Source organism: Methylocapsa aurea, from assembly GCF_000746085.1.
In the GTDB taxonomy this organism is placed as follows: domain Bacteria; phylum Pseudomonadota; class Alphaproteobacteria; order Rhizobiales; family Beijerinckiaceae; genus Methylocapsa; species Methylocapsa aurea.
Genome location: NZ_JQKO01000008.1, coordinates 169,989 through 226,612, shown reverse-complemented (window position 1 = coordinate 226,612; position 56,624 = coordinate 169,989). Strand labels below are relative to the sequence as shown.

Below are 56,624 nucleotides of genomic sequence, written 5' to 3'. Positions count from 1 at the left end.
AATGGCATATCAAAGCGCGCTCCCTCCAAAGTTAAGACGGACACTATAGGCTATAACGATGCTTCGATACTTATTGTTACTTTATCGGCAAAGCCGAATAGGCGACTGGACAATTAAGCGCACAAGCCCGCTCGGCAAAGCTTTCGCCCGCTCCAAGCCTTCGGTCTTGACGCATGAACGGTCCAAAAAAAGCCAGAGGCCTTTCCGCCCTTGCTCAAGATTTTCGTCAGCCGAAGAGCATCGCTGGTGCAGTGATGACGATCAAGTCGCGCATTTTTATGGCCTCATGCTCCATGGCCGCCGTCGGGCTCAGGCTTGGCTAATTTACAATTGAGAATTGGCGCTCCCGCGGCGCCAGCTCCCCCTCGGCGGCCATCTGATCATGGCAAAAAGGAGCCAAGCTTACCGGCGCGCCGGCCAGAACTCAAAAATAGCAAGGCGCGACCGACCCTCGAAATCCTCTATCTGGAACCCCCAGGCTCGCGCAGGCCGGGAAGTTCGCTCGTCGATTCGACGATGACGGATCTAAGCTCGTTCGGATCAAGACCGAGGCTACGGAGAATGGTGGGAGCGATCTGCCGCGTCTCAACCGCGTCATTGATGGTTCTCGCCGCGATCGATGGATTTGACACGAGCAGCGCGACATTCCGATCGTCGGTTGCAAACCCGCCGTGCTCGGCAAGCTTAGCGCCGCCCGCATAGATCAAGCCCGGCGTCGTAATTAAGATGAAATCAGGCGTGCGATTGTCGACGAAGGGGTTTCGGTAAAGCCGAGAAAGGTCATCCTTGTCCAATATTTTGACGATGCCAAGGGCCGAGGATTGGCTGACCAGGTAGGCCTTCGCGGCCAGATAGGATTGCCATTGCTGCGCCGGCGCCAGCCAGATCAGAGCGGCGTCGTCGGCCGTATAGGCCGCAATGCCCGGCGTTTCTGCATAAGGCGCGCTATCGACCGCCTTGCGCAGCGCCTGATTGATTGGCGACTGGCCATGCTTGGCGGAGACGATGACCAAAGTGCCTTGATCGAGATGAGCAGCCTTCAACGCGGCGGTAATAACGCCGAGTTGGGCATCGACGAAGTCCAGCTCGGATTGCAGGCCATTATTGGGGCGCAGGCCCGCGGCGTCGGCATAGCCGCCGATCAGCCCCGCATCCGCCGGATCGTTCTTGTTTCCCAAGGCGAGCCTTTGTCCGACGCTGACCGCCTGGAAACTCATTCCGAAAATCATCGGCGCGCCGACCTTTGCCAAGCCGGCGCTGTCCTTTCCGGCGATCTGGTTGAGGAGGGCGTTGACCTTGCGCAGGTCGTTGCGCTGAATGCTGTGAAAACCCTTGGCGGCATCCTGGCCGGTCAAAGGATCGTTCGAATTGACCTCCGGCGTGAATAAGTCCTGCACGCCCTTGCCGGACGGGCCGTTGACGATGTCATAGGCGGGATGCTTGTCCGACCAGGCGGTGCGGCCGCCGTGGCTGCGGATGACCTCAAAAATCGTATTTGTTTTAAGGAAATCATTTGGATAGACTGGAGCGCAAGCGCCATTTATCAATGCCAGCGGCAATTTCGCCGCGTTGATCTGCGTCAAGGGCTGACCGAGCGTCCCGCCGGCGGCTAAGCTCGTTGGATCATTGTCAATGCTTTCATCGAACGAGACCGCCGCGCCAGGCGGCCCCTGACAATTCGAGCCCGGCGCGAATAGCGAGCGGTCGTAGGATGCGTCGTTGAATACGCCGTGCGATTTCGCGGTGCCGCCGGTGACCTGGGCCAGCAGCCCGGGAAACGAATCCGAGGGCGCCGAGGTCGATGCATACGCGTAGGTCAGGCCATGGTTCGAGAGCGCGGCCAGCGCGCCGTTCGGATGCGACGCCACATAATTGCGCAAGTCGACCGCATGCAAGCCATCGACGCTAATCAGCAGCACGCGGTTATACCGGGTTTGCGCGGCTTGCGCGATGTGGCCGGCGGCCAGGGCGGCAAAGCTTATGGCCGCCCCGCGCACTAAAATCCCAATTCGCCCCATGACAGAAAAGCTCCCGCTGATGAGCGCCGACGCCGCGCATGTTACCTGCTAATGTGCATTTGGGTAAGGCGGCTCGAGCGGACGATCTAGGGCAGCGCTCAGGATGGCTAACGATGGCGGCGATAATGAAGACGACGGGGCGGATGCGAATTGCTTTGATCGACTGCGGAGCGTTGAGTTTGACACTGCAATTCAATTTGGCTAAATTTAATGTACAGATCAAGCTATATTAGCAAGACTACCGTGACTAATACATGGTTTTCATGGGGCTGTCATAGAGCATGAATACTCACGGAATTCCAGAGAAGCGGCAATGACTCCCAATGTTATTGAAGATTTTGCAAGACATCTGATTGCAAAAAACTATCTTGCTTCCGACGCGATTGACGACTCCATTTGCTTGACTGGCCCAAACGGGGAAAGCTCGCTTCGAAAGCTTTGGGAATCGACTGATCTCTCGGCCAATGGTTTTGCCGACGAAGTCGCGCATTTTTATGGCCTGAAGCGCCTGAACCTGCCGCAGCTTGTCGCTGTCCCAGCATTGACCGAACGGTTTTCGCCGCGGTTCCTGCGCGAGACGGCGATCTTCCCCTTCGAAATGCCAAAAGGCCATTTCAAGCTCGCCGTCGCCGACCCAAGCGACCTCGCCGCGGTCCATGCCGCGGAAATCGTTCTTGGCGGTTCAATCGCGGTCGAGGTCGCCTCCTTCGAGGACATCGCCACGATCCTCGGCGAGCGGCTTGGCGGCGAGGAGACGGCGGCGCAGGACAGCGGCGCGACAGGCGCCCGCGCCGATGACGATATTGAAAGCCTGCGCGATCTGGCGAGCGGCGCCCCGGTGGTGCGCGCCGTCAACGACATGCTCGAAAAAGCCATGGAGCTGCGCGCCAGCGATATCCATATCGAACCGCTCCGCACTGGCCTTTCGGTGCGGATGCGGGTCGACGGACTGCTACGCCAGGTCACCGCGCCGACCGATGCGCTGCCCCAAGCCCTGATCTCGCGCATCAAGATCCTCGCCGGCCTCAACATCGCCGAACGGCGGCTGCCGCAAGATGGCGCGGCGCGGCAGCGGGTCGCCCGCACGGAAATCGACATTCGCGTCGCCACAATGCCGACCCAGCACGGCGAGTCGGCCGTCATCCGCCTGCTGCCGCGCGATCGCGGCCTCCTCGATGTCGCCAAGCTCGGCCTGTCGCGTTCCGATGAAATCATCATGAACCGGCTGCTGGCGCTCCCTCATGGCTTGATCATCGTGACGGGGCCAACCGGCAGCGGCAAGACCACGACGCTGGCGACCATGCTGTCGATGCTGAACGACCCCTCGCGCAAAATTCTCACGATCGAGGATCCGGTCGAATATGAAATTGCCGGCGTGAACCAGTCGCAGGTCAAGCCCTCGATCGGCCTTACTTTCGCCACTGCGATGCGAGCTTTCGTGCGCCAGGATCCAGACGTCATCATGGTGGGTGAAGTGCGCGACTCCGAAACCGCGAATATCGCCGTGAACGCCGCCCTCACCGGCCATCTCGTGCTCACCACATTGCATACCGAAAACGCCGCGGCGGCGGTCCCCCGCCTGCTCGATCTCGGCGTCGAGGGCTTCTTGCTGAAATCGGTCTTGCGAGCGGTGATCGCACAGCGCCTGGTGCGCATTCTCTGCGATCGCTGCAAGCGGAAACGAGTCCTGAGTTGCGCCGATGTCGACGCCGACCATCGCTATGGCGCGCTCGGCCTGAAGGCGGGCGACAGCGTCTTCGAGCCGGTCGGCTGCGAGCGTTGCGGCGGCGTCGGCTATCGAGGCCGCAATGGCGTGTTCGAGGCGCTTGAATTGAAGGATGAGGTCTATGAACTCGTCGGGCCGCATGCCGATGCGCGGGAGATCGACCGCGCGGCGCGCAAGGCCGGAATGACGACCATGATCGAGGACGCGATCGCCAAATGCCGCTCCGGCGTCACCTCAGCCGCCGAAGTCCTTCGCGTCACGACGGTGCGCTGATCCCATGGCGAGTTTCCGCTATCGAGCGCTGACCCATAATGGCGAAGTCGTGAGCGGAACAATCTCGGCGCCGACGGCGGCCGAAGTCGCCCATCGCATCGAATATCTCGGCCTCATCCCGATCGAGACCATCAGCGATGAAGCCGCCAAGCCCGGCGTGAGCTGGGACTTTTCCTTCCTGTCCCGGGCACGTCCTGGGGACGTAACCATCTTTACCGGCGATCTCGCGCTTTTGCTGAAAACCGGCGCCCGCATCAACGACGCCCTGGAATTATTCTCGGCCGATTCCGACATCGACCGGCTGCGCCCGACCGTGTCCAAGATCACGGCCTCCATTCTCGCTGGCGAAAGTTTCGCCGACGCGCTCGGCCACCATCCCGATCTGTTTCCGCCAATGTATCTCGCGCTGGTGCGGGTCGGCGAGGCCTCCAGCACCCTGGTCCATATTCTCGAAGTGCTTGGGACGGAGCGGGTTCGCTCCGAGGCGCTGCGCCGACGCCTCAGCGACGCCTTGCGCTACCCCGCCTTTGTCTTGGGCGCGGCGAGCGCCGTCCTCCTCTTTTTTCTGGTCTTCGTGCTGCCTCAATTCGCCAACGTGCTGCGCGACTTCAACGCCAAGATCGATCCGGCCTTGGCCGCCTTCCTGTCGCTGTCCGATGTGCTCAAGGACCATACGGCGGCGCTCGCGGCGGGGCTCGTCATTCTCATTGGCGGCGGCTGGTATCTCCTGCGCCAGCCCAAGGTGTGGGGATGGATCATGGAAGCGATCGCCCATGTGCCTATCGTCAACCGGATCTTGAGCTTTCACCGGACCTCGGTGTTCTGCCGCAACCTCGGCGTCCTGCTTGGAAGCGGCGTGCCGCTGACGTCCACTTTACGCATTCTCGCCGACATGATGGCGACGACCGGACGCTCCGCGGCGTGGAGCCGGACGGTCGATCTCGTCCGCCACGGCGGCAAATTATCCGATGCGCTGGCCGAGACGCAGGCAATTCCGCCGATGGCGATCCGCACCTTGCGGCTTGGCGAAGAGTCGGGACAATTGCCGATGCTCGCGGAGCGAATCGCCGAATTTTACGAAGCCAAGCTCCAACGCAGCCTCGATCGGGTGGTCGGCATCGTCGGACCGGCGGCGATCGTCGGCATCAGCATTATCGTCGGCGGCTTGATCGTATCGGTCATGACCGCTCTTATGTCAGTCAGCCAAGTCGTCGGATGAACCAGGAAACGATCACGATGAATTTACTCAAGATGCGGCCGCGCAGGAATCAACTGCTGAAGCCAACCGCCCCGAGGGACAGCGAAGCCGGCTTCACCCTGGTCGAGATCCTGGTCGTGATCACCATCATCGGCCTCATCATGGGCCTGGTCGGACCGCGCGTCCTCAATTATCTCAGCGAATCGAAAGTCAAGGCCGCGAACATTCAGATCCAAAGCTTGGCCAGTTCGCTCGATCTTTACTATCTCGATCTCGGCCGCTATCCGACGACCTCGCAGGGCCTCGCCGCCCTGGTCCAGCGGCCCGGCGGGGCTTCGGCCTGGAACGGCCCTTATTTGAAGAACAGCGCCGTGCCAAACGACCCTTGGGGACATCCCTATCTGTACAAGGCGCCCGGCGCGCATGGGCCTTACGATATCTATTCGCTAGGCTCGGACGGTCAGGAAGGCGGGACAGGCACCGCCGCCGACGTCACCAGCTGGGAGCGTCGATGAGCGCGACAAAAGCAGGGCCGACGAAATCGTCGACGAACGAGCGATCTGGCGAAGGTGGCTTCACCTTGCTCGAAACCGTCTGCGTCCTCGCCATCATCGCCCTGCTCGCGGCTATTGCCCTGCCGGCTTTTCCACGCGGCACCTCGCGCGCAATGCTGGAGGCCTATGCGCTGGAGACAGCGGCGCTGCTCAAAGCCGATCGCCACGCGGCGATGCGGCGCGGCGCGCCGGTCGCAACACAGCTCAGCTCGATCTCCCGCACCATCCGCTCCGGCGCCAGCGCGCGCTTTGTGCGCTTCCCCCAGGACGTCGCGTTCAACGCATTGCTGGCGACGCAATGCGGCCAGCGCACCGCCGGAACGACCATCTCCTTCTTCCCGTCGGGAATGTCCTGCGGCGGCGCGATCACCCTCTCGCGGCTCGGCGCGATCTACGAAATCCGCATTACTTGGCTGACCGGGGGCGTAGAAATTGTTCCGATCAAAGCCTCTTGATCGCCGGCCCGTCGGCGCCGACCTCGAGGCCGGCGCCGAACAAGATTCCAGGGCAGGATTCACCCTCATCGAAGCCTTGGTCGCGCTTGCCGTCGTCGCTGTCTCGCTGACCGCGATTGGATCATTGATGGCCGCCAATATTCGCGGCTCCGCAAGGATCGAAGCGCATCTCAGGCTTGTCGAAACCGCCCGGGCGATCGAGGCTGGCCTGCCCAATCGCAACAGCCTTTCGCCCGGAAATCTTTCCGGCGAAATGGCGGGCCATGCTTGGTCGCTCGACGTCTCGCCCTTTCCAAACGAGTTGGTCGATCCCCGCGCCGCCAATCGCTGGACGCCGCAAACGGTCGTCATTAAAGTGCAATCGCCGTCCGGAACGCTGCTTGAAATCGACACCATTCGCCTGCGCCTCAGGACCGATCAATGAAACGCCCGCGCCTTTTTCCCTGTCGCTTGGCGCGCGAACAAGTCGGCTTCACGCTTTTCGAGGCCTTGATCGCAGTCGCCTTGACAGGACTCATTCTCACCACGCTCGCCGCCGTCACGGCGCAATGGATGCCGAATTGGAAGGCCGGCTTCATTCGCGTGCAAAGAACCGATTTGCTTGGTCTTGGCCTCGAACGGATCGTCGCCGATCTGGCCGCGGCAGAGTTTATCTCGCCTAACGCCGCCGAAAAGCGCCCCTTTTTCGATGGAACGTCTTCGTCCGTCACATTCATACGATCGGCGATCGGCCCCAATGCATCAGGCGGACTCGAAATTGTGCGGCTCGCCGAGAGTTCCGACACTCGAGGCGTCGCGCTGGTGCGCGCCCGCGCCCCTTACGCGCCGCTCGGCGGCGGAGCGCCAGATTCTGACGCCTTCGCCGATGCGATTACGCTGGTGCGCGCTCCCTATCGGATTTCTTTTGCATTTGCAGGCCACGATCGCGCTTGGCGCGATGTCTGGAGCAACAATGCAAGATTGCCGGAGGCGGTCCGCGTCATTGTCCGCGACGCCGGGACGAACCAGATCCTGGCCGACACGACGGCGACCTTGCTGCATGTAACCGCGCCGGCTCTCTGCGTGAGCGCCAGTTCGGCATCGGGATGCGTCTCGGCGCTTGATCAGAACGGCATTCCGGAGCCAAGCGGCGGGAACGCGGCGGAAAGAGAACGCTGATTCATAGGAACCTGCTTCCACGAGACGCAAGAGAACCGATGTTTGCCTTCAACCGGACATTCGCTCGGCCAATCGCGAAGCTGCTTTGGGCGCAGCGGCAGGAGATATGCGTTCAAGCAATGCACCAAGACGCAGCAGATGCGGATGCAATGCCGCCCACGCGGGATTCGAATGGTTTCATCATCGTCGCGGTGCTGTGGATTCTCGCCGCGCTGGCGACGCTCGTCGGCGTCTATGCGACTTATGTCGCCAATACGGCGATCGCGGCGCGCGTCAACAATGACAGAGTTCAGGTCGAGGCCTTGGTCTACGCCGGGCTCGAACTCACCGCCTTTCGACTGGCGGCGCCGGATGAAAAGTCGCGTCCGACATCGGGCGCCTTCAGATTCCAACTTGGCCGTTCGCAGGTCGGCGTCGCGTTTCGCACGGAAGCGGCGCGGATCGATCTCAACCTGGCGCCCAAGCCGATGCTTTCCGGGCTGTTCGCGACCCTCGGCGCCAAGAAGGACGACGCCGATTTTATCGCGGAGCGCATCATCGGCTGGCGCAAAAAGAGCGAGCTCACCGGCCAGAACGAAGAAGCCGACCGGTATCGGACCGCCCGCTTGGATTATGCGCCGCGCCAGGCCCCGTTTCAGAATGTCGCTGAATTGAAGCTCGTGTTGGGAATGCCGCCGGCGCTTGCCGAGCGCGCGCTCCCCTTTGTAACGATTTTCAATGGCAAGCCGGAAATCGACGTCAACGAGGCGGCTCCCGAAGTCGTCGCGTCGCTGCCCTTCATGACCGCCGACATAGCCGCGGCGATTCTCCAACAGCGCGATCCTCGAAATCCAAAGGCGGTCATCCCTCTGCTTGGTCAATCCCGCACCAGCGTTTCGTCAGAAGGCGCAAATGCGGCGCGGGCCATCATCCAAGTCGCTTTCGAAACCGGCCGGCTTGTGCAAGCCGATGTCGTCATTCTCATTATGGATGGCGGAGCCGAGCCTTATCGCATCTTGTCGTGGCGCGACGATTTCGATGGCCCGGTCTGAGCCCCGACCCAGAATGGAGATGCAATGAACTCCTTCCGCGATATCGCCGAAGCCTTTTCCCGCTGGATCGATCGGGTCGCGACGACCATTCTTTCGGCTTGGGACTCGTTCCGCGCGACTCGCCACCTGCGGTTCGTCGAGGGAAAGGACGGTCTTTTCGTCCTGGAAGGAACAGCGCAGAAGCTCCCCCCCGATATGGCGATCGCGCCATTCGCCATTGTCGAGGGACGGATCGATCCCGCAGTCTCGCCGAAATTGGCTGAGATCCTGCGCGGCGCCGAAGTCGAACTCGTGCTGCAATCCAAACGATTCATGTACCGGCCGCTCGAACTGCCGCGCCGCGCGACCGATTTTCTCGATGGCATCGTCCGCGCCCAGATCGACCGCCTGACGCCGTGGAGCGCGGCGGATGCAGCGTTTGGCTGGACGCCTCCGGAGGAGGGCTCCAGCGAGCGGATGGTGGTCATCATCGCGGCGACCGCGCGAGGCCTTATCGCGCCGTTTGCGAATGCGATTTCAAGCCTCGGCGTCGATGCGCTCACTGTTTTGGCCGCCCCCCAAAATGAAACGGCTGAAGTCGCGGCGATCAAGGTGTTCGAGCAGAGGATCCGGGACAAGGTCGAGGCGCCGCGCGTCCGCCGCGCTCTGATCGGTTTGCTCGCCGGCGCGGGCGCGCTTGCCGGCGCCTCGCTCACTGTCGGCACGATCTTAGGGGACAACCTCCAAGCGCAACGAGAAGACCTGACCCGGCGGATCGCCGCGCGCCGAGCCGCGATCCAACCCGGACAAGACTGGTCGAGCGCGGCGGCGCGCGCTTTGGAGCGCCGCAAGCGCGAGACGCCCTCCCCGGTCATCGTCATCGAGGCCTTGTCGCGGATCTTGCCGGACGACACTTATCTCAGCGAACTCCGAATTCTTGGCGACAAAATGCAAATCGTCGGCCTCACGCGCGACGCCCCATCGCTGATCCGCCTCATCGAACAAACCTCGCATTTCACCAGCGCCACTTTTTACGCTCCAACCACGCGATCGCCGTCCGAGGCCGGCGAACATTTTTACATCGAAGTTCACATCGAGCCAGTTTATAAGCCAAGCCTATGACCGCGCGCGCGCTCTCCCCCCATCCGATCCGAAGCCTGTTCACGCGCTCGCACGCGCTCCCGCTGCTGGGCTATGTCGCATCCCTGACTGGTTTGATCATTATCGCCTGGCTTGCGCTTGCCGGACTCGCCAGCGACTATGCCGAATACGCGGCCGCCACCGATCTGCTCGACCGGCTCGAAGGCCGCAAACCCACCGCACAGGCCGCCGGTTCCGGACCGGGCGCCGCCGGTTCGCCGTTTCTGGAGGGCCCGACCGTGACCGTGGCGGGCGCCGCGCTCCAGCAGCGGGTCGTGGCTGCGGTCAATGCGGTCGGCGGCAATGTATTGTCTTCACAAATTGAGCTTCAGGGAACATTATCCAAGGAGGGCTACGTTAGCCTTTCGGCAAATTGCGAAATCGATCAGACCGTCCTCCAGCAGTTGCTCTACGATCTCGAGGCTGGCATGCCTTTCCTCTTCGTCGATCAGCTCGTAGTGCAGGCGCCCCAGTCCGGCTCCGAGGGCGGCGGCGGCGCGGATGGCTTAAGCGGAACCGCAGGCGGAAAGATGCGCGTTCAGATCGACGTGTCCGGTCAATGGCAGGTGACAAAATGATTCGGATTTCGGCTTGCATCACATTAGCGGCCCTGCTCGCTTCGAACGGGGCCAACGCCCAGGCGGTGATCGGCGTGAGCCTTCAGGAAAGCGACGCTCGCCTAATTGGCGCGGATCCGGGGCGTCCGCCAATCGCCGCCAAGGACATTGCAGGGCAGGAGGCGGCTTCAGACGGCAATCCGCTTTGGGGCATTCCCCTCGCCCTACTGTCCGTCACGCAGGAACGGCCGATCTTCTCACCCTCCAGGCGTCCGGCGCAAGCCGTCGCGCCGGAGCCGGAAGTCGAACCGCCGCCGCCGCCGATCATCGCCCAAAGGGAGGCGGAGCGTCCGGTTTTCACCCTCATCGGGACGATCATGGGCGAGACCGACCCTGAAGCCATTTTTATGGACCAGGCCGCCAATTCGGTCGTCCGTCTCCATGTTGGCGAAGCCGAGGCCGGATGGGTTCTTCGCTCGGTGGACGCGCGGACGACAACGCTCGAAAAGAATCGTCAGCAAGTCACCCTGGCGCTCCCAGCGCCCAACCTGGAGCCAGCGATCCCCGCGCTCGGTTTCCAGCCGCCGCCCGGAATGGACGGCAAGTAGCGATCACGCGTTGAAACAGAAAGATGCTGAGAACGCGCGGACCCCGGCGACTCCTTAATGGGCGAGCCGGTCCAAAAGATCGCGGACATGGACCTGATCCGATTTGTAATTGCCAGTCAAAGTGTACATGACCAGATTGACCCCGCCGCGAAGCGCGAGTTCATGTTGCCGGCGCCCGCCCGGCGTCAAAGAATAGAGACTTTCGCCATCAGGGTCGCTCGCCCAACCGGCGGCGAGATCGTTGGACGTTATGATGATCGGCGAAACGCTGTCCCCCGAGCGCGCCGGACGCGCGTCGGCGTCGGAGGGCGGCGGCGGCAACGCCTCGATCCAAGTCGCGCCGATCGTATAGCGGCCGATGAATCCATCGAGGAGATAGAAGGTTTTCGTCACGACATGATCGGCGGGAACAGGCTCCAGTTCTGGCACATCGACGCCATCGAGCAATTGCCGCAGCCATCTTGCCTCCGGCGTCGGCGGACCGCCCGGGCGCATGGCGAGGGCGTCTCGCGTATCGAAAATGATCGTGCCGCCTTGCTTCATGAAGGCGCTGATTTTGGCGACCGTCGCCTGCGGCGGTTGCGCCTTCGTTGCGACGATCGGCCAATATACAAGCGGATAAAAGCTTAGCTCATCGCGGGCCGGATCGACGCCGACCGGATCCCCGGGCGTCAGAGAAGTGCGCTGCGCCAGCACGCGCGACAGACTGGCGAGGCCCTGCCGGCTCGCTTCGTCGACCTTGGCGTCGCCGCTCGCCACAAAGGCGAGTTGCGTCGTGAGCGCCGCCTCGAGGTCGCGCTGGGACAGAAGCGGGGCCGGCTCCGCCGCGACCCGCACCGGCGCCGCGAAAACGCCGCACGCAAGAATAAGAAGCGCAAGGCCCGCCGCCGCGCGCGCTTGAGGGCGAAGGCCGCCGGAAAGCCATAGCGCGGCCAGGGCGTCGGCGCCAAACAACAAGAAGGCGGCGGCGATCAGCCAGGGCTTCAGATCGATCGGATCCGCCTCGCGCAAAGGCTCGGCGGTCACGCCAAGATCGGAAAAATCGGCCGCCTCGATGGTTTCTCGCGGACCCAATGCGTTGACGGCGAGAAGGGCGTTAGGCGGACCATAGAGTCCCGGCGGGTGGTCGGCGTCGGCCATGCCTTCGAAGCCGGCGGGAACCGGCTTGGCGTTGGACGGCGGTGGGCCAAGAACGCCAAAGCCGTCGAGGGTCCGCGCCGGTTGAACCATGCTGGCCTGGTCCGCCTCGGCTGCAGCGCCCGATCCGGCGATGGCCTCCTTCGCGGCATCGCCCGACAAGGCGACGATCTTGCGCAACATATCGACGAATAACCCCGATAGCGGCAGATTGGACCAGGTCGTATCGGCCGTTACATGGAACAATATGCTCATTCCCTTGCCTATCCGCGTCCCTGTCACGAGCGGCGTCCCATCCGACAATTGCGCAAAAGTCTTGCCAGGGAGGCCGGGGTCTGGCTCCGCCAGAACCTGACGCGTGATCGTCACTTCGGCCGGAACCGGCAGGCCGAAAAATGGGCTTTGCCGCTCGAAAGGCGCAAGCATCTTTGGCGTGTCCCAGGACATCGAGCCGCCAAGAACGCGCCCGCCGCGCCGCAGCCGGACTGGAACGAGATCGTCCGAAGCGCCGGCGAGTCGGGTTCCGGCAAAGCGCAATAGGACGCCGCCGTCCTCAACGAAGCGTCGAAGCTCGTCATGCGCGGGTCCGGCGACGGTCCCGACATCCGCCAGGATCATGATCGCCGGACGATCCTCGAGCAGGGAGCGCACGGGATCGACGGCTCCCGGCCGCGCTTCGCGCACGTCGGCGAAGGGCGCCAGCGCCTTTGTGAGGTAATAATTGGGCGCCAACAGCGGCTGCGACACGTCGACGGACTCGCCGCTGACGAGGCCGATGCGGCGGCGGCGCCAGCGTTCGTCGAGAAGCGAAACCGCCGCCGCAGAATGCTCCTCTTCGATTTCGAGCAGGGCGACGTCGTTGCGGAGCTCAACCGGCATCTCAAAGCGGGCTTTCGTCTCGTTCATGCCGGCGAAATCGAAGGGCGCGGCGGCGATGGCGAGCCCCTTGAGATCGAGCGCCCGGACGACGCCCCGCCCGCCTCCGTGAAGGGCTGAGCGCAGGACCCGAAGCTCCAGGCCGCCGGCCAGATTTTGCGGCCCCGCCAGCCCCAAGACCGGATTGGGGTCGATGACTAGGGAGAGTTCCGCGGGAAGGGCTTTCAACTTATCGGCAAAGTCCCGCGCGTGGCCGCGCTCGACGCCGTCGGCCACCCAGACAATCGAGGTTTTGGGATGAGCGGCGACAAATCGCTCGATTGCCGAGACGAGCGGGAGCCGGTCCGCGACGAAGGGCGCAGGTTTCAGCGCCCGCGCCCGCTCCAGCGCCTTGGCGGGCTCGACCGGGCCAATGTCGCGGCCCGCCTCAGAGGTCGCCATGATGGCGACCGGCCGCGATCCTCTCGCCGCCGCCTCGATCCGTTGGGTAACGGCCTTGATCCTGCGGTCCCAGGTCGGCGCCGCGGGCCAGCCATCGTCCAGGACGATCAGCAAAGGCCCCTGCCCGGCTTCGCTCGCCGGCAGCGGATTCCAAACCGGTCCGGCCATGGCCAGAATGATGCAGGCGGCGATCGCCAGACGCAAAAGGAGAAGCGGCCAGGGCGTGCGAAGCGGCGTTTCATCCCTCGGGCGAAGATCGAGAAAAAGCCGCAGCGGTGGAAACGGCGCCGGGCTTGGGCGCGGCGGCGCGATGCGCAGCAAGAAATAGAGCAGCGGCAGGCCGGCGAGCGCGCCGAGCGCCAGGGGAACGGTGAATGCGAGCGGCAGGCCGAACACCATCAACTGCCCATCTCGAGATTGCCTTCGAGCTGCATCCGCAAGGCCAGTAGGGCCTCGGAGGCCGGCCGGTCAGTCCGATGCAGCATGCGGGTCCATCCGCGCGAACGCGTCGCGGCGTCGATCCGATCGCGATGCGCGCCGAGGCGCAAAATATAATCGTCGCGGAATGTTTCGGCCCGCCCGACGCGCAATCGCGCCGGCGAATCGGAATCGATGAATTCGATATGGCCGGAAAACGGAAAGGTCTCTTCGACAGGGTCCGCGATCATGACGAGATGGCCGCGGGCGCCGCGCGCGCTCACGCTCTCGATCATCGTCGCGATCTCGCCGGCGTCGCTGAGGAAGTCGCCGATCAAAACCACCTGCGTGTTGCGCGTCAAACTCTCGTTTGGCGGAAGTTCGGCCGGGGCGAAGCCTTCGGCTTGTTCGTCGGCCAGCAAGACCTCGCCGAAACGCTCGACGATATTTCTGACCGCAAGGGCGCGCGTCAATCCCAGAAGACCGACGCGTTCGCCGCCCCGGATCAGAAGATCGGCGGCGGCGAGGCCAAGGACAAGCGCGCGATCGATCTTCGGCTGCAGCGCCAGCTTCGATGCAAAGCGCATGGAGGCGGAGCGATCGATCCAGATCATCACCGTATGCGCCGCTTCCCATTCGCGTTCGCGCACATAGTAGCGGTCGTCCCTGGCCGAGCGGCGCCAGTCGATCCGGTTCAAAGCCTCGCCCGCGACAAAGGGACGAAATTGCCAGAAGGTCTCGCCATGGCCGGCGCGCCTTCGCCCATGCACGCCATGCATGACGCTCAAGGAGACCTCGCGCGCGGCGACGAGCAGGCGCGGGAAACGCCGCGCGAGCAGGAGCGCATCATCCTGATGGCGGGGACCGACGCGGCTTTCATTTTTGTCGAGAAGCCGGACCTCAGCCATGGTCAGCCGAGCCGCTCGGTCAACATGGTCACGAGAGCGCTGACCGTCGCGCCCTCGGCGCGGGCGGAAAAGGTCAGCGCCATGCGATGTTTCAGGACGGGAACGGCAAGCGCCGCGACATCGTCGATCGACGGCGACAGCCGGCCGCTCAAAAGAGCGCGGGCGCGGGTCGCCAGCATCAGGGCTTGCGCAGCGCGCGGGCCCGGCCCCCAGGCGATGTGCTGGGTGACCGAAGGATCGCCTTCGCCCGGACGGGCCGAACGGACGACGTCGAGGATGGCTTCGACGACGCTTTCGCCGATCGGCAGCCGGCGCACGAGGCGCTGCGTCGCCATGAGTTCGTCCGCGCTGATCGCGCGTTTAGCCTCGGCCTGGACGTCGCCGGTGGTTTCGATGAGAATCCGGCGCTCGGCCGCGCGATCTGGATAGCCGACATCGATCTGCATGAGAAAGCGATCGAGCTGGGCCTCCGGCAGAGGATAGGTGCCCTCCTGTTCGAGCGGGTTCTGCGTCGCGAGGACATGAAACGGCCGCGGCAGGTCATGCCGCTCCCCGGCGACCGAAACATGATATTCCTGCATCGCCTGAAGCAGCGCCGATTGAGTCCGCGGGCTCGCCCGATTGATCTCGTCGGCCATCAGCAATTGCGTGAAGATCGGGCCTTGGACGAAGCGGAAGCTGCGGCGCCGGTCGGCGGCCTCCTCCAGAACCTCCGAGCCGAGAATATCGGCGGGCATCAGATCCGGCGTGAACTGCACGCGCCGCGCGTTCAGGCCGAGCACCACGCCCAAGGTCTCGACGAGCTTGGTCTTGGCGAGGCCAGGCACGCCGACGAGCAGTCCATGCCCGCCCGAAAGAAGCGTCACCAGGGCCTGCTCGACCACTTCGCTCTGACCGAAGATGACCTGTTCGATCGAGGCGCGCGCCGCCGCAATCCGCTCCAACGCGGCCTCGGCGCTGCGCTCCATTGCGGCTTCGAACGAAGCCGTGATTGTTTCCGCCATATGTTCTCGCCCTTTGCATCGTCGCCGGAAACGCGGCAAATCGCATTCGCTTCGTCATTGTGAATTAGATTAGCCATCAAAATCGCAATGTCGATCAGGATGCCTGCAAGATCGCTCCAGCATGACTTATTTTTGATGATCGCACGGCGTTGGGGAGCAGAATATGGCGGACGATGTCTCCAGGCCGGGCGGCGCGCGCCCAAATCTCGGCAAAAACCTGCAAGACTTGACCGCCGCGATCCAATCGCAAGGGGCAACCGAGCCATCGCAAAAGGCCTTGCCCCCGGTGGAGCAGTGGAGTCCGCCCTTTTGCGGCGACATCGACATGCGCATTGCGCGCGACGGCTCCTGGCATTACCAGGGAACGCCCATCGGCCGGCCGGCGCTGGTCAAGCTATTCTCGACGATCCTGCGCAAGGATCCGGATCGCTACGTGCTTGTCACCCCTGTCGAGCGGGTTGGCGTCACGGTCGAGGACGCGCCATTCGTCGCCGTTGAAATGACGGCGGCAAAGGAGACAGCGGACCAAGTCTTGAGGCAAATCTTGCGGTTTCGCACCAATGTCGGCGACTGGGTCACGGCGGATGGCGCGCATCCGCTGCGTTTCGAAACTGCCGAGGCGGATGGGATCAAGCCCTATATCCGCGTGCGCGGCGGCCTTTGGGCGCTCGTCAAGCGCGGCTTGGCGCTGGATCTCGTTGCGCTCGCCGAAATCCGGGAGCATGAGGGCGCACGCGTTTTCGGCGTGGCGTCGGCCGGAGCGTTTTTTCCAATCGCCCCTGCGGAGGATGTCGAAGCTGCCGAAAAGATTGCATCAAACGGACAAAGCGACAGCGACATTGCAGGCCCCGCCGCCCCTTGAGAGCCGCTTTTCGCCGGCGAGCGTTTTTACCCATATCGGGACACGCTTGTCCCTGGCGCTTAGATCGGGTCCGCCAAGCGGCGATCACCTGTCGATGGAGCCCGCCGCTTTGGCCGCGCTCGCCGCGGAGGCGCGGGCGGCGGCCGTGCTGGTCGGATTGGTCGCCTACCCGGGCGAGGTCAAGGTTCTCCTGACCCAAAGAGCAGCGGCCTTGCGGGTTCATTCCGGCCAAATCGCTTTTCCCGGCGGCAAGATCGAGGCGCATGACGAGAGCCCGGTGGCGGCGGCTTTACGGGAAGCGCATGAGGAAATCGGCCTTGAAAGCAGCTGCGTCGCGCCGCTCGGCTATCTCGATCCCTATCTGACCGGCACTGGCTTTTGCATCATCCCCGTGGTGGCCAGGGTCTCGCCTCCGCTCGCCCTCGAACTCAATCGCGAAGAGGTCGAGGATGCGTTCGAGGCGCCTTTCGCGTTTCTCATGGACGCCGCCAATCATGCGCTCGAGACGCGAGAATTCGAGGGCAGGATGCGGCAATTCTATGCGATGCCCTTTGGCGAGCGCCATATCTGGGGCGTCACCGCCGGCATTCTGCGAAACCTCTATGAAAGGCTTTACTCCTGATGTGGCGCACGATTCTCGAGCCGGCTCTCTTATTCGCCTCGCCCTTTGTCGCCTATGTGATCTACCTCGCCTTGCGCCAGGCCTCTCCTTTCGCGAACCGCCACTGGACCCGCGGCGCGGTATCCAGCCTCACCTTATCCGGGCTGGCGATCGCCGTCGCCGGCATGCTCGCCTTCGGCATTTTCGCGGAGCGGCATCAAGGCGCCTATGCGCCGGCCCATATCGAAAATGGCAAGCTCGTTCCCGGGCGCCTGCAATGAGCCCGGACGAACGCCCGCGCTCCGGCATGAAGGCGCCGGAGGCCGCCGCCATTCTGTTGCGCGACCCGGTCGTGGCGCGCATCTTCGCGGCGCTCGATCGGGACGGCGACGAAACGCGGATCGTCGGCGGGGCGCTGCGCAACGCTCTATTCGGCCGTCCCGTGCATGAAATCGATCTTGCGACCACAGCGCCTCCCGACGTGATCACGGCGCGGGCGGACGCCTCAGGCCTGCGCTGCATTCCGACCGGGATTGAACATGGCACGGTGACCCTTCTCGCCGACGGCCGGACGTTCGAAGTGACCAGCCTGCGCGAAGACGTCGAGACCGACGGACGACGCGCCAAAGTCAGGTTTGGCCGCGATTTCGAGACCGACGCGCTGCGCCGCGACTTCACGATGAACGCGCTTTCGATGAGCGAAGGCGGCGATCTTTTCGACTATGTCGGCGGCCTCAAAGACATCGCGGCGAAAAAACTGCGCTTCATCGGCGAACCGGCGCGCCGCATCCGCGAAGACTATTTGCGCATCCTGCGCTTCTTCCGCTTTTCGGCCGATTTCGGCGAAGGTCCGCTCGACCCCGCCGGACTGGTCGCGTCCATGCGCGAACGCGACGGGCTCGCGAGTTTATCGCGCGAAAGAGTGCGCACTGAACTCTTGAAGCTTTTCGCGGCGCGGCGCGCTGGCGAGGTCACACAAGACATGTCGGATGCCGGACTGCTTGGACCGCTGCTCGCCGCCGCGCCCAATCCCACCCGGCTGCGCCGCGCCGCGGCGATCGATTTGGCGGCGCCGCTGGACCCCCTTCTCGCGCTCGCAGCGCTTTGCCTCGAAACGCGCGAGGACGCCGAGCGTCTGCGCGAGCGCCTGCGTCTCTCCAACGCCGAATTTCACCGGCTCGAACGCGCAGCGATCGTGCGGCTAGGGTTGCACGGGCGTGAAGACCCGCCGACGCAAAATGACTTGCGGGTCTTGCTTTTCCGCCACGGCCGTCAAGCCGCGCTGGATGCGCTCACCCTTGCGCAGGCCGAGGCCCGCGCCCCGGTCGACGCGCAATGGCAATGCGCGCGCGCCTTCCTTCGCGATGCGCCCGAGCCGCGTCTGCCGTATTCGGGCGGAGATCTCCTCGCGCGCGGCGTCCCCGCCGGCCGCGCCATCGGCGAAGCCTTGAAGGATTTGCAGGATCGCTGGATCGGCGCCGGCTTTCCGGAGGACCCGGCAAGCGTGGCGCGGCTGCTCGACGAAACCCTTGGCCCCGCAAAGTGACGCGCAATCAGCAGCCGAATCTTACCGCATGATGCCGGGCTGCTTGGGCGGCCCTTCGAGATAGGTCGGCTCAATGCCCTCGACGTCGATCAACACGGCGCCGTCTTCGATCTTCAAGGGATATTCGGAAAGAGTGCAGGGCTTGCCCTTGAGGCATTTTCCAGTCGTCCCGTCGAACAGCCAATCGTGATGATGGCACTCGAGGTTCTTCCCGTCGAAACGGGCGTCGGCGAGGGGCTCCTTCGCATGCGGGCACATGCCCTGGAAAGCTCTCGGCTCGCCGCCTTGCGGCCAGATGATCAGACAAAGTGTGCGGTTTACGACCGCAACATCGTATTTTCCCTCGATCAACTCGGAATGATCGCAAGCTTTTTGGAACATGGAAACGCCTCCTGCATTTCGATCGGCATGGACGACTTTGTCGCCTCAAACCAGCGTGCGACGGTCAAGCAAGTTGCAAGCCAGGACGCCGCCCTTAACTGCGTTTAAAACCATTTAGCGGCCGCGCCTTGTGGCGCGCGTTTTCATTATGGAATTGATCCATATTGGGTGAAGGCGCGGTTTAAACTGCGCCCTCGAGCGTCGGCGCCGAGCGTTTTTGCATAGTCGCCGCATGCGCCCGAAGCGCCGGAAAATGCGCCCTGAACGAGGTTTTTGCCGGCGGTTCTCCGCGCTATGATGCGCCGTGGCGATCGGGAGGCGTGCGATGAGCGCGGAACACAAGACACCGTCCGACTTGGCGCGCCGGCTCGCCAAGCGCGCCCGCACCCAGCCCGGCGCCGGCGCCTGGCGGCGCGAAACCTATACGCTGCCGCGCGTCGAGGCGCGCGACAAAGCTCTCGAATGGTTCAACAAATATCCGAAAGCCGCCTATATGACGGAAATCGAATCCTGGCGTGAACTCGCCGACGGCCGCATCGAGTTCACCATCCGGCGCCTGCCCAGCGCCGATTGAGCGGCACGAGCCAAGCCCAGGCGCTAAATGACAATATCCGGCGTTTGCCAGGCCAGATGCTGGCCGGCGTCGACGGCTATCATCTGGCCGGTCACATTGCGCGCCCCGGCGAGATAGAGGACCGCGTCGGCGATATCGTCGAGTTCGATCGCGCGCGGCAGCGGCAGGCCTTCGACCTCCCGCTTGAAGGCGGCTTCGCCCTGGCTGCAATTGGGCAGGACTGGCCCGGGGCCCACGGCATTGACCCGGATGCGCCGCGCCGCGAATGCCTGCGCCATCGTGCGGGTCGCGGTCCAGAGCGCGGACTTGCTCAAGGCATAGGAGAAAAATTGCGGCGTCGGGCGCAAGACCCGCTGATCGATGATGTTGATGATGGCGCCTTCCGCGCCCGCTGGCAGTTGCCGGGCGAAATCGCGCGAGAGGACCGCCGGCGCCCGGAGGTTCACGGCAAAATGCCGCTCCCACCGTTCGAGATCGAAATCCGCCGCGTCGTCCTCCTCGAAAATTGCAGCGTTGTTGATGAGAAGCGTGAGCGGCCCAAACAGCGCTGCGGCCTCCTCGATCAAGCGCGCGAGGGCGCCGGCGTCGTGCAGATCGAGGGGTAGAACGCGAACCTTGCCGCCTTGCGCCTTCATCCGCGCCGCCTCTGCCTCCGCCCCGGCGCGCGATGAGGGACTGCAATGGAGGACGACGCAATAGCCAGCGAGCGCGAGACGTTCGCAGATCCGCAGACCGATCCGTTTGGACGCTCCTGTCACGAGCGCCACAGCGGAGGAAATCTCAGCACCCGACCCACCGCTCATGCCATCATTCCCAAATCAAAGACGCCGATCCATCCCTAAGAAATAAGGCAAGCTTAAGCCAAGTCGCCAGCAATGCATTGTCAAACCGAAGAAATTCAGGATCAGGCGCGGCCTTCGCGGTCCAAGCACAGTGGATCCGGAATATAATTCGATGGCGTTTCTTGTGGCGATTCCTGGCTGGTTTGTTAAGCTCATTGGCAATCGGCCGCTTCCGGTCGGTTAAATGCGCTGCTGTCCGAATCCTATTCCCACCAAGACTTTTTCCGCGGAACTTGACCAAGGAGGGTACAGAAATGGGTTTATTAAGCTTTGCCAAATCGGTTGGCTCGAAGATTTTCGGCGGAACCGAAGCCGCCCCCGCCCCAGCCGACCAATTGAAAAAGGAGGCCGAAAAACACGGCCTCGACCTGTCGAAGACCGAAATCAAGGTCGAAGGCGATAAGGTCATTCTTTCAGGAAGCGCCGTCTCGACCGAAGAAGCCGAGAAGATCGCGCTTGCGGTCGGCAACTCCGTCGGCGTCGCCAAAGTCCAGAACGATCTGAAGGCGGAGAAGCCGGCGCCCGATTCGAAATTTTACACCGTCAAATCCGGCGACACGCTCTGGAAAATCGCCGAAACCGAATATGGCCACGGCAAAGGCGCCAAATACACGGTGATCTTTGAAGCCAATAAGCCCCTGCTGTCCGATCCGGACAAGATCTATCCCGGCCAGGTGCTGCGGATCCCGCCTCTCCCAGCTTGAAACGCCCGCCCCTTCTTTGTGGCGGCGCATAGTCGTCCTTGGCACCTATTTCTTAAGCAGTTAATGCAGGGCGATCTGGTCCGCCCACTTCTTTCCGGCGGACCAAGTCATCCGCCGGAGACGGTCAGTTGTTGAAATAAGATATTTATTATGTCGCATAGGCCTCGTCGAGCGCGCCTATGCAGCGATGGACAAAAGGCCATTTTCGCCAAGGAGATGTTCCAACTCTTTGACTTGACCGGACTTCCATTCGCCCTCTGTTTTGGTGCGATCGAAAGGCGCGTGAAGCCGAACAAGCGGCGCGATAATAGGCCGCCGGCTTGACAGCAGAAGGCAATCTGCCTATTTACGAGCTGCCTCTAGCACTCAACCACTGAGAGTGCTAACAGGGCGCAGTTTCAAACCAGCCGCACGCATTGAGAGGCCTTCCCAGCTTGGAAAGACGCGCCTCCAGCGGCCCACCAAGGAACCAAGAGACATGAGCTTTCGTCCTTTGCACGACCGCGTCGTGGTCAAACGTCTCGAAGGTGAAGAAAAGACCAAAGGCGGGATCATCATCCCCGACACCGCCAAGGAGAAGCCGCAGGAAGGCGAGATCATCGCCGTCGGTCCGGGCGGGCGCGACGACAGCGGCAAGCTGACGCCGCTCGATGTGAAGGCCGGCGACAAGGTTCTGTTTGGCAAATGGTCGGGCACCGAGGTCAAGATCGATGGTCAGGATCTGCTGATCATGAAGGAAAGCGACATTCTGGGCATCGTCGGCTGAAACCGCAGTCGATCGCCTCTTTAAGTTAAAAACTCGGTTGAGGAGTTTCTGGATATGGCTGCTAAAGACGTACGTTTCTCGTCGGATGCCCGCGACCGCTTGCTGCGCGGCGTCGACATTCTCGCCAATGCGGTGAAGGTGACCCTCGGCCCCAAGGGCCGAAACGTCGTCATTGAAAAATCCTTTGGCGCGCCGCGCATCACCAAGGACGGCGTCACCGTCGCGAAGGAAATCGAGCTTGCCGACAAGTTCGAGAATCTCGGCGCCCAGTTGGTGCGCGAAGTCGCCTCCAAGCAGAATGACGTGGCCGGCGACGGCACGACGACTGCGACCATTCTCGCCGCCTCGATCGTCAGGGAAGGCACCAAGGCGGTCGCCGCCGGGATGAACCCGATGGATCTGAAGCGCGGCGTCGACCTCGCCGTCGAGGCCATTGTCGCCCATCTCAAGGCCAATTCGAAGAAGGTCACCTCGAACGAGGAGATCGCCCAGGTCGGCACGATTTCGGCCAATGGCGACGCGTCGGTCGGAGAGATCATCTCGACCGCCATGCAGAAGGTCGGCAATGAGGGCGTCATCACGGTCGAGGAGGCCAAGAGCCTCGAGACCGAACTCGATGTCGTCGAAGGCATGCAATTCGACCGCGGCTATCTGTCGCCCTACTTCATCACCAATGCCGAGAAGATGGTCGTCGAACTCGAAGACCCCTACATTCTCGTCCATGAGAAGAAACTGTCGTCGCTGCAGGCCCTGCTGCCGGTTCTCGAAGCCGTCGTCCAGACCGGCAAGCCGCTCGTCATCGTCGCCGAGGACGTCGAGGGCGAGGCGCTTGCCACGCTCGTCGTCAACAAGCTGCGCGGCGGATTGAAGGTCGCGGCGGTGAAGGCTCCGGGCTTCGGCGATCGCCGCAAGGCCATGCTGGAGGACATCGCGATCCTGACCGCCGGTCAGCTGATCTCCGAGGAAATCGGCATCAAGCTCGAGAACGTGACCCTGGCGCTGCTCGGCCGCGCCAAGCGGATTCGCATCGACAAGGAAACCACCACGATCATCGACGGCGCCGGCGCCAAGCCCGACATCGAAGCGCGCATCGCCCAGATCAAGGCGCAAATCGCCGAGACGACGTCGGACTACGATCGTGAAAAGCTCCAGGAGCGTCTGGCCAAGCTCGCCGGCGGCGTCGCGGTGATCCGCGTCGGCGGCGCGACCGAGGTCGAGGTGAAGGAGAAGAAGGATCGCGTCGACGACGCCCTCAACGCAACTCGCGCGGCTGTCGAGGAAGGCGTGTTGCCGGGCGGCGGCGTGGCGCTGCTGCGGGCCATCGCGTCGCTCGAAAACCTCAAGGTCCAGAACCCCGATCAGAAGACCGGCATCGACATCGTCCGCAAGGCGATCCAGACTCCGGCCCGGCAGATCGTCGACAATTCCGGTGCCGATGGCGCTGTTGTGGTCGGCAAGCTGATCGAGAATGCGTCCTATGCCTATGGCTATAACGCCCAGACAGGCGAATATGGCGATCTCGTCAAGCTCGGCATCATCGACCCGACCAAGGTCGTGCGCACCGCGCTGCAGGATGCGGCTTCGGTCGCCGGCCTCCTCATCCCCCCCGAGGCGATCATCACCGAGCAGCCGAAGAAGGACGCGCCCGCCATGCCAGGCGGCGGCGGAATGGGCGGCATGGGCGGAATGGATTTCTAAAGCAAGATCGGCATGCGTCGGCCCGCTAAGGAGCGGATGCCGGCGTTGCGATCAGGTCCTGCGCGTTAAATTGCGTTCGAGCGGTTTCATAAGTCTTCAGATGAATCCCTCTGCCCGCTAAATTGCATCAGAAGGCCCCGGCATGTTGCCGGGGCCTTTTTCTTTTTTCGCGAGATGTCAGAAACCGCGCGCCGCTCTCCCATTCGCGCCCAACGCCGCCGATCCGGTTTCCAATGGCTCAAAATATGCTCTAAGATCGCGGTCAATCGCGAGGTCGGGGAGGACCAACGAGGTGCGTCCAGGGTCCAAGCCACGCTCCAATACGACCATCGCCCGGAAGACCACGACGCGGGCCGATCTACTGGACGCCGTTTATGGCGCCTGCCCGGCGCTTTCACGCGCGCAAGCCAGGGAGATCTTCGAAATGGCGCTCGAAGAAATTTCCGAGGCGCTGGTCCGTGGAGAAAGCGTCAAGCTGCGCTCTTTCGGCCTGTTTTCGGTTCGCGCCAAACGCGAGCGCATCGGCCGCAATCCGCGAACCGGCGTCGAAGCGCCGATCTCCTCGCGCCGCGTGCTCACCTTCAAGCCTTCGCCGGTTCTCTCCGCCGCGATCAACGGCGTTTCGATCGCGGAAGAGACGGAAACGGACGCGCCAGACTGAAGCGCCAAGTCCGGGTCCTGGCCGATGAAATCTGCGCGGCTCCGCTTACGCCTTGACGGCGAACAATTTTCTATGCGCCAAGCCTTTGCGACTTTGCTAGAGCATATTCCGAACAGATTGGTTCAATCTGTTCGACGCGAATATGCTCAAACTCTTTAACACTGGAGCGATTTCTGATCGATCGAATGACTCCATTCGATCGGAAAGCGCTCTAGAAGACGCTGGTTAAAGTCGTCCCTTAAAAAAAGGCGCTCGACTTTTTCGATTCCGACATGTTTCAAGGCTTTCGAGCCCTGGGCAAGGCTGCAAGCTCTGTCTTGTCGATGCTAGCAGTGTTTAGCTGCAGCGTCCGTTGACCGTTCTGTTAAACCCTTCTATCGGACCGCTCGTTCGCCCCCGACACCCAAGGCAAATCATGCAGTTTCTCGCCGCCATCGTCGCTGTTTTCTCAATCGCCGCCGGCATTATTGGGCTGACGAACGGAGAAAATACCGTCCAATTGCTCGCCGGAACCGGCCTGCTCTGCGCCTTCACGACCTACAAAGCCCCGGCGATTTCGAGTTTCCTGCGGATCTTCGCCGCCATATTCGCGACCGAGACCGTCATCTTCGGCGCTATCTTCCTGGTCGCTCAGGTCGGGTTCTGGCCGGCTTCGCTCGAGGATTACGCCTTGCCGGTCAGCCTGCCGCTGACCGTCGCGATCTTCGCCATTCTCGTTTACGCGATCTCCTTCATCCCCGTAGTGCGGTCGATGACCTACATCGCCGACCGCTATTTCAATACCAGCGACCCGACCAGGGCCCGCATCTGGCCGTTTCCCTCCTTTGGCGCCCCTGAGCGATGGGTGGCCATCACAATGGTTATTGTGTTGGTGGTCATCAATCAGGTCCAGGTCGGCGTGCAAGTGCGGCTGTCGTTCTTCAACCGGGACTTTTTTAACGCGATCCAAAACAAGGACGAGACAGCCTTCTGGGCGCAGCTGCTCACCGTCTTCTTTCCCTGGGTCTTCGTCTTTATCGCGACCGCCGTCGTCGAGTTCATCATTACCTCGACCCTGATCATTCGCTGGCGCCGCTGGCTCACTGAAAGCTACGTCGGGCGCTGGCTGGACGCGCACACCCATTATCGCATCTCGCTGACGGGCGCTGGCGCCGACAACCCGGATCAGCGCATTTCCGAGGACGTCAACCGCTTCATCGACGGCGGTCAGACCGGCTACGGCATCTACTCCTTCTCAATCCTGTTGATTTCCACCATGAGCTCGCTGGTCTCCTTCGCGATTGTTCTGTGGGATCTCTCCGCGGGCCTCACTCTCCCTCACACGACGATCGCCATACCCGGTTTTCTGTTCTGGGCGGCTCTGATCTACGCGGGAATCGGCACGCTCGTGACCCATCTCATCGGGCGTCCGCTCGCCGACCTGTCCTTCGCGCGCCAGCGCTATGAGGCCGATTTCCGCTTTTCGCTCGCAAGACTGCGCGAATATGGCGAACAAGTGGCGTTGCTCTCCGGCGAACCCGCCGAAAAGGCCTCGCTCAGGACGCGCTTTACCGCGATCATCAAGAACTATTTCGAGATTGTCGACTGCCGCAAGAAGCTGATCGCCTTCACCGCCTCCTACGGGCAGCTCAGCACCATCATTCCTTATATCGTCACGGCGCCCTTTTACTTCGCGGGCAAGATCCAGCTCGGCGTCATGTCGCAAACGGGGCGCGCCTTCGGCACCGTCGACAGCGCCTTGACCTTCTTCATCACCTATTACGTCTCGCTCGCCGAGTTCAAAGCCGTGCTCGACCGCTTGATCTCCTTCGACGCCTCGATCGAGCGGGCGATCGCCTTGGGCATCGCGCCCCGACAAGAGAAAAGCAGGACGGAGGACCTCCAGCTCGAGGAGCTGACGCTGCGCCTGCCTGACGGACGTGAGATCATCAAGGACGCGAACGTTAAACTTGACGCCAATGCGCCGGTTCTGCTCACCGGGCCTTCGGGGTCCGGCAAATCCACTTTGTTTCGAGCCATCTCTGGCATTTGGCCCTTTGGCGAGGGCGCCATCGATCTACCGGCCGGCGCGCGGGTGATGCTTCTGCCGCAAAAGCCCTATGTCCCGATCGGCAGCCTCATGGCCGCCGTAACCTATCCGGCGCCGCCCGAACAATTTGACGAAGCGGCGGTCCGCGCGGCGCTTCTGGCGGCAAAACTCCCCGATCTGATCGGACAACTCCATGTCGAGGATATTTGGTCGCAGCGTCTCTCCGGCGGCGAACAGCAGCGGCTGGCGATCGCCCGTGCGCTTCTCGCCAAGCCCGACTGGCTCTTCCTCGATGAGGCGACGGCCGCCATGGACGAATCCATGGAAGCCGAGATCTACGAGACCCTATTCAAGAAACTGCCCGGCGCGACCATCATCTCTATCGGGCATCGATCGAGCCTGCTGCATTTCCACAAACGCCATCTTGAAATGCAGCCGGCCGGAGCCGGCATCTTCACCCCGGTCGAGGCCAGAGCGCAGGCGGCGGAATAGACCTCGTCCCGCTGCGTCCTTTTCAGGAAAGCTTGCCCCAGGACAGCTTAACCTTGAATTCGGGCGCCGCATCGCCGGGAACGATCCACAGGTCGCATTCCCTACCGAGCGTGACGCCGAACTCTACCTCGACTTTCTCCGGACGCTTTGGCATCGCCGCGACAGATTCCTCGAAAATCTTGACGAATTCGGCAAGCGAGCCGAGCGCGGACTTGAACGCCTCACCATTGGCTCGGGTGAAATCATCGGCCATGCTCACGTCGGGCGCCCCTTCGACCGGGCCGCCGCCGAAGAGTACGATATTCCCGTCCGACAATTCGACGATCATTCGCGCTGACATTTCTGCTTCTCCGCTGCGCCGGAATTGCGGCTGGGCCTATTCTAAACTTGCTCCGTGGCGCCGGCGCGACGCCGACGTCATTGCCGCCATCATGGGCTCGCGGTCTTGGGCAACCGCGCGATCAGCTTCTCATACAGCGGATTGGCCGCTGAAAAGACATAGTCGAGCGCCGCGACGGCAACATGTTCGGCGCCTTGGGCGATCAACCAATCCGCGAGCGGCGCGACCCTGTCCTTGGGGCAGTTCAAGGTCAGGCGGCCGTCGCCCGCGTGAGAGCGGAGACGGGCGCAAAAGGCGGCCTCAGCCTCGGCGAGCAAATCATCGTCCAGGCGGGCAAGGACGGTCGAGACCTCGCGCGTCATGCGCGCCTCCTCCTCCGCCGCGATCCGCGAGAGAATGACGCGCGCGCTTTCCCGAGTTCCGGGCGTCCAATCGGCATGGAGCGAGGCGACGAGATTGGCCTGCGAGCGCAAGATCACGCCATCGTCGAGAATTTTCAGCGCATTGGCGAGAAGCGTCGAACCTGTCGTCGTAATGTCGACGATCAGTTCCGCCTGGCCCGCGGCGGGCGCGCCTTCGGTTGCGCCGGAACTCTCGACGATCCGGTAATCGCTCACATGCCGCTGCGCGAAAAAGCGCCGGGTCAGATTGACATATTTCGTCGCGACCCGCATCCGCTGGCCCCGCCGGGCCCGGAAAGCCGCCGCGACATCCTCGAGATCGGCCATGGTTTTCACGTCGATCCAGGCTTGCGGCGCGGCCACGACGACATTGGCGCCGCCGAAACCGAGCGGCGTCAACAGCGCCACCTTTGCATCGGCGTCGGGAATCGTTTCGCGAATGAGATCCTCGCCGGTGACGCCCATATGGGCGCCGCCATGGGCGAGTTGGGCGACAATGTCCGATGCCGAGAGAAAAGCGATCTCGACATTCGCCATGCCGGCCAGCGCCCCGCGATAGTCGCGCGAGCCGCGGCTCTGCACGAGTTCGAGACCGGCCCGCGCGAAAAAGGCCGCGGCGTTCTCCTGCAGCCGGCCTTTCGAGGGCACCGCGAGCACGAAGGGTCTTTCTGACGCGGTTTCGTTCATGCCGCCGCTCCGGGCCCGGTCCCGCGCAAACGATCGATCCAGATGGCGGCGCCAACAGCTGGAATGGAGGCTTGCGCCCCGAGCGTTTGCAGCAATTGATCATAGCGGCCGCCGCCGGCGACCGGCTTGTCGCCTTGGCCAGCCGGGTCCAGCGCCTCGAAGACAAAGCCGGTGTAATAGTCGAGATTGCGGGTGAAGCTGGTCGCGAAGGCGAGCTCTTTCACATCGAGCCCGAGCGCCGCGATGAAGCCAAGCCGCGTATCGAATCGATCGAGGCGGCCGGCAAGATCCAGCCCGGCCTCCGCCGCGAGCTTTCGCAACTGCGCCGAGGCCTGGTCGGGATCGCCCTCGATGCTTAAGAACCGCTCGATGATCGCGCGCTTCTCGGCGGAGACTCCGGCGCCGGTTTTCAGCGCGGCCTGCTCCAGGAAGCGATCGGCGATCTCGGCCGGCGTGCGGCCGCCGACCGAAGTTATGCCGGCGATTCGAAGAAGGTCCTCGACGAGCGCGCGCGCGCCTTGCTTGTCGGCCCCTTCGAGCACCCCGAGCACGCCGCTGTGATCGCCGCTCGTCGCGTTCGAGGGCTCCTTGAGGATCGCCTCGATCGACTTGCCTTGCATATGGCCGCGCGCGATGCGGCGGCGCCATTGCGGCGCAAGGTCGAGCGCTTCGAGAAGCCCCGAGAAGAGTCCCGCGTCGCCGATCCGCACGCTGAGATTTTGAAGGCCCGGAGCTTGTCCCACGCGCGCGGCCTCAAGCGCGAGGGTCAGGATTTCAGCGTCGGCGGCCTCGCGGTCGAGACGCCCGAAACTCTCGATCCCGGCCTGCGTGAACTCGCTGCGGTCCCCGGCGCGAAAGCGGAACACTGGCCCACAATAGGAATAGGCGGCACTTTCCCCGGCGGCCTCCGAGGCGAGATAGGCCATCGAGACCGGGATCGTATATTCGGGCCGCAAGCAATAATCGGCGCCCGAGACATCGCCCGTAAGATAGAGCTGACCGCGAAGATCCTCGCCCGAGTCGAAGAAGATCGACGCCGGTTGCAGAATCGGCGGCTCGCAGCGGGCATAGCCGGCGCTGACGAGATGCGCCGCGATGGCTTGCGAGATGTCATCGACCAGGGACAAAGGGGCAGCTCTCGCAAATGGCGCGGAAAGAAGTCACTCTTTAGCAAGCGGAGGCGCGGCCCGCGACAGGTTTTGCCGGAAAAGGTGAACGCGAAGCGGTTAGAGCATTTTCGAGCGAAGCAGATGCGGGTTCGCGTTAAGAAAATGCGATGAAACAAAGACCTAGAGCTGCTTTTTAAAAGCGCTCTAGCTGTGGCGCGCAAGCACCTCTTTCACCGCCGCGACGAGCCCCGCCTCGGGAACGCTGAATTGCGCCTTGGCGCGCAGCTCGAGATAATCGGCGCGATCCTTGGTCGAGGCGGCGAGTTCCGCGCCAAGGACAAGGTCGCGAATCGCGACCTCGCCTTTCTCGCGCTCGTTCGAGCCCTGGATGATGGCGCAGGCCGAGCCGCGCTTGTCGGCATATTTCAGCTGCGCGTTCATGCCCGAGGAGCCGAGGTAAAGCTCCGCCTTGACGCCGGCGTTGTGGAGGGCGGTAACGAACCCCTGGTAGCGGCCGATCTCCACCTTGTCGAGGACGAGGACCACCACCGGGCCGCGCTGTTTGGCGCCTTCCACGATGGGGGAGCGGATGGCCTTTAGCGCCGAAAACAGCCGGGAGACGCCGATGGAAAATCCAGTCGCGGGAACATTCTCGCCGCGAAAGCGGCCAACGAGCCCGTCATAGCGCCCTCCCCCGCCGACCGAGCCGAAGCGGATCGGGTGGCCGTCTTCATCGTCGATCTCGAAGGTGAGTTCGGCCTCGAAGACGGGGCCGGTGTAATATTCGAGGCCGCGCACGACGGACCGATCGAAACGGATGCGCTGCGAACCATAGCCAGCTCCAAATAACAGCTCAAACATCTGCCTAAGCTCGCTAATTGCCTCCTTTCCTATTGCATTATCTTGAAGATATTGCTCAATACCTGTAATTGTGTTTAAGCTTGAATAATAATATTGCTTATCTTCAAGAGTCTCAAGACTCTCATCTTCCGGAACGCATTTTCCATGACCCACAAGCGCAAAATTCTGCATCCCAAGGGCAAATGAGGCGTCCTGTATAAACTGTGTGTCCTTAGGAGATAGATTGGCGCCCTTAGTGAAATCTCCGCTCTCGTCTTTCCGTCCCGGTCCAAGGAGCAGTTCAACGCCCTCCCAGCCCAAACGATCGAATTTATCGATCGCCCGCAACACCGTCAGCCGCCGCCCAACATTTTCCTCGCCGCCGAGGCCGATCGCCTCCATCAGCCCATCGAGCACTTTGCGGTTATTCACCTTAATCACATAATCGCCGCGCTTGATCCCGAGCCGCTCCAATGTATCGGCCGCCATCATGCACATCTCGGCGTCGGCGGCGACCGAGGCCGCGCCCACCGTATCGGCGTCGAATTGCATGAATTGGCGGAAGCGTCCCGGCCCCGGCTTCTCGTTGCGGAAAACAAAGCCGGCGCGGTAGCTGCGATAGGGCTTTGGCAATTTATCGAAATTTTCCGCCACATAGCGGGCGAGCGGCGCGGTCAGGTCATAGCGCAGCGACAGCCAGCTTTCGTCATCGTCCCTGAAGGAGAAAACCCCTTCGTTCGGCCGGTCGAGATCGGGCAAAAACTTGCCAAGCGCGTCGGTGAACTCGATGAAAGGCGTCTCGACCGCCTCGAACCCATAGAGTTCATAGGTCTCCCTTATGACGGCGAGCATTTTTTCCGTCGCGGCGATCTCGGCGGGGCCGCGATCCAAAAGCCCGCGCGGCAGTCTGGCGCTCGCGCGCGGCGCATTTTTCTTAGGGTCATCCATTTTCAAAAACAGCCTCAAAATCCTCCCGGCTTCTTACGAGGCCTCGATGCAAGCGGCAAGCGCGCGCGCCAACGGCCCCAGGCAAAGGTCCTTTCGAGAGCGCTACACAAAAAACTTGACACATGAACTTGACACTTGGTTCTCGTCAAAAAGCGCCCATATTATGCGCGGCGGGCAGAAGATCCGCTGATTTGCACGGGAGAATCCAATGTCACCCGAAGAGCGCCAATTGCTCACGGATCTGTTCGATCGCATTCGCGGCGCGGGCGGCAATCCGCGCGACCAGGAAGCCGAGGTCTTTATCGCCGACGCGACGCGGGCTTTGCCCTATGCGCCCTATCTCCTGGCCCAAACCGTCATCGTCCAGGATCAGGCTTTGCGCGCCGCCAATGACCGCCTGCAGGAGCTCGAAAGCAAAGTGCGGGATTTGGAGCAGCAGGCGGCGAGCCAGCCGCGCACAGGCGGCTTCCTCGGCGGGCTCGGCTCGCTGTTCGGCGGCGCCGCGCCGCCACGCGGCGCGCCTCCGGCCGGAAATCGCTGGGAACAGCAACCTCCGCAAAGCGGCTGGCGGGAGCCGCAGCAAGGCTATGGCCAGTCCTATGCGCCGCCGCCGCAGCCCGGACCTTGGGGCGGCCAAGCGCCTGGGCAAGGCTTTGGCCAGGGCGGCGGCTTCCTTAAGGGCGCGCTCGGCGCAGCGGCGGGCGTCGCTGGCGGGGTTCTTCTCGCCGACTCCATTCGCGGCCTCTTTGGCGGCCACAATAACTCCCTGGGAATCGGAACCGGATTCACAGGCGGCGGCTTAGGCTCCGGCTTGGGCGGCGGCCTGGGCGACACCACCACCATCAACAATTACTATGGATCCGACGATCCGAGCCTGCGCGCGCAAGACGCCAGACAGGACGCCGACCAGGATCAGGACGATATTCAAGACGCCGCCGATTACTCTGACTACGGCTCAGACGACGACAACACGGACATCTGAGACGAGCGGCACATGGAATGGCCGGCCGCGCGAGCGCGGCCGCGACCAAATGGTTGACCGCCAAGCTTGACCATAGCTAGAGTGGCGCTTTCTATTGCCCGTTTCCTTCGAGGTTGCGGCAGCCAGCGGCAACGGGTACGGTTTGCAAGGCGTCAAGCAGTGTGGCCACCGAAAATTCCGCCAGATTGCCGGCGAGCGCGCTGGCGACGGCATGTCCTTGCCGAGATCGGCATATCCCACATTCGCTGCGCCCAGGCCACGCCGTCACGCGCGCGCCTTTTCACGTGAGGATCGATCGCCTTCCTCGAACGTCGGTCGCGCTTCTCATACGTGACTTAAGAGGCGCCTTTGGACGCCGCTTGAGCCGCGATGCAGATCTGTCGCGATGGCTTTTGCATGCGCGCGTCGAGGGGCGCGCGTGAATAGAAAGATGTTGCAGAACACCAAGCGCCGAAGGGGGAACGCCAATGAAAATGACATATTATCGAGGCGAACATCCAAACTTCGGCGATGAACTCAATGCGTGGCTCTGGCCCCAACTCCTCCCCAATTTCTTCGACGATGCGGCGGACAGTCTGTTCCTCGGAATCGGCTCGATCATAGGCACCAAATTCGATCCCGCCGCCAAGAAGATTGTATTTGGCGCCGGCTTCGCGTCTGAATATGACCAAGCGCCGGATCTGTCGGACGGAAAATGGGACATTTTCTTTGTCCGCGGCCCGCGAACGGCAAAGGCTCTCAATATCTGTCCCTCGCTTGCCATCGGCGACGGAGCGATCCTCTTGCGCTCGGTCGTCGATTTAAGTCGCAAAGACCCAAAGCACATTTCTTTCATGCCGCATTGGGAGAGTTTCTACGTCGGCGACTGGCGGCGCGTCTGCGACATCGCCGGAATACATCTGATTGATCCGCGCCAACCGGTCGACAAAGTAATCGATGAGTTGCTCCAGTCACGTCTTGTCATAGCGGAAGCCATGCATGGCGCGATCGTAGCCGATGCTCTCAGAACGCCCTGGGCGCCGCTGACGCCGATAAATCCGCTGCACCGGAACAAATGGTTGGACTGGGCGGAAGCGCTCGATATTGATCTTCGTCCCTATCGCCTCCTTCCTTCGACTATTGAAGAGTCAAACCACGCCGTGGCGGGCAGATTCTTTCTGTCGCGGATGAGGCGAGGCGTGGCTTTCACGCCTCCCCTCCGCTGGGGAGCAGATTGCGTGCTGGCGCATCTCGCGGCGCGCCGCCTGCAACAGATAGCTAAAATGCCGCCATCGCTGAGCGAGGACCGAAAGATCGAAGAGGCTCTAGAGATGATGCAAAGTAAATTGCATAAGCTTCAATTAGCCTATCCTCGGTAAACTATTACAGGCTACGTAAAAGCTTCGATGCTTCAGGCCTCAGAAAGATTATCTCGGAACATGCTCTAATCGATAAAGTTAATAAACTTTTTCGATATTTAGACATCGTATATATCCGATGTCTCATAAGAATATACTCCAGTCCATTACATCTGAGCGACTCCCTTCCGATCAGATGAGTCTATCTGATCGGGAAGCGCTCTAGAGCGAAAGCTTCAGGCGCCCGGATTCAATTCAGGCGGCGACGCGGATAACGCAGGCGCGATTAAACCGCTTTGGATCACATATTGTTCAAGGACGGTCCGGAAGCTACGTTCTGTAAAAACGATGCGGCTTGACTTTTCTCTATAAAGCGGCGACATAGCCTCATCCACTTCACGTGGATCTTAGCGCTCCGGCTGCGTGAAGGACGATTTCCATCGTCCTCCTGTCGAGCGCATTAGCGATCCGTCCGCTCGACAGCCCAGGCCACGCAGGGCGTCACCCTTATAAATCTCCAGCCGCCTCGCCGGATCTCCCGGCGACGACTCGCGGCTTATCGAAAGATCCCCCATTGCAAGACTTTACCGGCCTCGGCCTTGCCGCGCCGCTTCTCCATGCCCTGGCGCGACAAGGCTATGTCACGCCGACGCCGATCCAGGCGCAAGCCATCCCCGCCATCATGGCCGGCCGCGACATCGTCGGCATAGCCCAAACCGGCACCGGCAAGACCGCCGCCTTCGCGCTCCCCATTCTTCACTATCTCGCCACCCATCAACAAGCGGCTCCACGCGGCGGCTGCCGCGTCTTGGTGCTGAGCCCAACGCGTGAACTGGCGAGCCAGATCGCCGAGAGCTTCCGGACGCTTGGCTCCGGCCTTTCAATTTCCGTCGCGGTGGTCTTTGGCGGCGTGCCGCATGGCGCGCAGATCAAGGCGCTCGCGCGCGGCCTCGACGTTCTTGTGGCGACGCCAGGGCGTCTCGTCGACCATCTCGACTCGCGCGCGGCCCAACTCGGCAAGACTGAATTTTTCGTTCTCGACGAGGTCGATCAAATGCTCGACCTTGGCTTCGTCAAGGCGATCCGCCGCGTCGTGCGCGATCTCCCCAAACAGCGCCAGAACCTGTTTTTCTCGGCGACGATGCCAACCGAAATCGCCAAGCTCGCCGGCGATCTTCTCAACGATCCGGTCCAGGTGTCCGTCACCCCGGTCGCGAAGACCGCCGACCGCGTCAACCAGCAGGTTCTCTTCGTCGAGACCCACCGCAAGCGGGATATCCTCGTCGAGCTCTTTGCCGATGTCGAAATGACCCGGGCCATCGTTTTCACCAGAACCAAGCGCGGTGCCGACAAGGTGACCCAACATCTCGACAGCATGGGAATCGCCGCCGTGGCGATTCACGGCAATAAGAGCCAGAGCCAGCGCGAGCGGTCGCTCGCCTCTTTCCGCGCCGGCCGCGTCCGCGCCCTGGTGGCGACCGACATCGCAGCGCGCGGCATCGACATCGATGGCGTGACGCATGTCGTGAATTTCGAACTTCCGGAAGTGGCCGAAGCCTATGTCCATCGGATTGGACGCACGGCGCGCGCAGGAGCCGAAGGAATCGCGATCTCGCTTTGCGACGGCGCGGAGCGCGACCTGTTGCGCAACATCGAGAAGCTGACTCGCTTGCGGCTGCCGGCGCTCGATCGGCGCGCTGATCCAACGGCTGTCGTTCAGCCCGCCCGCGACATTCGCGCGCCCGTGCGGCTCGAGGCCGGCGCGAGATCGGGAGCGCAAAGCCGCCTCCCCAATCCGCCCGGCCATCATCACGCGCAGGAGCGTCGCGGCGCAAGGACCGCGGCCACGCCAAATGAAAATTCCGGAGCCCGCCGGGAGCGGCCGCGTTTCGGCGAACCGCGCCGGGGCGGCAAGGACACCGCCCATCCGGCATAGGGCGGACGGCCTCATAAGTCCGCCGTCCCTCCCATAAGAGCGACGGCGGAGCGCCAGATCTCGCCGCCGGGCCCGCGAGACAGGCGCGTCTGAGCACGCCCACAATGGACTTAGAGCATGATGCCGAAAAGTGGAAACCGGTTTTCGGACGACATTATTCTCTAACTTTTTGATAAGAGCCGGATGACTTTGGACGAGATCGCGTTGCGATTCCGTCCAAAGTCATCCGGCTCTAGCGAGAAGGCATGCCCATGCTGAGAGCCCAGTTCCAAGTGTTTGCGAAATACAACGCCTGGGCCAATAAAAGGCTCTATGATTCGGCGGCCGCCCTCAGCGACGCCGACTACCGGGCCGACGGCGGCGCCTTTTTCAAATCCGTGCATGGAACGCTCAATCATCTGCTCGCGACGGATCGCATCTGGTTGCAGCGGTTCACTGGAGAAGGCTCGGCGCCGGACCGCCTCGACGCGATTCTGTTCGAGGCGCTGGGTCCGCTGCGGGAGGCGCGCGAGGCGGAGGACCGACGCATTATCGGCTTTGTCGAAAGTCTCGACGATGCGCGCCTGTCTGGCGTGATCACATATAGGCGCGTCAGCGCGCCCGAACTTTTTGAGCAGCAACTTTGGCCGGCGTTGAGCCATTTCTTCAACCATCAAACACATCATCGCGGCCAGGCTCATGCGCTGCTCACCGGCCTCGTGGGATCGGCGCCAGAACTCGATCTCCTCTATTATGAGCGCATCGCTGCGGAGGCGACGCGGGCTTAAAAAGTCTCGCTGTTCAACGCGCCAATCAAAGCGAAGGATGATGGCGCAGTTAGGAGCGCGCTTTCGCAAATGGCGCCATCGCGACGCTTAGCGCTTGACCTTATCGATTTCTGCGAAGGCGATCCGCAGATCGAGCGTGCCTTGCTTGCCGATTAAATCGTAATGGCTATCGAGCCAACGCTCTGCCGCCTTGCGCCCGAAGTCATGCAACCGGCTGATAAAGGGCCATGATGCATCCGCTTTCGAGGATGCCGGGAAGGTTTCAAGGAAGCCCGCGCCGTCGATCCTGTGCACCAGCGGGCGCATGTAATCGGAATGCGAGAGTTTGCCCGAATCGACGAGCCTGTCGACGAAGTCTATCGCCCGCATCTCGCTCATCAGCGCGCCATTGAAAGTGATCTCGTTCAACCGATCCTGAATGTCGCGCGCCGAACGCGGCGTCTCTTCGCGTTCGATCGGGTTGACCTGGACGATGACGATGTCGGGACTGGCGGTCTTGTAGAACAAGGGAAACAGCGCCGGATTGCCCATATAGCCGCCGTCCCAATAGGACGCGCCATCGATCTCAACCGCCTGAAACAAATAGGGCAGACAGGCCGAGGCCATGACGTGATCGACTGTCAGCTCAGATGTCTCGAACACTTTGATCTTGCCGGTTCGCACATTAGTCGCAGCGATGAAGAGCTTCAGTTCGGTCAGGGCGCGCAGCTTGGAAAAATCGACGATTTTTTCGAGCTGGTCGCGCAGGGGATTGATGTTGAGGGGATTGAAATCATAGGGACTAGAGTAATGGGTTAGAAAATCCGTCCACCACTGGGCGACCGCCGCCTGAGGCGCCCAGCCCTGGAAGAAAATGTCCAGGAACCGCCGTCCATCGGGCGAAAAGCCACCCTCATGGCTAATCGAGCGCCAGAATTTGGCGAGCGTCCGGCGCGCGCCTTCGCGCCCGCCTTCGAGATAGCCCATGGCCAGCACGACGGCGTTCATGGCCCCCGCGCTGGTCCCGGTGATCGCCTCGAAATCAAGCCTTTGATCTTCGAGCAGATAGTCGAGCACGCCCCAGGTGAAAGCGCCATGCGAGCCGCCGCCCTGCAGGGCGAGGCTGACTTTCTTCTGGCCGTCCCAGTCGATCGGCTCGCTCGTCTTACTCATGGCTATGCGTCAAAAACCTATTCGGCGGTCCAGCCGCCGTCGATCGAGAGGTTGGCCCCGGTGATCTGCGCCGCCGCATCGGTGCAGAGATAGACGGCGAGCGAGGCGACCTGATCGGCGGTCACGAATTGCTTGGTCGGCTGGGCCTCCAGGATCACATCCTGGATGACCTGCTCCCGCGTCAAGTGACGCGCCTCCATCGTATCGGGGATTTGCTTTTCGACGAGCGGGGTCCAGACATAGCCCGGCGAGATGCAATTGACCGTGACGCCGAAGGTGGCGAGTTCGAGCGCCGCGGTCTTGGTCAGCCCGGCAAGACCGTGCTTGGCCGAGACATAGGCGGATTTGAACGGCGAGGCGACAAGCGAATGGGCAGAGGCGGTGCTGACGATGCGGCCCCATTTGCGCGATTTCATGCCAGGGATCGCGGCGGCGATCGCATGGAAGGCGGCGGAGAGATTGATGGCGAGAATCAGGTCCCAAGTCTCGGGCGGAAACTCCTCGATCGGGGCGACATGCTGGATCCCTGCGTTATTGACGAGAATATCGAGGGTTCCGTGCTTGTCCTCGGCCTCTTTGACCATGGCGCGGATCTCATCCGGCTTGGTCATGTCCGCGCCCGAGTAATAGGCCTTGACGCCGAAATCCTTCTCGATCCCGGCCCGCTCGGTCTCGATCGCCGCCGCATTGCCAAAGCCATTAATGGTGACATTGACGCCTTCCTTGGCCAAGGCTCTGGCGATGGCGAGGCCGATGCCGCTGGTGGAGCCGGTGACGATGGCGTTGCGCGTGTTGAGGGTCATGGGGTCTCCTGGGCGGGACAGCGAATTGCGGCGCACGAATGTTGGGCGGACAGCGAAATTACAGGTCGCCAAACTATACTACAACGCAGCGGTTAATAGATGAAGCCAAAGCCAAGCTCTCTAGGCTGCAAGAATCGCTTTGATCGCGCGGCTGTGATATATTTTTTTCATGACAATTTCACGCGAATCGCGTCCGAAGGCCTCTAACGAATGCGGCGAGCGCGATGAAGCAGCCGGGGCTCGCGCATTGGCCCCGGCGCTGGCGCTCTGCCGCCAGGAAGGGATCGCCCTGACCCCAAGCCGGCGGCGGATTCTGGAAATTCTCGCCCTAGAGGGCCGCCCCCTCGGGGCCTATGAGATGATCGACCGGGTTGCTGAGACGACGGGCAAGCGCCCGGCCCCGATCTCGATCTATCGGGCGCTCGATTTTCTGCTCGAAAACGGCCTCGTCCACCGGCTTGCCTCCTGCAACGCCTATCTCGCCTGCGGCCACGGCCACGCGGCAGAGGAGCCGATCGTGTTCCTCATCTGCGAGACCTGCGGCGATGTCGTGGAGGCGACCTCGGAGGATTTGCGAGGCAGTCTGGCGGAGCTAGCGGCAAGGGCCGAATTTGCGCCCCGTGCGACCGTGATGGAAGTGGCGGGCCGATGTCGACTCTGCGCGGGGGCGTGAGCGAGCAAATAGCGTTTTGCCTGACCGCCCGGCGTGGCCAGCGCCGGTTGAATAGCGCCGTCCATCAAATGCCAGGACTAAACACCTAGCCAACTGGGGAGGTGGGCTCGTGGAAAAGCTTGATGCAGCGGGGCCGGCATGCGCGCGTGGCGCTGCCGTCCCCTGAAAGAAGCGCTCGGTGACTCCCGCGCCTTGGCCCGCCGAATGACGCCCAGCGGCCAAGGTTCCAAAGCAAGCGCGCCCAGAACCCCAAGAAGCAAATGGCGCGACCGTGATTGGAGCGGTATAAATGCGGGAGTTCATGGCTTTCGCAGGCCGACGAGGTGGCCCATGGCTAGCGACAATGAAGACATTTTCGGCGCCCCGCCCCGCAAGGCGGCGGCGTCCCACGAGATCGGGCAGGCTCTCGATGATCTTTCTGTGCAGGAGCTCGACGAGCGCATCGCCGGCCTGCAGGCGGAAATTGCGCGGCTCGAAGAGGCGCGAAAAGTCAAACAGGGAATTCTCAGCGCCGCCGCGGCTTTCTTTAAGGTCTAGGCATGTTGCTTAGGGGACTGGCTGAACTCCAGCCTATCGTTCGAAATAGTCAGCCTGGTCGATCGCAGGAAAGCGAAAGAGCGTCGGAGTGCAGGATCCGCTCTTGATCACGTCCAAGGCGCAGCGAAAGACCTTGCCCGGCGCGATCGCATATTTTTCGAGAAAGCGCGGGCCAGGACGCCAGCCGTTGACGAGGAGGAGATCGCGCCGCCTCGAAAGCGCCTGGCGCACGAGGGGATTGTCTTGGGGAGCCTCCCCAGCATAGCTGAACGTGATTTCGAAACCTTCATAACCGGGGCCTCCAGCGATGGACTTCTGGCTGATCGAAGCTTCCGTCTTCGAGACGGTCGCGATCGTGCAGGCGCCCGGATAGGAATCATAAGCGCAAGGCCCGCCGACCTGGCCCCTCGCGTCCATCAGCGGCGCTAAGGCGAGCGCGAGCGCGCCAGCGATCAGGCATTTCCCGTTCAGATTCATTCTTGGCCCCTCACGCGGCTGAGCGCCGCGATGCGCCGGCCATCGGCCCGCTAGATCTTTTTTAAAGGCCGAAGCAGCTCCAAGTCACAAACCGGTCGCCGCTTCGCCTGAAAATGCTTTAACATTTACAAGCACGCGCCGGAATCAGACGCCGCCGGTCAGGAGGACATGGCTTGTTCTATTGGATCTACGATTATCCCTCCGCCATCGTGGCGGCCTTCTTCGCCTTCGCCTTCGTCGCCGCCACCTGGCTTGGAATATATCTTCTGCGCCCAACTATCCGCTCGTGGATTCACACCGATCAGCGCGCGAATGACATGGTGGGATTCGCGCTTTCGAGCTTTTCGGTTCTCTATGGGCTTCTGCTCGGGCTGCTCGCCGTCGCTTCCTATCAAAACTATACTACCGTGACCGACATCGTCGACAAGGAGGCGGCAAATGTCGCGGCGCTATACCGAGACGTCAGCGGCTATCCCCAGCCGATCCGCCGACAATTGGAGCATCATTTGCGCGAATACGCCAGAGTCACCATCGAGGAGGCTTGGCCGCAACAACGGCGCGGCGTCGTGCCCAAAGCTGGATCGCATCAGGCGGCGGCGCTTTTCGCAACGCTCATGACTTTCCAGCCGACCCAGAAAAGCGAAGAAATCCTCCATGCGGAGACTTTGCGGCAATTCAACAATTTCGTTGAGATCCGCCGCGCCCGGCTGGTCAATGTCAGCTCCGGCATTCCCGCGGCTTTATGGTGGGTGGTCGCCCTTGGCTCGCTCCTCAATATCGGTCTCATATGGATGCTCGACATGGAGATCCACCTCCACGTGCTCCTTGGCGGCGCTCTCGCATGCTTTCTGGGCGCGGTGATTTTCATCATCGCCGCGATGGATAATCCATTTCGCGGCGCGGTCAGCGTGGGACCGGAAGCATTCCAGCTCGTCTATGAAAGCTTCTTGAAGCCGGAATGAAACTGCGGCCAACACAAGGCGCCGGTCAAAACGCGGCGCGGTCAAAGCCAAAAATAAGCGACGCGATAGGCTCTAATTGGCTGATTTTGGCGGCGGCACACATCAGCCACAATTGCGATTTCTTAATGACGCCGGAAAAACAAAGGCCAGCTTGAGCTGTGCGGCGCACGTTTTGAATGCGCCATTGATGACGGTTCTTGCGTCTTAGTCCGGCGCCGCGCCTTAAAGCGGTTGGCGTTGGTTCGGAAGGGATGCGCGTTCGCAACAGCTTGAAGCGGCTGTTTGGCCTGTCCCATGAAGCAACAGGAGATCGGAAGCATGGTTGAGCCTATCGCAAAACGGCGCCCGATGATCGATCTGGAGGAGTTTGAAAGGCGCCTTGGCCGCCAGCGCTCCACGGACCAATGGGCCGGCGCATTTTCCACTGAGCCGCCAGCTCTCGAACCGCCAGATCTCGAACCGCAAGGGCAGCAACTCAAAGCGCCGCATGCGGGAGAACGTTTCCTCGCCAGCGACTTCGCCGCGATCGAATCTGGCCTGATCGGCGCTGCGCGGCGGGACGAGTCGGCAATGGCGACGAAGACAAATTCCGGGTGCCCCGCGGGAGGCCCGCGCGACGTCTTCCTGAGCGGCGATTTCGCGGCGATTGAAGCGGGCTTGCTGGGCGGGGCGCGGCGCGAGGCGCCGCCTTCGGAAACCGACTTGGCCGCCACTATCGCAATTTCGGAGGACCGATCGGATTATCGGCTCTATCGGGACGGCGCGGCGATTTCCCATCAAGCCGGTTTGGGCCAGGCGGGATTGACCGATGCGGACGTCAGGCCGCGGTTTCCGCTCTACGCCATAGGAGCGGTCATCCTGCTTGGACTGACCGGCATTGCCGTCACCTTTGGATCCAAGAGCAGCGTTTCCAGCCCGGAAGTCGCGACGCTCGAAGCGAAGAACGCACCGCTCGCGCCGCAGCCGGACACCATAGGCGGGATGGACGTCCCGGCCCAGGAGGCTTCTTTGGACGCTTCCCTTTCTCTCGCGCCGCCGCCCTCCGGGCCGGCCGCGACCGACGAAAACGCCGCGCAATTGAGCCCCCCCTCGCAGGCTCAGGATAAGGCGCCGCGCGTCATCGGCCTTGGCCCCTCGGACGCCCTGTCGACGAGCGGATTTACGGTCGAGGCCGCCAAGGCTCCGGCGCCGCCCGAGGAGACTCCAACACAAGTGGAACCGCAACGACTGGCGGCGCCTGTCGAGCCGGCAAAGAAGATGAAGACCGCGTCGGTTCGGCCCGACGGCTCGCTCCTCCCCCACGATGCGCAGCCGCAAGCCTCGATCCCAGCGCCGCCCCTGCCCGCGCCGCGCCCAACCGCGGCGGCCAAGCCCTCGACAACCCAGGCCCCGAAGCCAGCGGCGCACCTGACGCCAGCGCCCAAATCCGCCGCGGCCGAAGCCGGTGGACGCAGCCAGCCTGCGCAGGCCGCGACGCCAGCCAAAGCGAAGCCAGTTGCAAGCGTCCCAGCAGCCAAGCCGGAACAGATCGCCGAGGCGCAGATCCCGGCGCCGGCCGCAACGCCCGCGCCTCAACCCCGCCCGACGCAAAATGGCCCGATGGCGTTTATCGAGGACACGATGAATTCAATCACCGGCGCCACCTCCAAATTGTTGGAGTGGGGAGGGATTGGAGCCCGCCCGCGTCCTTGATCTTCAACGAAGCTCAGCGCGGCGCAGGCCACAGCCAGGCCGCGCCGCGCACGCCGCTGGAATCGCCATGGACGGCGCGGACAATTGGCGTATCGACGCCGTCCGAAAACACATGCCGCGCCGCCAGCGCCGGAAGCCCCTCATAAATTGACGCGATGTTGGAGAGACCGCCGCCGAGCACGATCGCATCGGGATCGATAACATTGATGAGGGCGGCGAGCCCGCGCGCCAACCGATCCCGATAGAGGCTCAGGCAGTCGCCGGCATGCGGATCGCCGGACGCAGCGGCAAGGGCGATCTCATATGCGCTCATGCGCCGGCCTGCGCGCGCAAGATAATCCCGCGCTGGACCAGCCCCCGATAGAAATGTCTCGATGCAGCCCGATTTGCCGCAATAGCACGGAGCGCCCGGCCGTTCATCGTCGCGCGCCCAAGGCAACGGATTGTGGCCCCATTCTCCGGCGATTGCATTGCGTCCCGCGATGATCCGTCCGCCGACGACGAGACCGCCGCCAACCCCGGTGCCAAGGATGACGCCAAAGACAACGCCAGCGCCGGCCGCGGCCCCGTCGATAGCTTCGGACAGAGCAAAGCAATTGGCGTCATTTTCGAGCCGGATGGGACGGCCCAAGATCGCCGCCAGATCGCGGTCCAGCGGCTCGCCGTTCAGCGCCGTGCTGTTCGAATTCTTGAGCAGGCCGGTCCGCGCCGAGATCGCCCCTGGCGCGGCGACGCCAACCGTTCCCCGCCGCCCGATTTGCGCCTCGAGGAAAGCCACGAGATTGGCGATCGCGCGGAGGGCGCCCGCGTAATCGCCAGGAGGCGTGGGAACCCGGCGGCGCAGCAATTCAGCTCCGTCCCGATCGAGGGCGATGGCCTCGATCTTCGTCCCGCCGAGGTCGATTCCGATGCGCATGTCGTCTTCCCATCGTCCGAAGGGCATTGCCAAGGCGTTGGTTAATTGCCCCGTCTCAGAAGAGTTCGAAGACGGCGCGGATGCGCGCCAGGTCCCCGCCTTCCGACAACAAGAGCTGCAGCGCGATCCGCGCCTTGCGGGCGTCCAGCGCTTGCGCCGGGATGAGGCCGCGCCGAATGAGATCCATCTCTCCGCCAGGATAGCCGTAGGAAGCGCGCAGCGTCTCGCCGGCCCCCGTGCGGCTGGCAAAAACAACTGGAATCCGCTCGGCCAGCACGCCAAGGGCCGGCGCGACGTCGGCGGCGACATGTCCCGCCCCCGGAAGGCTCAGCACCAGGGCGTCAATGGCGCCGGCCGCCAAGGCTTCGACCGTTCGCGGTTCAAGGCCGGGGCCGGCTTCAAGGATCGGCGTGACCGGCGCACGCCCTCCATAGGCCAATTTCGGCAAATGACTGATCGGCGCCAACGCGAAGCGGACCCGCTCCTCCGCGACATAGCCGATCGGTCCGAACGGAAGCGACGAGAAGGCATGCGGACGAAAGCTATGCGCCTTGCGGATTAAGGGGCCGGCGTGAATTTCATCGTCGACAACGACAAGGACGCCCTTGCCTCGAGCGGCGGGACAGAGGGCGACCCGCGCCGCAGCCAGAAGATTGGCCGGACCATCGGCGCCAGGCTGATCGGACCGGCGCATTGCCGCCGTCAAGACAATGGGCGTTTCGATTTGCGCGAGCATGGCGAGTGCGAAGGCGGTTTCCTCCAGCGTGTCGGTGCCATGCGTGATCACGACGCCATCGGCGGTCTTGGCGGCGTCTTCGGCGGCCCGCGCAATTGCGGCAATGTCGGCGAGGGTAAAGCTGGCGCTGGGCTTGGCCAGGACATCGCGCATTTCGAGCGCGGCGAGACCCTCGAGCTGCGGAACAGCGGCGGCGAGACTGGCGGCGCGAAGCTTCAGCGCCGCGCCGTCGAGCCCAGCGCCCGCGGTCATGGCTATGGTGCCGCCGGTGGAAAGCAGGATCAGGCGCGAGGGCTTCGAAAACGCATCGCCGGGACGATTTGGCATGGAGAGCTCCTTACCGATCCATTAGACGCAAAGTCCAGAACCCGGCGGCGCCTTTAGAGCATTTTCGAGCGAAGTGGAAGCCGGTTCGCGTTAACAAAATGCGACAAAACAAGGACCTAAAGCTGCTTTCTGATTCCGCCGAAGCTGAAAGCGCTTTAGCGCTGACGCTCGCTGCCGGCAATATTTCTCCCGGCGGCTCGATCCTGGATCAAACGCGGCGCGGGGACTTGCCGCCGCCACCGATGAATGGCATCAACAGCGGCAATCATGCCCCAAGGGCTTGATCGCACCGTGGGCCTCGCCGTCGCGGAGCGCTCTTTGCGCGGGCCGCTTCAATGCGCGACAATCCTTAAGGTCGATCAGGCGCCGCGGGCGGCCTCGCGAATGGACCTTTCCATCCGCCGGTTTTTCTAACATTTGGGATCAGCACATGCCCCAATATCGCTCCCGCACCACGACGCATGGCCGCAACATGGCGGGCGCGCGCGGCCTCTGGCGCGCCACTGGCATGACGGACGCCGATTTCGGCAAGCCGATCATCGCCGTCGTCAATTCCTTCACCCAATTCGTGCCGGGCCATGTGCATCTAAAGGATCTTGGCCAGCTTGTCGCCCGCGAGATCGAGGCGGCGGGAGGCGTCGCCAAGGAGTTCAACACCATCGCCGTCGACGACGGCATCGCGATGGGCCATGACGGGATGCTCTATAGTCTCCCCTCGCGCGAGATCATCGCGGACTCGGTCGAGTACATGGTGAACGCCCATTGCGCCGACGCGATGGTCTGCATTTCCAACTGCGACAAGATCACGCCCGGAATGTTGATGGCCGCGCTGCGCCTCAATATTCCCGCCGTTTTCGTTTCCGGCGGGCCCATGGAGGCCGGCAAGGCGCTGCTCGGCGGCAAGAGCAAGGCGCTCGATCTCGTCGACGCCATGGTGGCTGCGGCCGACGACAAAATTTCCGACGCGGACATAGCGGTGATCGAGCGATCGGCCTGCCCGACCTGCGGCTCCTGCTCGGGCATGTTCACCGCCAATTCGATGAATTGCCTCACCGAGGCGCTCGGCCTCGCGCTTCCCGGCAATGGCTCGCTGCTCGCCACGCACGCAGATCGCAAACGTCTCTTTGTCGAAGCCGGGCATCTCATCGTCGATCTCGCCCGCCGCTACTACGAGCAGAACGACGCTTCCGTGCTGCCGCGCTCGGTCGCGAGCTTCAAAGCTTTCGAAAACGCCATGACGCTCGACATCTCGATGGGCGGCTCGACCAATACGGTGCTGCATCTCCTCGCCGCCGCCTATGAAGCCGAGGTCGACTTCACGATGGCCGACATCGACCGCCTGTCCCGTCGGGTGCCGGTCCTCTGCAAAGTGGCGCCTTCCGTGGCGGACGTTCATCTTGAGGACGTGCATCGCGCCGGCGGGGTCATGGCGATCCTCGGCGAGTTGGAGCGCGCGGGCCTGATCCACGCCGATCTGCCGACGGTCCACGCGCCGACGCTCGCGGACGCCTTGGAGCGGTGGGACATTCGCCGGACGGCGAGCGCTTCGGTCACGGAGTTTTTCAGAGCAGCCCCCGGCGGCGTCCCGACCCAAGTGGCATTCAGCCAGAACCGGCGCTGGGACGAGATCGATCTCGACCGCGAACACGGCGCGATCCGCGACGCCGCGCACGCCTTCTCCAAGGACGGCGGCCTCGCGGTGCTCTACGGCAATCTCGCCGAAGATGGCTCCATCGTGAAAACGGCCGGGGTCGACGCCTCGATCCTGACCTTTTCCGGCCCGGCCCGGATCTTCGAAAGTCAGGATGCGGCGGTGGACGCCATCCTTGGCGACAGGATCAAGCCTGGCGACATCCTGGTGATCCGCTATGAGGGTCCGCGCGGCGGCCCGGGCATGCAGGAAATGCTTTATCCGACGAGCTATCTGAAGTCGAAGGGCCTTGGCAAAGCCTGCGCCCTGATCACGGATGGCCGCTTTTCCGGCGGCACCTCGGGCCTCTCGATCGGCCATGTCTCGCCCGAAGCGGCGGAGGGCGGCGTCATCGGCCTCGTCAGCGAAGGCGACCTCATCGAAATCGACATCCCGAACCGCGGCATTCATCTCGCCGTGCCGGACGGCGAACTCGCCCGCCGCAGGGCGGACATGGAGGCGAAAGGCAAAGAAGCTTGGAAGCCGGCGGAGCGAGTGCGGAAAATCTCGACCGCGCTTCGCGCCTATGCCGCCATGACCACCAGCGCCGCGCGGGGGGCGGTTAGAGATGTCGACCAGTTAAATAGGTGAGTCTGGCCGCGCGCCTGATCTATCGATCTGGTCGGAAAAACAAAATGCCCCGCGACCTTTATGGGGCGCGCGGGGCTATGAGGCGACAGGCGCCTCATCGGGCATCATGCGACAGCATCGTCACGAACTAACCGCCAGTACATCCGTGGTCGGATGCTCTGAGACGATGCTGGATGTCGGCGGCGCTGGGATCCTAAAGCGCTTGCGGATTCCACGGAATCAGAAAGCCGCTATAGCTCTTTGTTTCATCGCATTTTCTTAACGCGAACTGGCGTCCGCTTCACTCAAAAATGCTCTGGATCATGTTCTTAAAAAAGTTGATCGACTTTTTCGATATTGAGACATCGGATATATCCGATGTCTCATAAGAACATGCTCTAACTTATTGACTCTAAGCGATTCCTTTTCGATCAGATGAACCCATCTGATCGGGAAGCGCTCCAGAGCCGCCGAGAGCGCAATCAGTCCAGAACCTTGAGGCTATCGGCCGACATCTTGCCGCTCTTCCGGTCAGCGACGAGCTCAAAGCCCACCTTCTGACCTTCGCACAAGTCGCTGAGGCCGGCGCGCTCCACGGCGCTGATATGGACGAAAGCATCGCTGCCGCCGTCATCCGGCTCTATGAAGCCGAAGCCCTTCTGGAAATTGAACCACTTAACGGTTCCCTTAGTCATGGAAACCCCTTTCACAAACATAGTTTAAGCTTGCCCGCGAAACCGCTGGCCGTCGAAATCGCATTTTTCAGGCAAGGATATTATCGGCTTCGCCATTTTGAGGCGCAAAGCTAAGTCATCTAACCGTGTATCGACCTAGCTAACATAGCCCTGCATCCGCAAAAATACAAGGACTATTTATAAATTCTACTTGATGCATCGACGCTCATTGCAAAAAATATATTGGAGAATCTGCATTTCTCATCAAAGTGTGCTGGCCTTCGACGCCTTGTATTCCGAAAAAGTCGATCGCCCCTTCGACCAGCGGCATCGCCGTTCGGCAATCATCAAGCGTCAAACTGCAACAGGCGCTGAGATCCGCGCCGGCGCGCGGGGCGTCCTATCTATTCGACGGAGCCCCGCCTGATGGCGCGGGCCTCTCATCGACAATTTCCAGGATCGCCTGGTCACCCGGCCGCACGTCTCCCTTGACGATTTCCGCGTAGACGCCATCGCTTAAGCCAAGTTGGACCGAAACCGGCATCGCCTTTCCATCGCGCAGGATCCAGACGCGCGACCAGCCCTCCGGGGGCGGCGCTTGCCCAACGGCGCCGTTCGGAAGCGCCGCATCCTCGGGCTTGAAGCGCAGCGCCCGATCCGGCGCGCGAAGGACGTTGTCGCGCCGCTCGCCCACAATTGTGATTGCCGCCATCATCCCAGGTTCAAGCAAGAGATCCGGATTGGGCGCGGCTATGACGACATCATAGGCCGCGCCCGACTCAGCCGTCGGCGCCGAGGGACGGATTTGCGTCACCTCTCCGGCGAAAAAATGGTCCGGCAACGACTGGATGGCGAATCGGGCCTTGTCGCCAAGCTTGATCTTGCCGATGTCGGTTTCGCCAACTTTGGCGCCGACCTGCATAATGGCGAAATTCGCTGCGATCGCAAAGAGGGGGGCCCGCGCGTTCGCCTCGACCATCTGACCGATTTCGGCGGCGCGAGACACCACCGTCCCATCGATGGGCGAGATAATATCAGTATGCGCAAGGTCGATCTGGGACGCCTCCAGAGCTGCTTGACTCCTTGCGATCGACGCCTCGCCGAGGCTTGTCCGCGCCAAGGCCTGCTCATACGCTTTCCTCGAAGCCTCCAACGCCTTTCGCGAAGCGGTGCGGCGCTTTGCCTTGGCCTCGTTAGGGTCGAGGGCCGCTTTTGCCCGAACGAGAGCGGCCTTGTCGATTTCCAGCCGCGCCTTGGCGGTGGCGAGATCGACCTTGGCCCGCTCGACGGAATCCTGATAGGGGCGCGGATCGATCTTGGCGCAAAGCTGGCCCGCTCTTACCTTTGCGCCGGCGTCGCAGGAGAGAACCTCGATCGCTCCGGACACATGGGATGTGACTTCCGCCGCGATAATCGGCTGGACCGCGCCGCTCGCAAGGACAGTGGGCGCCACCGGCCCCCGATCGAGCTTCTGCGTAATATAGCGAGCGCCGTGGTCGTAGCGCAAAGACCAATAGAGCGCCCCGCCTCCAGCGACCAGCAGGGCGAGCGCGGCGACCGCTGTTCGCCAGCCCCGGCTGGTTTTCGCGGCGACTTGCGGCTCGGCAGCGCTGATCGCTCCGGGTTGCGCGCCCTCGACCGATTGCGCCTCGCCGTCCCAATCGGCGATCGCATGTTGGTAGATGTCCTCTTCCTGCGCATTATGCATGCGCACGAGGGATTCGATCGATTCGACGATGCGCTGCGCATCCCGGATCAGGTATCGGTCCGTTTCGTGTGGGCGGAGCCCATCCGTCAGCCGCGTCAGGAGCTTGGCGAGGTGAAGGATCTCGCGATGCGCGCGGCTCATGGCGGATAGGCCGTGGTCGTCCGCGAGGAAGCCCGCGAGCCGGGGATAGACAGAGCTTTCGTCGTCGCGTTCGTGTTCGACGATTTGCGTTCCGATAATGCGATTGGCCTCGACAATATAGGCCACGGCGGCCTCGGCTTCGGCGTCATCCAAGGCGTCCGCGATCTGGCGCAGACGGTCGAGACTTGCGTCGAGCCTTTCGTGATCGGCGCGAAGAACCCCGGCGGCGGCGGCCGGCATCGCTGGCCGGTGCGAGGCCCGGCGCGGGCTCAGCGCCCGCAACGCATTGAGGATAACGGCGACGTCTATGCCCTCCTGGATCAGGGCGCCGGCGACCGGAGTGAGCCAACCCGCCGCGGCGGCGGCCATGGCGATTCCGGAAAGCCCCATCCCCACGACAATGCTCTGCAGGGCGATGGCGCGCGTGCGGCGCGCGATTTTGACCGCATCCGAAACGCGATCGATCCGATCGACGAGGATCACCACATCGGCCGCCTCGGACGATGCGCTCGCGCCGCGCGCGCCCATGGCGATGCCGACATCGGCCGCCGCCAGGGCTGGAGCGTCATTGATGCCATCGCCGACCATGAGCGTCGGGTTGCGCCGCTGCTCGATGGCGACGGCTTCGACCTTATCGGACGGGACGCGGTCGGCGAGCACTTCATCGAGATCGAGCGCGGCGCCGATCGTTTCGGCCGCGTCGGCCCGATCGCCCGTCACCATGACGATCCGCGCCACGCCGGCGGCCCGCAGCGCCTGGACAGCCCGCGGCGTCTCGCGCCGCAGTTCGTCCGCGAGCAGCAAGGCGCCGATTATGCGCCCCTCCACGGAAACGAAGACGCTGAGGGCGGAGCGCCAGGACGCCCGCCGGAGCGCCCGGCCCGCCCACTCCTCCGGCTGCGCGCCGCCATGGACAAGCTGATGCGAACCGATCCGGACCTTGCGCCCGCCGACGACGCCTTCGAGTCCGGATCCCATTGTCTCGCGCACCATTTCCGGGATCTCCAGGGCCAAGCCCTTTCCACGCGCGGCGGCGACGATGGCGCCCGCCACGACATGCTGCGAGGCTTGCTCGAGCGAGGCTGCAAGTCGCAGCGCCTCATTGGGGTCTTGGCCTGGCGCGGTCTCGACGGCGACCAGCCGGGCTCCGCCAACGGTGAGCGTCCCGGTCTTATCGAACATCACGGTATGGGCGCGGGCGAGCGCCTCGAGCGGGCCGCCGCCTTTGATCAAGATGCCGCGCTGGGCGGCCTGGGCGGCGCCAGCGATGAACGCCACCGGCGCCGCCAGGATCAGCGGACAAGGCGTCGCCGCCACAAGCACCGCCAGCCCTCGAATAGGGTCATGCGAAAGCGCCCAGGCCGCGCCCGCCGTTAGAAGCGTCACGGGCAAAAGCAGCAGCGCATAGCGATCCGCCATCCGAATGAAGGGGGCCTTGGCGGTCTGCGCCGCCGCCACCATTTTGACGATCCCGGCATAGGTGCTTTCGCCAGCGCTCGCCAACGCCCGCATCTCGAATGTCTCGCCCGCATTGATCGCGCCGCTGCGCGCCGCCTCCCCAACTCGCCGCGCGACCGGGATCGGCTCTCCCGTCACCGCCGATTCGTCGAGAGAGGCGCTGGGGCTGGCGATCAGGCCATCAACGGGAACCACCTCGCCGGCCCGGACCAGAAGGGCGTCTCCGATCGAAACCTGCTCGACCGGCGCATCTTCGATCGATCCGTCGATCCGCCGATGCGCAATGCGGGGCGCGCGATCGACGAGCGATTTCAGATCCCGCTCGGCGCGTCCGACCGCGAAATCCTCCAGCGCGGCGCCGCCGGCATACATAACGGCGACAACCGCTCCAGCCAGCGTTTCGCCGAGCGCCAAAGCGGCCGCCATCGACAAGAGCGCGACCGCGTCGACGCCAACCCTGCCGGCCCAAACGTCGCGCGCGATCGAGACGGCCAGCGCCCCGGCCACGGGAATGGAGCCGGCGGCCCAAATCCAGCGCGCGAGCCCGCCGCGTCCCGCGAAAGCGGCGGCGAGCCCGACGACGAGCCCCGTCAACGCGACGACGATGAGCGCGCGGCGGATGGTCCGCTCATTGAACATTGGCGTCCCCCCCTCTCAATCGATTTAAGAAATGACGTGCGAGCCGGAGGTTTCCTGGCAAATCGCGAAAGCTTCGCCTCTTCCGAATGTCCCGCCAACGATCATGACCCTATTCGTCACGATCCGCGCTCGGCCCCCACGGTTTGCGGCGCGCGGCGGCCCCTGCAGCCCGCCCCAACGCCACATCGATCGGAGCGACGTCGGTTTCGGCGCCGGATCGGCCGCCCCTGCCGCAGAGACCGCGACCGGATGCGCGCGGCGGATGCGGGCCGGATAAGATTGATGGGATGGCGCAGGGCGCGAGCCCGTCGGCGACTGCGGCAGATTGTCCGAGATTTTCCCCGCCGACTCGCCAGGGCAGGCCAATCGCAAAGTTGCAAGGCCGCCGCAGCCCCCTCAAAACACGCTCTGATTTCACTTAGTCAGCGGGGCACATTGGCGGAAGAGGTGGGATTCGAACCCACGGTGGGCTTGCACCCACGGCGGTTTTCAAGACCGCTGCCTTAAACCACTCGGCCACCCTTCCAGCAAAGCGCTTTCAGATTCCGTGAAAATCAAAAAGCGGCTTTCACATTTTGCCTTAGCGCACTTTCTTAATGCGAACTGGCGCCTTCTAACGCCAACCGACCTCCGCTTTGCCCGAGGCCGGCGCCCGGCCTACCCCCAATCCTATCCCACCAGACCATGCTTCCGGCCGCGTGACGCTTGCTTGGCGCCATCCCGCCGCAACTGCTAACAGATCCATCGACAAAGTTCAATTTCAAGAAATTTCGGTAAGCAACTTTCGAGACAGTTTGGTAAGGAGTTTCCATCATATTTACGTAATGAAATCTAAATGTTGCATCGATCGATCCCGCTGCGGCTCAAACCTTGGAATTGCAGCGCAGAAGGATTGCTACACTGGCTCGGACACAAGAACAATTTGTCCAAGTTACTCCCTTTCCAGGTCGCGCCTCGCTGGATTGGAACAGTTTCTTCTGACAACTGAGAACCTTTGAAAGGGGACAAATCAATGATTCGAAGGTTGCTTTTGGCGGCGACCGCTCTCGCCGCTATCGCCGGGCCGGCCCTCGCGGCCGACCTTCCGTACCGCGACGCGCCGCCCGTCTATACGCCGCCGGTTCCGCTTTTCACCTGGTCCGGCCTCTACCTCGGCGGTCAGCTCGGCTATGCGTGGGGCAATGACGAATACACCGTCGCCAGTCCGTTCGCCATTTACTCCAGCCATTTCGGTCCGTCGGGGATCATTGGCGGCGCCCACGTTGGCTATAACGCCCAATTCAACCAGATCGTCGTCGGGCTGGAAGGCGACGTCGAGGGTTCGGGCTACAAGAAAACTTTCAACTCGAATTTCATCGCCTACGGAACGGAAATCCCGGTGCAGGGGTCGATCCGCGCCCGTGTCGGCGTGGCTTTGGACCGCGCCCTGATTTACGCGACGGCCGGCGGCGCATTCGCCAGCCTCAAGAACACTTATGCGAGCTTCCTCGGCTACGACACGCTATCGAAAACCCGCGCCGGCTGGACCGTCGGCGGCGGAATCGAATATGCCCTCACCGGCAATTGGTCGGTCCGGGCCGAATATCGCTACACCGATTATGGCTCCGTCCAGGACTATCCCTATAATTCTGCACCCGGCGCCATTGTGCGCCATAAGGAGACCGAGAACGCGATCCGGGCCGGCTTCAGCTACAAGTTCGATCCGTTTGCCGGGCCGGCGACGGCAAGATATTAGGCAGTGGGCCTTTATAGGCCTGGCGGGCCCGGAGGCAATTGACGCGCCTTTTTTCAAGGCGGCCCCCGAGACAGCCGCTTCCACCCTTCCACAATGATTCCCAGACCCGGCCATTTTCGGCCGGGTTCTTTTTTTTTGCCGGAAGCGATCGAGGGGCAAAGCTCTGGCTTATCGGATCCTCACCCCATGAGAGCCGCGCCTCCCAACCGCGGCAATTTGCTCAACCGCGGCGCAAGGCGGCGATTCGCGGGCTCCGCAACATCCGTAACGTTGCATTCTGGTCACAGCCTTCCAAATAGCGCGCATCCGGGGCCCCTTTTGCACCCGCAAGGGTTGTTGACAAGCCCAAACGGCGTAATTTGCCGGAGCTTGAGGTTTCAAAGAAGGAGACAGCCCATGTTACGCAAAGTTCTCTTGGCATCGGCTGGCGCCGTTGCCCTCGCTGGATCCGCTGTCGCGGCCGATCTCCCCTCCCGCGCCCCGCCGCCGCCCTATCTGCCGCCCGCGCCGATTTTCACCTGGACCGGCCTCTACATCGGTGGTCAGGTCGGTTACGGCTGGGGCCGCGATAGCGCCACATTGTTTGACCCCGGCACGCCCGATATCATCATTCCCGACCAAGGCGTGATCCCCGGCATTCCGGCCACGAGCTTTCCGATCAACTTCAACCCAGGCGGCGTGATCGGCGGCGCGCATCTTGGCTACAATCTGCAGATCGGCCAATGGGTCGCTGGCCTCGAAGGCGATGTCAACGGGACAAGCATCAGCCAGAATTTCGGCGCTGGCTTCTTGACCGGCTCCACATTCACGACCCGCGCGAACGTTCAAGGATCGATCCGCCTGCGCGCCGGCATCGCCTTCGATCGGGTCCTGTTATTCGCCACCGGCGGCGCCGCCTTCACCGGCCTTGAAACCAGCTATTCGACGTTCCTCGGCTATGACAACCTTTCGAGAACGCGCGCCGGCTGGACGGTCGGCGGCGGCATCGAATACGCCATCACCAACAATTGGTCGATCCAGGCGGAATATCGCTATTCCGATTTTGGGCGCTACACGGATTATCTCATCAATTCGTTCCCGGCCCCAAGCCTGTTGTTCCCCGGCGCGAACGTGAAGCATCATTATACCCAAAATCAGGTTCAGATCGGGTTCAGCTACAAGTTTGATTCTTTCGCTCCCGCTCCGGTCGTCGCCAAATACTGAAATCAAGCGATCGAGCGACTCGCTCAGCGAAACACAAAGAAAACCCGGCTTCAAAAGGCCGGGTTTTTTGTTGTCCTAGCGGATTGGTTAAGCATTTGGCAGGGTTTGTTGGCGCTCGCGCAGGCGCCTCGGCCAATCTCCAATCCCTTCGTGTTGTATCAAGGTCACAGAGGCCGGAATTGCGCCATTCCAGGGCCAACTTTCGCCCAATATCAGTTGTAGGCCGATCCAAACCGGGTAATTTGCAGATGCTTCAGCTTCCGGAAAGGAGAAAGCCTATGCTTCGTAAACTTCTCATGGCGTCGGTTGGCGCCGTCGCTCTCGCCGGATCGGCCCTCGCGGCTGATCTTCCCTCGCGCGCCCCGCCGCCAGTCTATCTGCCGCCCGCGCCGATCTTCACCTGGACCGGCGTCTATCTCGGCGGCCAGATTGGCTACGGTTGGACGAACCACAACAGCGACTTCAACCACAACGGCTTTTACTATCTCGACCCAATCGCGCAGCTAGGCCCGGTCTATTTTGCCGACGCCTATCACCACAACCAGAACGCCAGCGGCGTGATCGGCGGCGCTCATGTCGGGTACAATCTGCAGATCAACCAGTGGGTGTTGGGTCTCGAAGGCGACGTCGACGGCTCCAGCCTGAGCAAGACCGTCAACTTCTCGCCCTACAGCACCTATTATGCGGACTTCATCCCCACATCCGTCCACACGAGCCTGGGCGTTCAGGGTTCGATCCGCGGCCGCATCGGCATCGCCTTCGACCGCGTCCTGCTTTACGGGACAGGCGGCGTCGCCTTCGGTGGGTTCAACACCAGCCTCAACACCACCTACGGCGGCAACATCCTCTACCCGAATTACTTCGGCGGCCACGACAGCTTCTCGTCAACCCGCGTCGGCTGGACCGCCGGCGGCGGCATCGAGTACGCCGTGACCAACAACTGGTCGATTCGGGCGGAATATCGCTATACCGATTTCGGCCGCACCACCAACTACCTCGTCAATTCCTACACCCCCTTCTTCGGCGAAGCGATTTATTCCAACGTCCGCCATCACCTTGCCGAAAACCGGGTCCAGGTCGGGTTCAGCTACAAGTTCGACACCTACCACCCCGCTCCGGTCGTCGCCAAATATTGATTTCAAGCCTCTTGATTTCAATTTTGACGGCTTGCCGCAAAATAGAACCCGGCCAAGGGCCGGGTTCTTGTAAAGTCGAAAAAAGAGTTAAGAAATTTCGCTGAGTTATTTGGATCCGGCCATGCGTTTCGGCTAATCGTCTGCCCCCTGTGTTGTATTAGGGTCACGGCGATCGGAATTGCGGCTTCCCGCTGCCACCTTTCTCCCAATATCATTCCTCAGGCCGGTCCAAACGGGGTAACTTGAAGATGCTTCAGCTTCCGGAAAGGAGAAAGCCTATGTTACGCAAACTTCTCATGGCGTCGGTTGGTGCCGTCGCTCTCGCCGGATCGGCCCTCGCGGCTGATCTCCCCTCCCGCGCTCCGCCGCCAGTCTATCTGCCGCCCGCGCCGATCTTCACCTGGACCGGCATCTATCTCGGCGGCCAGATCGGTTACGCCTGGACCAACAACAACACCACTTTGTATGCCAATGGATTTTGCGCTACGTGCGTTAACTTTGGTCAACTCGGCGGCGGCCCCGGCTTCATCTACGACAGCTTTCGCGTCGGCAGCAACGCCAATGGCGTGATCGGCGGCGCGCATGTCGGGTACAATCTGCAGTTCAACCAGTGGGTGGTCGGTCTCGAAGGCGACGTCGACGGCTCCAGCCTGAGCAAGACCGTCAATCTCTCGCCCTACAGCAACTACTATCTGGACTATATTCCCACCACCGTCCACACGACCCTTGGCGTTCAGGGTTCGATCCGCGGCCGGGTCGGCATCGCCTTCGACCGCGTCCTGCTTTACGGGACAGGCGGCGTCGCCTTCGGTGGGTTCAAGAGCGATGTGACCACCGCCTATGGCGGCGGCTTGTTCTATTTCAACAGCATCTACGGTCACGACAGCTTCTCGCAGACGCGCGTCGGCTGGACCGCCGGCGGCGGCATCGAATATGCCGTCACCAACAATTGGTCGGTCCGGGCCGAATATCGCTATACCGATTTCGGTCGCACCCACAACTACTTGGTCAATGCCTATCCGACCTTCGGCGGAGACTACCTTACCGGCACCGTCAATCGTCATCTTGTCGAGAACCGGGTCCAGGTCGGCTTCAGCTACAAGTTCGACACCTACCAGCCCGCTCCAGTCGTCGCCAAATATTGATTTCGAGACTCTCGACTTCAATTTTTGCGAGGCAAGGCAGACAGAGAAAAAGGAACCCAGCCAAATTTTTGGCTGGGTTCTTTTTTTGGCGCGCGGGACCCCCTGCAAAGAAAGAAAATAGCCAGGCTCCTAAATCAGCTAGAGCCGGATGACTTTGGACGGAATCGCAACGCGATCTCGTCCAAAGTCTGAATCCGCCTCTCCTCAAAGAGGTAGAGCATGATGTCGTCCGAAAACCGGTTTCCACTTTTCGGCATCATGCTCTAG

General features: G+C 62.4%; 51 protein-coding genes, 1 tRNA gene and 1 pseudogene. 33 read left to right on the top strand and 20 right to left on the bottom strand.

Translation table 11 applies throughout. The features are described 5' to 3' along the window. Positions 1-461 precede the first annotated feature (461 nt). Positions 462-2,018, bottom strand: a complete 1,557-nt coding sequence (locus tag DL86_RS06675; protein ID WP_036259495.1) for an alkaline phosphatase family protein — start codon at positions 2,016-2,018, stop codon at positions 462-464. A gap of 313 nt (positions 2,019-2,331) precedes the next feature. Here DL86_RS06675 and DL86_RS06670 point away from each other — a divergent pair, with 313 nt between their 5' ends. The 10 genes from DL86_RS06670 to DL86_RS18650 all read left to right on the top strand — a co-directional run bounded on the left by DL86_RS06670 (position 2,332) and on the right by DL86_RS18650 (position 10,697). Beyond that, positions 2,332-4,017 carry a GspE/PulE family protein gene (locus DL86_RS06670; protein WP_036259492.1) on the top strand — a complete coding sequence of 562 codons (1,686 nt, stop codon included), beginning with the start codon at positions 2,332-2,334 and terminating at the stop codon, positions 4,015-4,017. Between the two features lie 4 nt (positions 4,018-4,021). Further along, positions 4,022-5,236, top strand: coding sequence for a type II secretion system F family protein (locus tag DL86_RS06665; RefSeq protein WP_036259490.1), 1,215 nt, complete (start codon positions 4,022-4,024; stop codon positions 5,234-5,236). Between the two features lie 32 nt (positions 5,237-5,268). Further along, entirely contained in the window at positions 5,269-5,730 is a 462-nt protein-coding gene (gspG, locus tag DL86_RS06660) for a type II secretion system major pseudopilin GspG (RefSeq protein ID WP_051952874.1), read from the top strand. After that, entirely contained in the window at positions 5,727-6,224 is a 498-nt protein-coding gene (locus DL86_RS06655; RefSeq protein WP_051952848.1) for a prepilin-type N-terminal cleavage/methylation domain-containing protein, read from the top strand. Before gspG ends, DL86_RS06655 begins: the two co-directional genes overlap by 4 nt. After that, positions 6,202-6,648 carry a prepilin-type N-terminal cleavage/methylation domain-containing protein gene (locus DL86_RS06650; protein ID WP_051952846.1) on the top strand — a complete coding sequence of 149 codons (447 nt, stop codon included), beginning with the start codon at positions 6,202-6,204 and terminating at the stop codon, positions 6,646-6,648. Before DL86_RS06655 ends, DL86_RS06650 begins: the two co-directional genes overlap by 23 nt. Beyond that, a complete protein-coding gene (locus DL86_RS06645) occupies positions 6,645-7,382 on the top strand; it encodes a PulJ/GspJ family protein (RefSeq protein WP_051952844.1) in 738 nt (245 codons plus the stop codon). The genes DL86_RS06650 and DL86_RS06645 overlap by 4 nt, the downstream gene beginning before the upstream one ends. Positions 7,383-7,531: 149 nt before the next feature. Continuing rightward, complete coding sequence (locus tag DL86_RS06640) at positions 7,532-8,413, top strand: type II secretion system minor pseudopilin (protein WP_036259648.1); 882 nt, start codon at positions 7,532-7,534, stop codon at positions 8,411-8,413. Between the two features lie 24 nt (positions 8,414-8,437). Further along, on the top strand, positions 8,438-9,514 hold the full coding sequence (locus DL86_RS06635) for a PilN domain-containing protein (RefSeq protein ID WP_036259486.1): 1,077 nt from the start codon (positions 8,438-8,440) through the stop codon (positions 9,512-9,514). Next, positions 9,511-10,110, top strand: a complete 600-nt coding sequence (gene gspM, locus DL86_RS06630; protein WP_084572745.1) for a type II secretion system protein GspM — start codon at positions 9,511-9,513, stop codon at positions 10,108-10,110. Before DL86_RS06635 ends, gspM begins: the two co-directional genes overlap by 4 nt. Further along, positions 10,107-10,697: a hypothetical protein gene (locus DL86_RS18650; protein WP_051952842.1), complete on the top strand. Its 591-nt coding sequence runs from the start codon at positions 10,107-10,109 to the stop codon at positions 10,695-10,697. Before gspM ends, DL86_RS18650 begins: the two co-directional genes overlap by 4 nt. A 54-nt stretch (positions 10,698-10,751) precedes the next feature. Here the strand turns inward: DL86_RS18650 and DL86_RS06620 are convergent, their stop codons facing one another. Genes DL86_RS06620 through DL86_RS06610 form a run of 3 tightly spaced genes read right to left on the bottom strand, consistent with a single transcriptional unit; the run spans position 10,752 to position 15,480 of the window. Then, positions 10,752-13,550 (bottom strand): DUF4159 domain-containing protein, encoded by a 2,799-nt coding sequence (locus DL86_RS06620; protein ID WP_036259484.1) that lies wholly within the window; start codon positions 13,548-13,550, stop codon positions 10,752-10,754. Beyond that, positions 13,550-14,476, bottom strand: coding sequence for a DUF58 domain-containing protein (locus DL86_RS06615; RefSeq protein ID WP_036259482.1), 927 nt, complete (start codon positions 14,474-14,476; stop codon positions 13,550-13,552). The genes DL86_RS06620 and DL86_RS06615 overlap by 1 nt, the downstream gene beginning before the upstream one ends. A gap of 2 nt (positions 14,477-14,478) precedes the next feature. Beyond that, positions 14,479-15,480, bottom strand: a complete 1,002-nt coding sequence (locus DL86_RS06610; protein ID WP_051952840.1) for an AAA family ATPase — start codon at positions 15,478-15,480, stop codon at positions 14,479-14,481. A 163-nt stretch (positions 15,481-15,643) separates the two neighbouring features. On the opposite strand from DL86_RS06610, the gene DL86_RS06605 reads away from it, so the two are divergent. Genes DL86_RS06605 through DL86_RS06590 form a run of 4 tightly spaced genes read left to right on the top strand, consistent with a single transcriptional unit; the run spans position 15,644 to position 18,489 of the window. Beyond that, positions 15,644-16,342 (top strand): DUF1285 domain-containing protein, encoded by a 699-nt coding sequence (locus DL86_RS06605; protein WP_051952838.1) that lies wholly within the window; start codon positions 15,644-15,646, stop codon positions 16,340-16,342. 46 nt (positions 16,343-16,388) lie between these two features. Next, positions 16,389-16,964, top strand: a complete 576-nt coding sequence (locus tag DL86_RS06600; protein ID WP_425348903.1) for an NUDIX hydrolase — start codon at positions 16,389-16,391, stop codon at positions 16,962-16,964. Continuing rightward, entirely contained in the window at positions 16,964-17,224 is a 261-nt protein-coding gene (locus DL86_RS06595; protein ID WP_036259478.1) for a DUF6111 family protein, read from the top strand. Before DL86_RS06600 ends, DL86_RS06595 begins: the two co-directional genes overlap by 1 nt. Then, entirely contained in the window at positions 17,221-18,489 is a 1,269-nt protein-coding gene (locus DL86_RS06590) for a CCA tRNA nucleotidyltransferase (protein WP_051952836.1), read from the top strand. The genes DL86_RS06595 and DL86_RS06590 overlap by 4 nt, the downstream gene beginning before the upstream one ends. A 21-nt stretch (positions 18,490-18,510) precedes the next feature. On the opposite strand, the gene DL86_RS06585 is transcribed toward DL86_RS06590, so the two are convergent. Then, positions 18,511-18,870, bottom strand: a complete 360-nt coding sequence (locus tag DL86_RS06585; protein ID WP_036259477.1) for a Rieske 2Fe-2S domain-containing protein — start codon at positions 18,868-18,870, stop codon at positions 18,511-18,513. 325 nt (positions 18,871-19,195) lie between these two features. On the opposite strand from DL86_RS06585, the gene DL86_RS06580 reads away from it, so the two are divergent. Beyond that, on the top strand, positions 19,196-19,444 hold the full coding sequence (locus DL86_RS06580) for a hypothetical protein (RefSeq protein WP_036259475.1): 249 nt from the start codon (positions 19,196-19,198) through the stop codon (positions 19,442-19,444). A gap of 23 nt (positions 19,445-19,467) precedes the next feature. Here DL86_RS06580 and DL86_RS06575 read toward each other — a convergent pair whose 3' ends face one another. Continuing rightward, positions 19,468-20,247 (bottom strand): SDR family oxidoreductase, encoded by a 780-nt coding sequence (locus tag DL86_RS06575; protein WP_051952835.1) that lies wholly within the window; start codon positions 20,245-20,247, stop codon positions 19,468-19,470. Positions 20,248-20,540: 293 nt separating this feature from the next. Here DL86_RS06575 and lysM point away from each other — a divergent pair, with 293 nt between their 5' ends. The 5 genes from lysM (at position 20,541) to DL86_RS06550 (ending at position 26,636) form a co-directional block, all read left to right on the top strand. Further along, positions 20,541-20,990 carry a peptidoglycan-binding protein LysM gene (lysM, locus tag DL86_RS06570; protein ID WP_036259474.1) on the top strand — a complete coding sequence of 150 codons (450 nt, stop codon included), beginning with the start codon at positions 20,541-20,543 and terminating at the stop codon, positions 20,988-20,990. A 478-nt stretch (positions 20,991-21,468) separates the two neighbouring features. Further along, a complete protein-coding gene (gene groES, locus DL86_RS06565; RefSeq protein ID WP_036259472.1) occupies positions 21,469-21,756 on the top strand; it encodes a co-chaperone GroES in 288 nt (95 codons plus the stop codon). A gap of 54 nt (positions 21,757-21,810) precedes the next feature. After that, positions 21,811-23,454, top strand: a complete 1,644-nt coding sequence (groL, locus tag DL86_RS06560) for a chaperonin GroEL (protein WP_036259471.1) — start codon at positions 21,811-21,813, stop codon at positions 23,452-23,454. 292 nt (positions 23,455-23,746) lie between these two features. Beyond that, positions 23,747-24,115 carry an integration host factor subunit alpha gene (locus tag DL86_RS06555; protein WP_051952868.1) on the top strand — a complete coding sequence of 123 codons (369 nt, stop codon included), beginning with the start codon at positions 23,747-23,749 and terminating at the stop codon, positions 24,113-24,115. A gap of 415 nt (positions 24,116-24,530) precedes the next feature. After that, a complete protein-coding gene (locus tag DL86_RS06550; RefSeq protein WP_084572743.1) occupies positions 24,531-26,636 on the top strand; it encodes an ABC transporter ATP-binding protein/permease in 2,106 nt (701 codons plus the stop codon). Positions 26,637-26,658: 22 nt separating this feature from the next. Here the strand turns inward: DL86_RS06550 and DL86_RS06545 are convergent, their stop codons facing one another. The 4 genes from DL86_RS06545 to hisS form a co-directional block, all read right to left on the bottom strand. After that, positions 26,659-26,976: a CU044_2847 family protein gene (locus tag DL86_RS06545; protein WP_156964505.1), complete on the bottom strand. Its 318-nt coding sequence runs from the start codon at positions 26,974-26,976 to the stop codon at positions 26,659-26,661. An 89-nt stretch (positions 26,977-27,065) separates the two neighbouring features. Beyond that, positions 27,066-28,064 carry an ATP phosphoribosyltransferase gene (gene hisG / locus DL86_RS06540; protein WP_036259469.1) on the bottom strand — a complete coding sequence of 333 codons (999 nt, stop codon included), beginning with the start codon at positions 28,062-28,064 and terminating at the stop codon, positions 27,066-27,068. Beyond that, on the bottom strand, positions 28,061-29,191 hold the full coding sequence (locus DL86_RS06535; protein ID WP_036259468.1) for an ATP phosphoribosyltransferase regulatory subunit: 1,131 nt from the start codon (positions 29,189-29,191) through the stop codon (positions 28,061-28,063). Before DL86_RS06535 ends, hisG begins: the two co-directional genes overlap by 4 nt. 186 nt (positions 29,192-29,377) lie before the next feature. After that, complete coding sequence (hisS, locus tag DL86_RS06530) at positions 29,378-30,961, bottom strand: histidine--tRNA ligase (RefSeq protein ID WP_051952833.1); 1,584 nt, start codon at positions 30,959-30,961, stop codon at positions 29,378-29,380. A gap of 208 nt (positions 30,962-31,169) precedes the next feature. On the opposite strand from hisS, the gene DL86_RS06525 reads away from it, so the two are divergent. The 4 genes from DL86_RS06525 to DL86_RS06510 all read left to right on the top strand — a co-directional run bounded on the left by DL86_RS06525 (position 31,170) and on the right by DL86_RS06510 (position 35,983). Then, positions 31,170-31,943, top strand: coding sequence for a DUF2076 domain-containing protein (locus DL86_RS06525; RefSeq protein ID WP_036259465.1), 774 nt, complete (start codon positions 31,170-31,172; stop codon positions 31,941-31,943). 467 nt (positions 31,944-32,410) lie between these two features. Beyond that, positions 32,411-33,301, top strand: a complete 891-nt coding sequence (locus tag DL86_RS06520) for a polysaccharide pyruvyl transferase family protein (RefSeq protein WP_036259462.1) — start codon at positions 32,411-32,413, stop codon at positions 33,299-33,301. Between the two features lie 553 nt (positions 33,302-33,854). Continuing rightward, entirely contained in the window at positions 33,855-35,216 is a 1,362-nt protein-coding gene (locus tag DL86_RS06515; RefSeq protein ID WP_036259460.1) for a DEAD/DEAH box helicase, read from the top strand. Between the two features lie 251 nt (positions 35,217-35,467). Next, on the top strand, positions 35,468-35,983 hold the full coding sequence (locus tag DL86_RS06510; RefSeq protein ID WP_036259626.1) for a DinB family protein: 516 nt from the start codon (positions 35,468-35,470) through the stop codon (positions 35,981-35,983). Between the two features lie 87 nt (positions 35,984-36,070). On the opposite strand, the gene DL86_RS06505 is transcribed toward DL86_RS06510, so the two are convergent. Then, positions 36,071-37,135: a patatin-like phospholipase family protein gene (locus tag DL86_RS06505; RefSeq protein ID WP_036259458.1), complete on the bottom strand. Its 1,065-nt coding sequence runs from the start codon at positions 37,133-37,135 to the stop codon at positions 36,071-36,073. Between the two features lie 17 nt (positions 37,136-37,152). Continuing rightward, positions 37,153-37,938 carry a 3-hydroxybutyrate dehydrogenase gene (locus tag DL86_RS06500; protein WP_036259457.1) on the bottom strand — a complete coding sequence of 262 codons (786 nt, stop codon included), beginning with the start codon at positions 37,936-37,938 and terminating at the stop codon, positions 37,153-37,155. A gap of 169 nt (positions 37,939-38,107) precedes the next feature. Between DL86_RS06500 and DL86_RS06495 the strand changes: the two genes are divergently transcribed. Next, on the top strand, positions 38,108-38,611 hold the full coding sequence (locus DL86_RS06495; RefSeq protein WP_084572742.1) for a transcriptional repressor: 504 nt from the start codon (positions 38,108-38,110) through the stop codon (positions 38,609-38,611). Positions 38,612-38,941: 330 nt separating this feature from the next. Beyond that, on the top strand, positions 38,942-39,148 hold the full coding sequence (locus DL86_RS06490; RefSeq protein WP_036259455.1) for a DUF1192 domain-containing protein: 207 nt from the start codon (positions 38,942-38,944) through the stop codon (positions 39,146-39,148). 33 nt (positions 39,149-39,181) lie between these two features. On the opposite strand, the gene DL86_RS06485 is transcribed toward DL86_RS06490, so the two are convergent. Further along, the gene (locus tag DL86_RS06485) at positions 39,182-39,625 is read right to left on the bottom strand and encodes a hypothetical protein (protein ID WP_084572741.1); all 444 of its coding nucleotides are present in this window, start codon (positions 39,623-39,625) and stop codon (positions 39,182-39,184) included. A 173-nt stretch (positions 39,626-39,798) separates the two neighbouring features. Here DL86_RS06485 and DL86_RS06480 point away from each other — a divergent pair, with 173 nt between their 5' ends. Next, a complete protein-coding gene (locus DL86_RS06480; RefSeq protein ID WP_036259453.1) occupies positions 39,799-40,587 on the top strand; it encodes a bestrophin-like domain in 789 nt (262 codons plus the stop codon). A gap of 25 nt (positions 40,588-40,612) precedes the next feature. On the opposite strand, the gene DL86_RS19690 is transcribed toward DL86_RS06480, so the two are convergent. After that, a complete protein-coding gene (locus DL86_RS19690) occupies positions 40,613-40,756 on the bottom strand; it encodes a hypothetical protein (protein ID WP_156964504.1) in 144 nt (47 codons plus the stop codon). Between the two features lie 149 nt (positions 40,757-40,905). On the opposite strand from DL86_RS19690, the gene DL86_RS06475 reads away from it, so the two are divergent. After that, positions 40,906-42,279 (top strand): hypothetical protein, encoded by a 1,374-nt coding sequence (locus DL86_RS06475; protein ID WP_156964503.1) that lies wholly within the window; start codon positions 40,906-40,908, stop codon positions 42,277-42,279. Positions 42,280-42,292: 13 nt separating this feature from the next. On the opposite strand, the gene DL86_RS06470 is transcribed toward DL86_RS06475, so the two are convergent. Continuing rightward, positions 42,293-43,195 carry an ROK family protein gene (locus DL86_RS06470; RefSeq protein WP_036259622.1) on the bottom strand — a complete coding sequence of 301 codons (903 nt, stop codon included), beginning with the start codon at positions 43,193-43,195 and terminating at the stop codon, positions 42,293-42,295. Positions 43,196-43,250: 55 nt separating this feature from the next. Beyond that, positions 43,251-44,258, bottom strand: a complete 1,008-nt coding sequence (locus DL86_RS06465) for an asparaginase (protein WP_051952831.1) — start codon at positions 44,256-44,258, stop codon at positions 43,251-43,253. A gap of 430 nt (positions 44,259-44,688) precedes the next feature. Between DL86_RS06465 and ilvD the strand changes: the two genes are divergently transcribed. Next, positions 44,689-46,539 carry a dihydroxy-acid dehydratase gene (gene ilvD, locus DL86_RS06455; protein ID WP_036259446.1) on the top strand — a complete coding sequence of 617 codons (1,851 nt, stop codon included), beginning with the start codon at positions 44,689-44,691 and terminating at the stop codon, positions 46,537-46,539. Positions 46,540-47,000: 461 nt separating this feature from the next. Here ilvD and DL86_RS06450 read toward each other — a convergent pair whose 3' ends face one another. The 4 genes and pseudogenes from DL86_RS06450 to DL86_RS06430 all read right to left on the bottom strand — a co-directional run bounded on the left by DL86_RS06450 (position 47,001) and on the right by DL86_RS06430 (position 51,664). Next, the gene (locus tag DL86_RS06450) at positions 47,001-47,213 is read right to left on the bottom strand and encodes a cold-shock protein (protein WP_036259620.1); all 213 of its coding nucleotides are present in this window, start codon (positions 47,211-47,213) and stop codon (positions 47,001-47,003) included. A 379-nt stretch (positions 47,214-47,592) separates the two neighbouring features. Continuing rightward, complete coding sequence (locus tag DL86_RS20435) at positions 47,593-48,732, bottom strand: efflux RND transporter periplasmic adaptor subunit (RefSeq protein WP_342585855.1); 1,140 nt, start codon at positions 48,730-48,732, stop codon at positions 47,593-47,595. A gap of 123 nt (positions 48,733-48,855) precedes the next feature. Next, positions 48,856-51,138, bottom strand: a pseudogene (locus DL86_RS20430) (heavy metal translocating P-type ATPase); the annotation flags it as partial. 436 nt (positions 51,139-51,574) lie between these two features. Further along, positions 51,575-51,664 (bottom strand) — tRNA-Ser (locus tag DL86_RS06430). 486 nt (positions 51,665-52,150) lie between these two features. Here DL86_RS06430 and DL86_RS06425 point away from each other — a divergent pair. From DL86_RS06425 to DL86_RS06410, 4 genes are all read left to right on the top strand, one after another. Next, complete coding sequence (locus DL86_RS06425; RefSeq protein ID WP_036259443.1) at positions 52,151-52,873, top strand: outer membrane protein; 723 nt, start codon at positions 52,151-52,153, stop codon at positions 52,871-52,873. A 396-nt stretch (positions 52,874-53,269) separates the two neighbouring features. Further along, a complete protein-coding gene (locus tag DL86_RS06420) occupies positions 53,270-54,076 on the top strand; it encodes an outer membrane protein (RefSeq protein ID WP_036259442.1) in 807 nt (268 codons plus the stop codon). Positions 54,077-54,354: 278 nt separating this feature from the next. Continuing rightward, positions 54,355-55,212, top strand: coding sequence for an outer membrane protein (locus DL86_RS06415; RefSeq protein ID WP_036259441.1), 858 nt, complete (start codon positions 54,355-54,357; stop codon positions 55,210-55,212). A gap of 278 nt (positions 55,213-55,490) precedes the next feature. Beyond that, positions 55,491-56,357: an outer membrane protein gene (locus DL86_RS06410; RefSeq protein WP_036259440.1), complete on the top strand. Its 867-nt coding sequence runs from the start codon at positions 55,491-55,493 to the stop codon at positions 56,355-56,357. Positions 56,358-56,624 lie beyond the last annotated feature (267 nt).

What these genes read in the sequence shown, in the direction of transcription:
- DL86_RS06675 (WP_036259495.1), bottom strand. Translation starts at nt 2,018, where the DNA reads ATGGGGCGAATTGGGATTTTAGTGCGCGGGGCGGCCATAAGCTTTGCC.
- DL86_RS06670 (WP_036259492.1), top strand. Translation starts at nt 2,332, where the DNA reads ATGACTCCCAATGTTATTGAAGATTTTGCAAGACATCTGATTGCAAAA.
- DL86_RS06665 (WP_036259490.1), top strand. Translation starts at nt 4,022, where the DNA reads ATGGCGAGTTTCCGCTATCGAGCGCTGACCCATAATGGCGAAGTCGTG.
- gspG (WP_051952874.1), top strand. Translation starts at nt 5,269, where the DNA reads ATGCGGCCGCGCAGGAATCAACTGCTGAAGCCAACCGCCCCGAGGGAC.
- DL86_RS06655 (WP_051952848.1), top strand. Translation starts at nt 5,727, where the DNA reads ATGAGCGCGACAAAAGCAGGGCCGACGAAATCGTCGACGAACGAGCGA.
- DL86_RS06645 (WP_051952844.1), top strand. Translation starts at nt 6,645, where the DNA reads ATGAAACGCCCGCGCCTTTTTCCCTGTCGCTTGGCGCGCGAACAAGTC.
- DL86_RS06640 (WP_036259648.1), top strand. Translation starts at nt 7,532, where the DNA reads ATGCCGCCCACGCGGGATTCGAATGGTTTCATCATCGTCGCGGTGCTG.
- DL86_RS06635 (WP_036259486.1), top strand. Translation starts at nt 8,438, where the DNA reads ATGAACTCCTTCCGCGATATCGCCGAAGCCTTTTCCCGCTGGATCGAT.
- gspM (WP_084572745.1), top strand. Translation starts at nt 9,511, where the DNA reads ATGACCGCGCGCGCGCTCTCCCCCCATCCGATCCGAAGCCTGTTCACG.
- DL86_RS18650 (WP_051952842.1), top strand. Translation starts at nt 10,107, where the DNA reads ATGATTCGGATTTCGGCTTGCATCACATTAGCGGCCCTGCTCGCTTCG.
- DL86_RS06620 (WP_036259484.1), bottom strand. Translation starts at nt 13,550, where the DNA reads ATGGTGTTCGGCCTGCCGCTCGCATTCACCGTTCCCCTGGCGCTCGGC.
- DL86_RS06615 (WP_036259482.1), bottom strand. Translation starts at nt 14,476, where the DNA reads ATGGCTGAGGTCCGGCTTCTCGACAAAAATGAAAGCCGCGTCGGTCCC.
- DL86_RS06610 (WP_051952840.1), bottom strand. Translation starts at nt 15,480, where the DNA reads ATGGCGGAAACAATCACGGCTTCGTTCGAAGCCGCAATGGAGCGCAGC.
- DL86_RS06605 (WP_051952838.1), top strand. Translation starts at nt 15,644, where the DNA reads ATGGCGGACGATGTCTCCAGGCCGGGCGGCGCGCGCCCAAATCTCGGC.
- DL86_RS06595 (WP_036259478.1), top strand. Translation starts at nt 16,964, where the DNA reads ATGTGGCGCACGATTCTCGAGCCGGCTCTCTTATTCGCCTCGCCCTTT.
- DL86_RS06590 (WP_051952836.1), top strand. Translation starts at nt 17,221, where the DNA reads ATGAGCCCGGACGAACGCCCGCGCTCCGGCATGAAGGCGCCGGAGGCC.
- DL86_RS06585 (WP_036259477.1), bottom strand. Translation starts at nt 18,870, where the DNA reads ATGTTCCAAAAAGCTTGCGATCATTCCGAGTTGATCGAGGGAAAATAC.
- DL86_RS06580 (WP_036259475.1), top strand. Translation starts at nt 19,196, where the DNA reads ATGAGCGCGGAACACAAGACACCGTCCGACTTGGCGCGCCGGCTCGCC.
- DL86_RS06575 (WP_051952835.1), bottom strand. Translation starts at nt 20,247, where the DNA reads ATGAGCGGTGGGTCGGGTGCTGAGATTTCCTCCGCTGTGGCGCTCGTG.
- lysM (WP_036259474.1), top strand. Translation starts at nt 20,541, where the DNA reads ATGGGTTTATTAAGCTTTGCCAAATCGGTTGGCTCGAAGATTTTCGGC.
- groES (WP_036259472.1), top strand. Translation starts at nt 21,469, where the DNA reads ATGAGCTTTCGTCCTTTGCACGACCGCGTCGTGGTCAAACGTCTCGAA.
- groL (WP_036259471.1), top strand. Translation starts at nt 21,811, where the DNA reads ATGGCTGCTAAAGACGTACGTTTCTCGTCGGATGCCCGCGACCGCTTG.
- DL86_RS06550 (WP_084572743.1), top strand. Translation starts at nt 24,531, where the DNA reads ATGCAGTTTCTCGCCGCCATCGTCGCTGTTTTCTCAATCGCCGCCGGC.
- DL86_RS06545 (WP_156964505.1), bottom strand. Translation starts at nt 26,976, where the DNA reads ATGTCAGCGCGAATGATCGTCGAATTGTCGGACGGGAATATCGTACTC.
- hisG (WP_036259469.1), bottom strand. Translation starts at nt 28,064, where the DNA reads ATGAACGAAACCGCGTCAGAAAGACCCTTCGTGCTCGCGGTGCCCTCG.
- hisS (WP_051952833.1), bottom strand. Translation starts at nt 30,961, where the DNA reads ATGGATGACCCTAAGAAAAATGCGCCGCGCGCGAGCGCCAGACTGCCG.
- DL86_RS06525 (WP_036259465.1), top strand. Translation starts at nt 31,170, where the DNA reads ATGTCACCCGAAGAGCGCCAATTGCTCACGGATCTGTTCGATCGCATT.
- DL86_RS06520 (WP_036259462.1), top strand. Translation starts at nt 32,411, where the DNA reads ATGAAAATGACATATTATCGAGGCGAACATCCAAACTTCGGCGATGAA.
- DL86_RS06510 (WP_036259626.1), top strand. Translation starts at nt 35,468, where the DNA reads ATGCTGAGAGCCCAGTTCCAAGTGTTTGCGAAATACAACGCCTGGGCC.
- DL86_RS06505 (WP_036259458.1), bottom strand. Translation starts at nt 37,135, where the DNA reads ATGAGTAAGACGAGCGAGCCGATCGACTGGGACGGCCAGAAGAAAGTC.
- DL86_RS06500 (WP_036259457.1), bottom strand. Translation starts at nt 37,938, where the DNA reads ATGACCCTCAACACGCGCAACGCCATCGTCACCGGCTCCACCAGCGGC.
- DL86_RS06495 (WP_084572742.1), top strand. Translation starts at nt 38,108, where the DNA reads ATGACAATTTCACGCGAATCGCGTCCGAAGGCCTCTAACGAATGCGGC.
- DL86_RS06490 (WP_036259455.1), top strand. Translation starts at nt 38,942, where the DNA reads ATGGCTAGCGACAATGAAGACATTTTCGGCGCCCCGCCCCGCAAGGCG.
- DL86_RS06485 (WP_084572741.1), bottom strand. Translation starts at nt 39,625, where the DNA reads ATGAATCTGAACGGGAAATGCCTGATCGCTGGCGCGCTCGCGCTCGCC.
- DL86_RS06475 (WP_156964503.1), top strand. Translation starts at nt 40,906, where the DNA reads ATGGTTGAGCCTATCGCAAAACGGCGCCCGATGATCGATCTGGAGGAG.
- DL86_RS06470 (WP_036259622.1), bottom strand. Translation starts at nt 43,195, where the DNA reads ATGCGCATCGGAATCGACCTCGGCGGGACGAAGATCGAGGCCATCGCC.
- DL86_RS06465 (WP_051952831.1), bottom strand. Translation starts at nt 44,258, where the DNA reads ATGCCAAATCGTCCCGGCGATGCGTTTTCGAAGCCCTCGCGCCTGATC.
- ilvD (WP_036259446.1), top strand. Translation starts at nt 44,689, where the DNA reads ATGCCCCAATATCGCTCCCGCACCACGACGCATGGCCGCAACATGGCG.
- DL86_RS06450 (WP_036259620.1), bottom strand. Translation starts at nt 47,213, where the DNA reads ATGACTAAGGGAACCGTTAAGTGGTTCAATTTCCAGAAGGGCTTCGGC.
- DL86_RS06425 (WP_036259443.1), top strand. Translation starts at nt 52,151, where the DNA reads ATGATTCGAAGGTTGCTTTTGGCGGCGACCGCTCTCGCCGCTATCGCC.
- DL86_RS06420 (WP_036259442.1), top strand. Translation starts at nt 53,270, where the DNA reads ATGTTACGCAAAGTTCTCTTGGCATCGGCTGGCGCCGTTGCCCTCGCT.
- DL86_RS06415 (WP_036259441.1), top strand. Translation starts at nt 54,355, where the DNA reads ATGCTTCGTAAACTTCTCATGGCGTCGGTTGGCGCCGTCGCTCTCGCC.
- DL86_RS06410 (WP_036259440.1), top strand. Translation starts at nt 55,491, where the DNA reads ATGTTACGCAAACTTCTCATGGCGTCGGTTGGTGCCGTCGCTCTCGCC.